This is a genomic window from Streptomyces sp. NPDC050549 (assembly GCF_040655035.1).
GTDB lineage: Bacteria > Actinomycetota > Actinomycetes > Streptomycetales > Streptomycetaceae > Streptomyces.
On record NZ_JBFAJD010000053.1, the window covers coordinates 1 to 50152 of the forward strand.

The 50152-nt window shown below is 71.1% G+C and carries 43 protein-coding genes, 1 pseudogene and 1 riboswitch; of the genes and pseudogenes, 23 read left to right on the forward strand and 21 right to left on the reverse strand.

The window, feature by feature from the left end; genetic code table 11:
* Positions 1 to 118: 118 nt before the first annotated feature.
* Positions 119 to 571, reverse strand: coding sequence for a nuclear transport factor 2 family protein (locus tag AB0I51_RS43100; protein ID WP_362984102.1), 453 nt, complete (start codon positions 569 to 571; stop codon positions 119 to 121).
* A 201-nt stretch (positions 572 to 772) separates the two neighbouring features.
* Here AB0I51_RS43100 and fabG point away from each other — a divergent pair, with 201 nt between their 5' ends.
* From fabG to AB0I51_RS43115, 3 genes are read left to right on the forward strand one after another with little or no spacing between them, the layout of a single operon-like run.
* On the forward strand, positions 773 to 1558 hold the full coding sequence (gene fabG / locus AB0I51_RS43105) for a 3-oxoacyl-ACP reductase FabG (RefSeq protein WP_362984104.1): 786 nt from the start codon (positions 773 to 775) through the stop codon (positions 1556 to 1558).
* A 35-nt stretch (positions 1559 to 1593) separates the two neighbouring features.
* Positions 1594 to 2538, forward strand: coding sequence for an aromatase/cyclase (locus AB0I51_RS43110; RefSeq protein ID WP_362984106.1), 945 nt, complete (start codon positions 1594 to 1596; stop codon positions 2536 to 2538).
* A complete protein-coding gene (locus AB0I51_RS43115) occupies positions 2535 to 3782 on the forward strand; it encodes a cytochrome P450 (RefSeq protein ID WP_362984108.1) in 1248 nt (415 codons plus the stop codon). Before AB0I51_RS43110 ends, AB0I51_RS43115 begins: the two co-directional genes overlap by 4 nt.
* Positions 3783 to 4031: 249 nt before the next feature.
* Here the strand turns inward: AB0I51_RS43115 and AB0I51_RS43120 are convergent, their stop codons facing one another.
* Positions 4032 to 4589, reverse strand: a complete 558-nt coding sequence (locus AB0I51_RS43120) for a hypothetical protein (RefSeq protein WP_362984110.1) — start codon at positions 4587 to 4589, stop codon at positions 4032 to 4034.
* 563 nt (positions 4590 to 5152) lie between these two features.
* On the opposite strand from AB0I51_RS43120, the gene rsgA reads away from it, so the two are divergent.
* From rsgA to AB0I51_RS43135, 3 genes are all read left to right on the forward strand, one after another.
* Complete coding sequence (gene rsgA / locus AB0I51_RS43125; protein WP_362984174.1) at positions 5153 to 6253, forward strand: ribosome small subunit-dependent GTPase A; 1101 nt, start codon at positions 5153 to 5155, stop codon at positions 6251 to 6253.
* A gap of 97 nt (positions 6254 to 6350) precedes the next feature.
* Positions 6351 to 7781: an AlkA N-terminal domain-containing protein gene (locus AB0I51_RS43130; protein ID WP_362984176.1), complete on the forward strand. Its 1431-nt coding sequence runs from the start codon at positions 6351 to 6353 to the stop codon at positions 7779 to 7781.
* The gene (locus AB0I51_RS43135; protein ID WP_362984112.1) at positions 7778 to 8290 is read left to right on the forward strand and encodes a methylated-DNA--[protein]-cysteine S-methyltransferase; all 513 of its coding nucleotides are present in this window, start codon (positions 7778 to 7780) and stop codon (positions 8288 to 8290) included. The genes AB0I51_RS43130 and AB0I51_RS43135 overlap by 4 nt, the downstream gene beginning before the upstream one ends.
* On the opposite strand, the gene AB0I51_RS43140 is transcribed toward AB0I51_RS43135, so the two are convergent.
* Positions 8287 to 8658, reverse strand: a complete 372-nt coding sequence (locus AB0I51_RS43140) for a PPOX class F420-dependent oxidoreductase (protein WP_362984114.1) — start codon at positions 8656 to 8658, stop codon at positions 8287 to 8289. The two genes, AB0I51_RS43135 and AB0I51_RS43140, sit on opposite strands and share 4 nt — an antisense overlap.
* Before the next feature lie 172 nt (positions 8659 to 8830).
* Between AB0I51_RS43140 and AB0I51_RS43145 the strand changes: the two genes are divergently transcribed.
* Positions 8831 to 10069, forward strand: a complete 1239-nt coding sequence (locus tag AB0I51_RS43145; RefSeq protein ID WP_362984116.1) for an SGNH/GDSL hydrolase family protein — start codon at positions 8831 to 8833, stop codon at positions 10067 to 10069.
* A 10-nt stretch (positions 10070 to 10079) separates the two neighbouring features.
* On the opposite strand, the gene AB0I51_RS43150 is transcribed toward AB0I51_RS43145, so the two are convergent.
* Together AB0I51_RS43150 and AB0I51_RS43155 are read right to left on the reverse strand one after the other, a co-directional pair.
* Complete coding sequence (locus AB0I51_RS43150; protein WP_362984117.1) at positions 10080 to 10562, reverse strand: DUF456 domain-containing protein; 483 nt, start codon at positions 10560 to 10562, stop codon at positions 10080 to 10082.
* A gap of 36 nt (positions 10563 to 10598) precedes the next feature.
* Positions 10599 to 11579, reverse strand: a complete 981-nt coding sequence (locus AB0I51_RS43155) for a helix-turn-helix transcriptional regulator (protein WP_362984119.1) — start codon at positions 11577 to 11579, stop codon at positions 10599 to 10601.
* A 467-nt stretch (positions 11580 to 12046) separates the two neighbouring features.
* Between AB0I51_RS43155 and AB0I51_RS43160 the strand changes: the two genes are divergently transcribed.
* Together AB0I51_RS43160 and AB0I51_RS43165 are read left to right on the forward strand one after the other, a co-directional pair.
* On the forward strand, positions 12047 to 13606 hold the full coding sequence (locus tag AB0I51_RS43160; RefSeq protein ID WP_362984121.1) for a protein phosphatase 2C domain-containing protein: 1560 nt from the start codon (positions 12047 to 12049) through the stop codon (positions 13604 to 13606).
* A gap of 73 nt (positions 13607 to 13679) precedes the next feature.
* On the forward strand, positions 13680 to 15422 hold the full coding sequence (locus tag AB0I51_RS43165; RefSeq protein ID WP_362984123.1) for a pyruvate dehydrogenase: 1743 nt from the start codon (positions 13680 to 13682) through the stop codon (positions 15420 to 15422).
* Here AB0I51_RS43165 and AB0I51_RS43170 read toward each other — a convergent pair.
* On the reverse strand, positions 15419 to 16498 hold the full coding sequence (locus tag AB0I51_RS43170; RefSeq protein WP_362984178.1) for a helix-turn-helix transcriptional regulator: 1080 nt from the start codon (positions 16496 to 16498) through the stop codon (positions 15419 to 15421). The genes AB0I51_RS43165 and AB0I51_RS43170 overlap by 4 nt on opposite strands.
* A gap of 183 nt (positions 16499 to 16681) precedes the next feature.
* Between AB0I51_RS43170 and AB0I51_RS43175 the strand changes: the two genes are divergently transcribed.
* Both AB0I51_RS43175 and AB0I51_RS43180 read left to right on the forward strand, forming a co-directional pair.
* The gene (locus tag AB0I51_RS43175) at positions 16682 to 17152 is read left to right on the forward strand and encodes a hypothetical protein (RefSeq protein ID WP_362984125.1); all 471 of its coding nucleotides are present in this window, start codon (positions 16682 to 16684) and stop codon (positions 17150 to 17152) included.
* 517 nt (positions 17153 to 17669) lie between these two features.
* Positions 17670 to 18068 (forward strand): ATP-binding protein, encoded by a 399-nt coding sequence (locus tag AB0I51_RS43180; protein WP_362984180.1) that lies wholly within the window; start codon positions 17670 to 17672, stop codon positions 18066 to 18068.
* Positions 18069 to 18149: 81 nt separating this feature from the next.
* Here AB0I51_RS43180 and AB0I51_RS43185 read toward each other — a convergent pair whose 3' ends face one another.
* On the reverse strand, positions 18150 to 19181 hold the full coding sequence (locus AB0I51_RS43185; RefSeq protein WP_362984127.1) for a DUF2637 domain-containing protein: 1032 nt from the start codon (positions 19179 to 19181) through the stop codon (positions 18150 to 18152).
* A 303-nt stretch (positions 19182 to 19484) separates the two neighbouring features.
* On the reverse strand, positions 19485 to 20333 hold the full coding sequence (locus AB0I51_RS43190; RefSeq protein ID WP_362984129.1) for a (2Fe-2S)-binding protein: 849 nt from the start codon (positions 20331 to 20333) through the stop codon (positions 19485 to 19487).
* A gap of 157 nt (positions 20334 to 20490) precedes the next feature.
* On the opposite strand from AB0I51_RS43190, the gene AB0I51_RS43195 reads away from it, so the two are divergent.
* Positions 20491 to 21297: a GntR family transcriptional regulator gene (locus AB0I51_RS43195; RefSeq protein WP_362984131.1), complete on the forward strand. Its 807-nt coding sequence runs from the start codon at positions 20491 to 20493 to the stop codon at positions 21295 to 21297.
* A gap of 4 nt (positions 21298 to 21301) precedes the next feature.
* Here AB0I51_RS43195 and AB0I51_RS43200 read toward each other — a convergent pair whose 3' ends face one another.
* The 3 genes from AB0I51_RS43200 to AB0I51_RS43210 all read right to left on the reverse strand — a co-directional run bounded on the left by AB0I51_RS43200 (position 21302) and on the right by AB0I51_RS43210 (position 24454).
* On the reverse strand, positions 21302 to 21808 hold the full coding sequence (locus AB0I51_RS43200; RefSeq protein WP_362984133.1) for a DUF2231 domain-containing protein: 507 nt from the start codon (positions 21806 to 21808) through the stop codon (positions 21302 to 21304).
* A gap of 72 nt (positions 21809 to 21880) precedes the next feature.
* Positions 21881 to 22663 (reverse strand): hypothetical protein, encoded by a 783-nt coding sequence (locus AB0I51_RS43205; RefSeq protein ID WP_362984135.1) that lies wholly within the window; start codon positions 22661 to 22663, stop codon positions 21881 to 21883.
* Between the two features lie 117 nt (positions 22664 to 22780).
* Entirely contained in the window at positions 22781 to 24454 is a 1674-nt protein-coding gene (locus AB0I51_RS43210; RefSeq protein ID WP_362984136.1) for a PucR family transcriptional regulator ligand-binding domain-containing protein, read from the reverse strand.
* A gap of 301 nt (positions 24455 to 24755) precedes the next feature.
* On the opposite strand from AB0I51_RS43210, the gene AB0I51_RS43215 reads away from it, so the two are divergent.
* The 6 genes from AB0I51_RS43215 to AB0I51_RS43240 all read left to right on the forward strand — a co-directional run bounded on the left by AB0I51_RS43215 (position 24756) and on the right by AB0I51_RS43240 (position 32221).
* Positions 24756 to 25655, forward strand: coding sequence for a xanthine dehydrogenase family protein subunit M (locus tag AB0I51_RS43215; RefSeq protein WP_362984138.1), 900 nt, complete (start codon positions 24756 to 24758; stop codon positions 25653 to 25655).
* Positions 25655 to 26239, forward strand: a complete 585-nt coding sequence (locus AB0I51_RS43220; RefSeq protein ID WP_362984140.1) for a (2Fe-2S)-binding protein — start codon at positions 25655 to 25657, stop codon at positions 26237 to 26239. Before AB0I51_RS43215 ends, AB0I51_RS43220 begins: the two co-directional genes overlap by 1 nt.
* 1 nt (position 26240) lies before the next feature.
* Positions 26241 to 28637, forward strand: a complete 2397-nt coding sequence (locus AB0I51_RS43225; protein ID WP_362984142.1) for a molybdopterin cofactor-binding domain-containing protein — start codon at positions 26241 to 26243, stop codon at positions 28635 to 28637.
* Between the two features lie 114 nt (positions 28638 to 28751).
* Positions 28752 to 30212 carry an NCS2 family permease gene (locus AB0I51_RS43230; protein ID WP_362984144.1) on the forward strand — a complete coding sequence of 487 codons (1461 nt, stop codon included), beginning with the start codon at positions 28752 to 28754 and terminating at the stop codon, positions 30210 to 30212.
* Between the two features lie 46 nt (positions 30213 to 30258).
* Positions 30259 to 31422, forward strand: a complete 1164-nt coding sequence (locus tag AB0I51_RS43235; RefSeq protein WP_362984146.1) for an XdhC/CoxI family protein — start codon at positions 30259 to 30261, stop codon at positions 31420 to 31422.
* Positions 31423 to 31579: 157 nt separating this feature from the next.
* Positions 31580 to 32221, forward strand: coding sequence for a LysE family translocator (locus AB0I51_RS43240; RefSeq protein WP_362984148.1), 642 nt, complete (start codon positions 31580 to 31582; stop codon positions 32219 to 32221).
* Between the two features lie 22 nt (positions 32222 to 32243).
* On the opposite strand, the gene AB0I51_RS43245 is transcribed toward AB0I51_RS43240, so the two are convergent.
* Positions 32244 to 32684 (reverse strand): SRPBCC family protein, encoded by a 441-nt coding sequence (locus tag AB0I51_RS43245; protein WP_362984150.1) that lies wholly within the window; start codon positions 32682 to 32684, stop codon positions 32244 to 32246.
* A 114-nt stretch (positions 32685 to 32798) separates the two neighbouring features.
* On the opposite strand from AB0I51_RS43245, the gene AB0I51_RS43250 reads away from it, so the two are divergent.
* Both AB0I51_RS43250 and AB0I51_RS43255 read left to right on the forward strand, forming a co-directional pair.
* Positions 32799 to 33812, forward strand: a complete 1014-nt coding sequence (locus AB0I51_RS43250) for a DUF2278 family protein (protein ID WP_362984152.1) — start codon at positions 32799 to 32801, stop codon at positions 33810 to 33812.
* Positions 33813 to 33899: 87 nt separating this feature from the next.
* Entirely contained in the window at positions 33900 to 35114 is a 1215-nt protein-coding gene (locus tag AB0I51_RS43255) for a cytochrome P450 (protein WP_362984154.1), read from the forward strand.
* Position 35115: 1 nt separating this feature from the next.
* On the opposite strand, the gene AB0I51_RS43260 is transcribed toward AB0I51_RS43255, so the two are convergent.
* The 7 genes and pseudogenes from AB0I51_RS43260 to AB0I51_RS43290 all read right to left on the reverse strand — a co-directional run.
* On the reverse strand, positions 35116 to 35850 hold the full coding sequence (locus AB0I51_RS43260) for a polysaccharide deacetylase family protein (RefSeq protein WP_362984182.1): 735 nt from the start codon (positions 35848 to 35850) through the stop codon (positions 35116 to 35118).
* Positions 35851 to 35995: 145 nt separating this feature from the next.
* The gene (locus AB0I51_RS43265; RefSeq protein ID WP_362984156.1) at positions 35996 to 36574 is read right to left on the reverse strand and encodes a histidine phosphatase family protein; all 579 of its coding nucleotides are present in this window, start codon (positions 36572 to 36574) and stop codon (positions 35996 to 35998) included.
* A gap of 110 nt (positions 36575 to 36684) precedes the next feature.
* Positions 36685 to 39003 carry a 5-methyltetrahydropteroyltriglutamate--homocysteine S-methyltransferase gene (gene metE / locus AB0I51_RS43270; RefSeq protein ID WP_362984158.1) on the reverse strand — a complete coding sequence of 773 codons (2319 nt, stop codon included), beginning with the start codon at positions 39001 to 39003 and terminating at the stop codon, positions 36685 to 36687.
* A 144-nt stretch (positions 39004 to 39147) separates the two neighbouring features.
* Positions 39148 to 39372: riboswitch (cobalamin riboswitch) on the reverse strand.
* 72 nt (positions 39373 to 39444) lie between these two features.
* The gene (gene meaB, locus AB0I51_RS43275; protein WP_362984160.1) at positions 39445 to 40428 is read right to left on the reverse strand and encodes a methylmalonyl Co-A mutase-associated GTPase MeaB; all 984 of its coding nucleotides are present in this window, start codon (positions 40426 to 40428) and stop codon (positions 39445 to 39447) included.
* Entirely contained in the window at positions 40425 to 42602 is a 2178-nt protein-coding gene (gene scpA / locus AB0I51_RS43280; RefSeq protein ID WP_362984184.1) for a methylmalonyl-CoA mutase, read from the reverse strand. Before scpA ends, meaB begins: the two co-directional genes overlap by 4 nt.
* An 8-nt stretch (positions 42603 to 42610) precedes the next feature.
* Positions 42611 to 44416: a methylmalonyl-CoA mutase subunit beta gene (locus tag AB0I51_RS43285; protein ID WP_362984162.1), complete on the reverse strand. Its 1806-nt coding sequence runs from the start codon at positions 44414 to 44416 to the stop codon at positions 42611 to 42613.
* 110 nt (positions 44417 to 44526) lie between these two features.
* Positions 44527 to 44717: pseudogene (locus AB0I51_RS43290) on the reverse strand (diaminopimelate decarboxylase); the annotation flags it as partial.
* Positions 44718 to 45028: 311 nt separating this feature from the next.
* Between AB0I51_RS43290 and AB0I51_RS43295 the strand changes: the two are divergent.
* Positions 45029 to 46636, forward strand: a complete 1608-nt coding sequence (locus AB0I51_RS43295; RefSeq protein WP_362984164.1) for a metallophosphoesterase family protein — start codon at positions 45029 to 45031, stop codon at positions 46634 to 46636.
* A gap of 3 nt (positions 46637 to 46639) precedes the next feature.
* Here the strand turns inward: AB0I51_RS43295 and AB0I51_RS43300 are convergent, their stop codons facing one another.
* On the reverse strand, positions 46640 to 47290 hold the full coding sequence (locus AB0I51_RS43300; RefSeq protein ID WP_362984166.1) for a helix-turn-helix domain-containing protein: 651 nt from the start codon (positions 47288 to 47290) through the stop codon (positions 46640 to 46642).
* Positions 47291 to 47547: 257 nt separating this feature from the next.
* Between AB0I51_RS43300 and AB0I51_RS43305 the strand changes: the two genes are divergently transcribed.
* Positions 47548 to 48237, forward strand: coding sequence for a class II aldolase/adducin family protein (locus AB0I51_RS43305; protein ID WP_362984168.1), 690 nt, complete (start codon positions 47548 to 47550; stop codon positions 48235 to 48237).
* Here the strand turns inward: AB0I51_RS43305 and AB0I51_RS43310 are convergent.
* Positions 48225 to 48860 carry a ScbR family autoregulator-binding transcription factor gene (locus AB0I51_RS43310; protein ID WP_362984170.1) on the reverse strand — a complete coding sequence of 212 codons (636 nt, stop codon included), beginning with the start codon at positions 48858 to 48860 and terminating at the stop codon, positions 48225 to 48227. The two genes, AB0I51_RS43305 and AB0I51_RS43310, sit on opposite strands and share 13 nt — an antisense overlap.
* A 110-nt stretch (positions 48861 to 48970) precedes the next feature.
* Between AB0I51_RS43310 and AB0I51_RS43315 the strand changes: the two genes are divergently transcribed.
* Positions 48971 to 49897, forward strand: a complete 927-nt coding sequence (locus tag AB0I51_RS43315; RefSeq protein ID WP_362984172.1) for a ScbA/BarX family gamma-butyrolactone biosynthesis protein — start codon at positions 48971 to 48973, stop codon at positions 49895 to 49897.
* The last annotated feature ends 255 nt before the right edge of the window (positions 49898 to 50152 follow it).

Consider the following 50152-nt stretch of genomic DNA (forward strand, 5'->3'; position numbering starts at 1 on the left):
GTCGCGGTGTCGCGCTCGGTGGGGCGGCCGGGGGGGGCGGGGCCCCCCCCCCCCCCGCGGGGGGGGGGGGGGGGCCCCCCCGGGCCCCCCCCCCACCGTGTTCCGACGACGACCGCTACTACGGCCTCGGCAGGTCGTCACGGTGGATCCGGCGGTCCTTCACCAGCCATCCGCCGTCCCGGTGCACCAGCACGTCGTCGCACGTACTGCTCGACCGGATCTCGGGGGTGCCGTCACGCGGCGTCTCGACCACCAGGGCATAGCTGCTGACCAGCAACTCCTCGCCGTTCCCGGGCTCGACGGACAGCATGCCCAGCCAGTGGCGACGCTGGATGCCCCGACGGGCGTAGTCGTCCACGGCGGCACGGGCTGCGGTCGCGATGCCGGCGCGGCCAACGACCGGCTGGGGAAAGGCATTCGCGGCGAAGACGCCGTCGGCGGTGAACGTGTCCGCCCAGTACTCCGCCCTGCCGTCGTCCAGCAACCGCATCTGCCGTGCGTAGAACTGGTGGATCAGCTGGTACAGGCCGGTGGGACCGGAGTTGGTGGACACCGTCTGGGCGATCGACATGCTGGTTCCTTCCTGATCGGGCCACGGGTGGCCGGACCGCGCGCTCTGTGGCGCGGGCCCCACGAGAGTCGTCCAAGCGGCTCCAGCCCTCCTCGACGCGGGCTTGAGGCGAGCCGTCGGGTGTCCAGCGGTGTTCGACCTCGGTTCGAGCAGACCGGGCCACGGTGAAACCCGACATCACCGACCACGGGAGTGCTGAGCATGGCGAACGACGAACGGCGGGTCGCCCTCGTCACGGGTGCCACCAGCGGCATCGGGCTGTCCGTCGCCCAGGACCTCGCCCGCACGGGCCTGGCCGTCTTCATCTGTGCCCGCGACGCGGACGCAGTGAAGGAGACGGTGGAGCAACTGCGGGCGGCCGGGCACGAGGCCGACGGCACGTCGTGCGACGTACGGGACAAGGCCGCTGTCCAGACGCTGGTGGAGTCCGCCATGAGCGCGTACGGCCGTGTCGACGTCCTCGTCAACAACGCCGGCCGGGGCGGCGGAGGGGTCACGGCCGACCTCCCCGACGAGATCTGGTACGACGTGATCGACACCAACCTCAACAGCGTCTTCCTGGTCACCCGGGAGGTGCTGAAGAGGTCCGGTATGCAGGAGCGCGGCTGGGGCCGCGTCATCAACATCGCCTCCACGGGCGGCAAGCAGGGCGTGGTGCTCGCGGCGCCCTACTCGGCGTCCAAGCACGGGGTGATCGGCTTCTCCAAGGCGCTCGGCAAGGAGCTCGCGCCGACCGGTGTCACCGTCAACGCCGTGTGTCCGGGTTATGTGGAGACGCCGATGGCCCAGCGTGTGCGCGCGGGTTACGCCGCCGCCTGGGACACCACCGAGGACGACATCCTGCGGCAGTTCCAGGCCAAGATCCCGCTGGGGCGCTACTCGACGCCGCAGGAGGTGGCCGGCCTGGTCGGCTACCTGGCGACCGACACCGCCGCTTCCATCACGGCCCAGGCGTTGAACGTCTGCGGTGGCCTCGGCAACTACTGATCCCCGGCAGGCCGGGACAAGAGGGAGGGTTCGACGTGTCCGAAAGCCACCACACCCTGCACACCACCGAGATCGACGCCCCGGCACGGGTGGTCCACGACATCATCGCGGACGTCACGCGCTGGCCCGTGTTCTTCGCTCCCAACATCCATGTGGAGCACCTGGAACAAGGCGAGCGCACGGAACGCATCCACATCTGGGCCATGGCGGGCGGCGAGGTGAAGCAGTGGACCTCGCGCCGGGACCTCGACCCGCAGACGCACACGGTCCGGTTCCGGCAGGAGGTGTCGGCCGCGCCGGTCGCCTCGATGGACGGCACCTGGTGCGCGAAGACCCTGTCCGCGTCAAGGACCCGGCTGGAACTGCACCACGACTTCACCGTGGTCGACGACGCCCCCGAGCATGTGGCCTGGGTACGCGCCGCTCTGGACGGCAACAGCGACGCGGAGCTCGCAGGCATCAAGCGGGTCGCCGAGCGGCACGACGAGATGGACGCGCTGATGTTCGCTTTCGAGGACACGGTGCACATCGCGGGCGAGGCCGACGACGTCTTCGACTTTCTCCACCGCGCCGACCTGTGGCCACAACGCCTGCCGCACGTGACCCGGCTCGATCTGACCGAGGACGAGCCGGGCTTGCAGGTCATGGCCATGGACACCAAGGCCGCGGACGGTTCGGTGCACACCACCGAGTCGGTCCGGGTGGTGCGCGGCACCGACCGGATCGTCTACAAGCAGACCACGGTGCCCGCGCTGATGACCGCGCACACCGGAAGCTGGATCCTCGTGCCACGGGACGGCGGAGTGGACGCCACCTCGCACCACACCGTCGTCGTCAAGCCCGAGGCTGTCGAGGAGGTGCTCGGGGCGGGCCGCACCGTGGCCGACGCCAGGGCCTACATCCACCGTGCCCTGAGTACGAACAGCAAGGCGACCCTGGGCCACGCCAAGCAGTACGCCGAGGAGCGCCGGGCCGCGTGAACGACTTTCCCCGACAGCACAAGGAGACCGGTCAGATGGGTGGTCCGCACTTTTCCGACGCGATGCGGCGCACGCTCGCCCACTACACGCACATGCGCCGTGAGGAGCCCGTCAGCCATGACCCGCGGTCCGGCCGGTGGCAGGTGTTCCGCTACGCGGACGGTCTGCGGGTGATGCAGGAGGCCGAGACGTTCTCCAACGACATGAGCGAGTTCATGCCCTCGGTGGAGGAGCTCGTCGCGTTCCAGAAGGGCAACTTCCAGAACATGGACATGCCCAGGCACCGGGTGCTGCGCGGTCTGGTGAGCCAGGCGTTCACTCCCCGGTTCGTGGAGAGCCTGGAGCCGCGCATCGGGGAGGTGACCCGGCGACTGCTGGACGCCGCGGAGGAACGCGGCGACACCATCGACATAGTCTCCGACCTGGCCCACCCGCTGCCCGTCACGGTGATCGCCGAGGTGATGGGGCTGCCCCGCGAGGATCACGGCCTGTTCCGCAAGTGGGCGTACGCCCTGTTGGTGGACAACGGTGTGGACGCCATCCGCAGCGAGGAGGGCGTGGCCGCGATGGCCCCGTCCATCCGGGAGATGAACGACTACCTGGGCAGCCATGTACGCCGGCACCGCGCCAGGTCCGGCACCGGCCTGATCCACGACCTGATCCGGGCCGAGGCCGACGGCCGACGGCTGGACGACCAGGAGATCGTCGGCTTCCTCGGTCTGATGCTCATCGCCGGATTCCTCACCACCAGCGCACTGCTCGGCAATGCAGTGCTGTGCCTCGACGAACACCCGAAGGACACAGCGGAGTTGCGCAAGGACCCCGGTCTGTTGCCCTCCGCCATCGAGGAGGTGCTGCGCTACCGCTCACCGCTGATCTGGCTCGATCGCAGGGCCGCCCGCGACACCCGGCTCAGCGGCCACACGGTCCCCCAGGGAGCTCTGGTGAGCGTCGCTCTGGTGTCGACCGCCCGGGATCCCGAGGCGTTCCCCGACCCCGACACCTTCGACATCGCCCGGCGCCCCAATCGACATCTGTCGTTCGGCAAGGGCGCCCATGTGTGCCTCGGCGCACCGCTCGCCCGCCTGGAGGCGCGCGTGGCACTGACCGAACTCCTCACCCGCTACCCCGACTTCGCCGTGTCCACCACGCAGCCACCGCAGTTCCACGACCCGGAGGGACTGCAGGCACCCAGTCGACTGCCGTTGCGGGTCACCCGCATTGCCGGCAACCCGATTCGTTGACCGCACGGGACACCTGGACATCGCGTCGGCTGAGCCGCCATGTGGCTCAGCCGACGCGATGCGAACAACGAACGGGGGCCATTCGCCGCACGCACCGTTGAGGGCAGCAAGGTCCAAGGGCGCGGGGGATTGTCCATTGACGAGTGCGTCCTGTTCCACAGCCTCGTGGCACCCGAAGGGATCGAAGAATCCCTTGCCCATCTCCAACATTCCGCAGCCTGCGACCCAAGAAATTGCGCCCGGGGTTCCTCAGTACGGAGCCATGACCAGATCGCCGATAACTCCAAGTCCGACTTGAGCCGCCAACCAGGGCGCGCGTTCGGCCTCGACCTGCTTTACGTGAACGAAAACGGTGTGATCGGTGGAGAGCTCCGTCAGATCGAGATCGCGGACGTTCACGCACAGCGTCACGAACGCACCTCTCGTACCACCGACACCCAGGCCCACCTCAGGGGCCTCGGGCCAGGCATTGAAATCCCACCGAACCGAGGCGGGACTTTCGCCCACCGCCTTAAGGAACGGCTCAACCGTCTCGGGGGACATGGCCCAGCCCCGCAGCCGGATGGGGAGGTGTGCTGCTGAATCGTCTCCCTTGTCCGACGAGCCGTCCCGGTCCCCCTCGGCCCACCAGCCGGCGTCCGGAATCAATTCCAGCAGTGCTGCGAGAACGTCTGTCGAGGAGACCCGTGCTTCGAAGTCGACTTCGAGATCTCGCAGGTCGGCAATCGCGAGCAGCTGCTCCACAATTTGCAGTCCCGCCGAGAGATCCGTCGTTCTGAGGATGGGCCGCCCATATGAGTTGGACATGGCGGTCATTCTGCCACTGGCGTGTCTTCGGCTATAGGGCCACCTGCGTACCACGATGTGCCGCAGTGGGTGTCCCACGGCACTGAATTCGCTCCGGTCCCCCGACGAGCGTGGCTTGGCGGGGCACCCGAAGTCGCTTCGCCAGTCCGCGGCGACATCCTCGCCGGCATCGCGGCTGATGTCGGCCGGGCCACCATGACTTGGTGTGGGGACGGGAACGGGACCCGACGGTCTCCGGCGCGGTGGCGGTAGCCGTTGCCTCGGACCATGTGGTGTCGGCGTCGTAGCCGGCTGGGAGAGACGGTTGGTGTGCCGAAATTCGCTGGCGCCGCGGCCCGTGCACCTTCTATGGTCGGTGCCGTTGGAGCGGCAACCGTGTGTTGCCGCAGGTGACTTGGCTTGTGTTTGGGGAGGTGTGACCGATGGCTGTCTCTGTGGTGGGCGTTGCCCGCATCCGGAAGTTCATCAAGTCCACTCCCGTGGTCTCCGGCTGACTCTCCATCTCTTCCCGCGTCTGTGTGCGCGGTGCCGGGGCCACCCTTGTGAAGGGTCACCCCTTGTCTTTGTTCTCTTCTGCTCGGGTTTCCGCGCACCCTCTCGCCGCCTACGGCTGGGACGCGGACTGGGAGGCCGAGTTCGCTCCCTTCGCCGGGCAGGGTCTGCTGCCCGGTCGTGTCGTGCGGGTCGATCGTGGCCTGTGTGATGTCGTCACACCGGTCGGCACCGTCCGTGCCGACACCGAGTTTGTCGTTCCCCGTGACCCGATGAAGGTCGTGTGCACGGGGGACTGGGTCGCCGTCGACCCCGCGGGCGGCGACCCGCGCTATGTGCGGACGCTGCTGCCCCGTCGTACCGCGTTCGTGCGTTCCACCTCCTCCAAGCGGTCCGAGGGGCAGATCCTCGCGGCCAATGTCGATCACGCGATCGTCGCCGTACCGCTGACCGGGGATCTCGACCTCGGCCGTATCGAACGGTTTCTCGCGCTCGCCTGGGAGTCCGGTGCCCAGCCCCTCGTCGTGCTCACCAAGGCCGACCTCGTGCCGGATGCGGTGACGCTGTCGTATCTCGTCCAGGACGTGGAGACGACGGCGCCGGGTGTGCCGGTGCTGAGTGTGAGTGCCACGACCGGGGAGGGGGTCGACGTGCTCGCCGCGGTCGCCGCCGGTGGTACGTCCGTGCTGCTCGGGCAGTCGGGTGCGGGCAAGTCGACGCTCGCGAACGCGCTGCTCGGCGAGGACGTGATGGATGTGCAGGTGACGCGTGACGTGGACGGCAAGGGCCGTCATACGACCACCACGCGCAATCTCCTCGCACTGCCCGGCGGCGGTGTCCTGATCGACACGCCGGGGCTGCGCGGGGTCGGACTGTGGGACGCGCAGACCGGGGTCGGGCAGGTGTTCGCCGAGATCGAGGCACTGGCGGGACAGTGCCGTTTCCAGGACTGTGCCCACATCGCGGAGCCGGGGTGCGCGGTGCTCGCCGCTGCCGAGTCGGGTGAGCTGTCCGAGCGCCGGCTCGACAGCTACCGCAAGCTCATGCGTGAGAACCAGTGGATCGTCGCCAAGACCGACGCCCGGCTCAGGTCCGAGCAGCGCCGCGACTGGAAGCGGAAGGGGGCGGAGGGGAAGGCGGCCATGGAGGCGAAGCGGGGGCGTTGGGCTTAGGTGCGGCAGGGGGCTCGCCCGGCTCGGCCCCGACCTCAACGCCGCGTCCGATTTCCGCCAGCCCCGCCCCCGGGGATGGCGGAGACTGGACGGCGTGATGGACGAAGACAGCAGGTACGAGGCCGTACGGAGCCGGGACGCCCGGTTCGACGGTGAGTTCTTCTTCGGCGTCGCGACCACCGGGATCTACTGCCGGCCCAGTTGCCCGGCTGTGACTCCGAAGCGACGCAACGTGCGGTTCTTCATGACTGCCGCCGCCGCGCAGGGCTCGGGGTTCCGGGCCTGCCGGCGGTGCCGTCCGGACGCCGTGCCGGGGTCGGCCGAGTGGAACGTGCGCGCCGATGTCGTGGGCCGCGCCATGCGGCTGATCGGCGACGGAGTGGTGGACCGCGAGGGTGTCGCCGGGCTCGCCGTACGGCTCGGATACAGCGCACGGCAGGTCCAACGGCAGCTCACCGCCGAACTCGGCGCCGGTCCCGTCGCCCTCGCCCGGGCCCAACGGGCGCACACCGCACGCGTACTCGTGCAGACCACCGACCTGCCGATCACGGAGATCGCGTTCGCGGCAGGCTTCGCCAGCGTGCGTCAGTTCAACGACACGATTCGCGCCGTGTACGCGTCGACCCCCAGCGAACTGCGCACCAACGCGCCCCAGCCACCGGCCAAGTCACCTGCAAGGGAGCAGGACAACGGGACCGTCCCCGCCGCCGAACCGTCCGCCGGAGTTCCGCTGCGGCTCGCGCACCGAGGCCCGTACCAGTCCGCCGCCGTCTTCGGCCTGCTGCAAAGCGAGGCCGTCCCCGGCATCGAGGAAGTCACCGGTACCCCGGGCCACCGCACGTACCGCCGTACCCTCCGTCTTCCCTACGGCACCGGAATCGTCGCCGTCGACGAATGCCCCGGCACCCTCAAGGGCGTGTCGCGCCCCCATACCGGCGGCTGGCTCGACGCCCGGCTGCATCTCACCGACCACCGCGACCTGACCACCGCCGTACAGCGCCTGCGACGCCTCTTCGACCTCGACGCCGACCCGTACGCCGTCGACGAGCGGCTCGGCGCCGACCCCCGGCTCGCCCCACTCGTCGCCGCCCGGCCTGGCCTGCGTTCACCGGGCGCCGCCGATCCCGAGGAACTGGCCGTACGGGCGCTGGTGGGGCGGGCCGAGTCCGAGCGGCTGGTTCGGCGCTACGGCAGGACACTGGACGCCCCGTCCGGCGCCCTCACCCACCTCTTCCCGGAACCGTCGGTACTGGCCGAGGCCCTGCCCGGCGATCCCCTGGCCGGCCTCGTCACCGCCCTCGCCGACGGCACCGTACGACTCGACGTCGGCGCCGACCGGGACGACGCTCAGGCCGCCCTGCTCGCGCTGCCCGGTATGGACGCCGCCACGGTCGCCGTCATCCGCGCCCGCGCCCTCGGCGACCCCGACGTGGCACCGTCCGGTGCCGACATCCCGGACGGCTGGCGCCCCTGGCGTTCCTATGCCGTACAACACCTGCTCGCAGCAGGGGAGTTGGAGTTGCCATGACCATCCGCTGGACGAGTTTCGAGAGCCCCTTGGGACAGTTGCTCCTCACCGCCGACGACAGTGGCGCCCTTACCTCCCTCTCCGTCCCCGGCCAGAAGGGCGGCCGTACCGTCCAGCCGGAGTGGCGGCGGGACCCCGGCCCCTTCCGCGCGACCGGCGAACAGCTCGCCGCCTACTTCGCCGGTGAACTGAAGGAATTCCAGCTGGAGTTCCACACCTCCGGCACGGAGTTCCGGGAGCGGGTGTGGAGCGCGCTCGACTCCGTTCCGTACGGCGCGACGACGACGTACGGCGAGATCGCCGCCCGGATCGGCGCGTCCCGGGCCGCAGTGCGGGCCGTGGGCGGGGCGATCGGCGCCAACCCGTTGCTGGTCGTCCGCCCCTGCCACCGGGTGATCGGTGCCGACGGATCACTGACGGGCTATGCGGGCGGCCTCGACCGGAAGGTCCAACTCCTCACCCTGGAGGACGCGTTGGACTCCTCGCACCCGCTGGAGTCCTCGAACTAGTCGGCCTCCAGGCCCCAACTGTGGATCCGCCGCGGATGGATGCGGATCACCTCCTCGCTCATGTGCGGCCCCAACTCGTGCGCGCCGACCAGGAGTTCGGCCTCGCCGCGGATGTCGATGCCGCGTACCCGCCACGGGCTGACGCTGACGATGTCGTCCACGACCAGCGCGACCTTCGGGTTCGCCCGCAGGTTGCGCCACTTCTTCGTCGCACCCATCGCATATCCGCCGACCAGGATCGTCCCGTCGTCCTGCGGGAAGAAGCCGACGGGATTGGCCTGCGGCTGTCCCTGGGGGTCGACGGTGGCCAGTCGCCCCAGCCGCTGCGACTTGAGGTACGCGCGCTCGGCCTCGGTGAATTCGGTCATGACCGCAGCCAAACACGCCTGCCCGCCCACCGCATCGGCTTCAGGGACCAGGACTTCCGTCCTACTCCGGACAGGCGGATACGGCCGCGGCCACCGGTGATGCTCCGCCGTCCGCCCCGCTCCGCATGCCACGGTCGCCTCCTCGTGATCGGCGGGGAGAGGCGGAGCGCTCATGGTCGGGGCCGGACGGATCGGTGTGGCACTGCTGGTACTGGTGCTGGGAGCGGGGGTCGGACAGGGAACGGCGACGGCCGAGGCTGCGGCGGCCGAACCTCTCGACACCTGGACCGGGACCTGGGAGGCCGCCCCCTCCGGCACCACCGCGGCCCATCCCGGCGCCTCCTTCCGCAACGTCGTGCATCTCAGCGTCGGCGGCGACGCCGTCCGCGTCCGGCTCACCAACCGGCTCGGCACCGCGCCCCTCCGCCTCGACACGGTGACCGTCGCCCTGCGCGGGACCGGTCCGGACGCCGTGCCCGGCTCGATGCGCACCGCCACCTTCAACGGCGGCGCCGGCGCGGTCACGATCCCGGCGGGCGAGGACCTCGTCACCGACGCCGTCCCGCTCGCCGTACCCGACGCGGCGGACCTGCTCGTCACGGTCCACACGCCCGACGACTCCGGCCCGGCGACCTACCACCGCGCCGCCGGGCAGACCAACTACCGCACCCCGAACGGCAATTGGGCGGCCGACAGCGACGGCGCCGCATACACGACGACCACCACCTCCTGGTACTACGTCACCGGTGTCGACGTCCTCGACGCCCCGGCGGCCGGCAGTGTCGTCGCGTTCGGCGACTCCCTCACCGACGGCAACGGATCCAGCCGCGACGCCAACCACCGCTGGCCCGACCGGCTCGCCGAGCGTCTGAAAGCCCTGCCTCCGTACCGCCGCCTCGGTGTCCTCAACGCCGGGATCTCAGGCAACCGTCTGCTGCGCGACGACACCGGGCCGAGCGCGCTGGCCCGGCTCGACGCGGACGCCCTGTCGCGGTCGGGGGTGCGGGTGCTGATCGTCATGGAGGGCATCAACGACATCAAGGGCACCCCGAACGCCACCGACCCCGATGCCTTCGAGACCGCCTACCGCACCCTCGTGACCCGCGCCCGCGCCCACGGCATCCGTGTCATCGGCGCGACCCTCACGCCGTACGGCGGCAACAGCGCGTACACGGCGGCCCGGGAAGCCGTACGGCAGACGGTCAACGCCTTCATCCGGGCCGGGGCAGGCGGGCTCTTCGACGCGGTCGTCGACTTCGACGCGGCCGTCCGCGACCCGGAGCAGCCGCAGCGGATCCGGCCCGCCTACGACTCCGGCGACCACCTCCACTTCAACGACGCCGGCATGCGCGCACTCGCCGACACGGTCGACCTCGCCACGCTGGCCCCATTGACCCCGTGGACTCCGTAGACCTCAGGGGTCAGCCCCAGATCGTGGCGCCCAGCCACGCCCCCGCGATCAGCAGGCACGTGAACAGTTCGGTCAGCACGCTGGAGCCGCCCGAGCGCATCGCCGTACGCAGGGAGGCCATGGCCTCGGCGTGCCGGCCCAGCCGCAGGCGTTCGTGGAGGTAGACGCCGGCCATGAAGCCGGGGATCGCGCCGAGCACGGGCAGGAGCAGGAAGCCCAGCAGCGCGCCGGTCCCGGCGTACACGGCCATCCGGGGGGTCGCGCCGCTCGCGCGCAGCCGGCGGGGCGGCAGTGCCCAGCGCACCACATGGGAGAGGAGGAGGGCGGCCGTGGCGCCCACGAGAACGCCCCAGGAGACCGGCTGCGGATCCTTCAGCGCCCACCACAGGACCGCGGCCCACACCAGCCACGACCCCGGAACTCCGGGCACCAGGACTCCGCACAGGCCGAGCAGGATGACGACGCCGACCAGCAGGAGTTCAGCCACTCCCATCTGCCCAGCCTGCGGGATCCCGGGGGAAAACGCAGGTCAGTAACGGGTCACCCAGCCCCGTTCGTAGGCGTGCCAGCCCAGTTGCAGCCGGGTCGTCACCCCGGTCAGCTCCATCAGCCGCTTCACCCGGCGCTGGACCGTCCTGAGGCCCAGATCGAGCTGTTTCGCCACGCTCGCGTCGGTCAACCCGGCCAGCAGCAGGGACAGCACCTCCAGGTCGGTTCCGTCGGGGCCGTCCGGCTCCTGCTCGGCCGTGCCGGACACGCCCAGGCGCAGCGGGAGCGCGTCCCGCCAGACCGACTCGAAGAGCCCGCAGAGCAGTTCCAGCAGGCCGCTCGCGTGCACGACCAGCGCGGCGGGTTCGGCGGTGTGCGACGTGAGCGGCACCAGTGCGAGGGTCCGGTCGGCGACCACCAGTTTGGTCGGCACCTTGTCCACCACCCGCACCTGCTCGCCGCGGCCGAGCGCGGCGGCCAGTTCGGTGCGGCCGTCCGGCAGGTCCAGCACCGCGCGTTCGATGACGACCCGGTAGCGGACCCCGCGTCCGGCGGCCTGCTCCTCCGCGTCGTTCTCCATGCCGGTGACGGCGACCGGATTCCCGGTGACCAGCGCGCACACCTCGTCGCTCGCGCCGAGCTGCAGCTGCAGGAAACGCCGGGTGACGGCCGCGGCCCCGGTCACCACCTCCACCAGATCGTGTACGGCGGTCTCGGCGGCGGCCGCCCGGTACTCGTCGGCGAGCAGCGCGGCGGCCAGTTCGGCCTTCTCCAGTTCGTGGCGCTGCTGGGTGAGCAGGGCGCCCAGGGCCACCCCGGGCGGGGCGGCGACCCAGCGGCCGGGGCGGGCCGTCGACTGGGCGGCGAGTCCGTGCAGTTCCAGGCGGCGCAGGGCGCGCTCGGTGTCGTACTCCCCGATGGTCAGCCGGCGGGCGAGATCGGGCACGTCGGCGGCGCCGACGGACACCAGCGCCCGGTAGGCCGACTCGTGCGCCTCGTCCAGGCCTATCGCTCCCAGCATCAGGTTCCGCCCCTCCCCGAAGACCCGTCGCGCGCGCCTTGGCGGAAATCGGCCACGGCGCGAACCCGCCTCCGCACATCATCGCCGTACCACCCGTCACTCTGCCAAGGTTGCGCCACCGAGGCACCAACAGCCGTCCGTAATGCCTGGATTGGGCTTGTTCGGCCTGCGGATTCGCGCCCGTTCAGTCATAGGGGAGTCGGGCGCGAATCACAGCGGCCCTTCAGGAAGGCAAGTCACGCTCGGGTCCGGACGGCTGGATCCGCGACGGGATTCGGTCACTCGGTCGTCGCCGGGCGGTTCTCCCGTGGGGGGTGGAACCGTCCGGCGGCTCTGTGCCGTGCCGGATCGCCTTGTGGCGCACGGGTGTTCGGTACGTCATCCGACACGCCGTTCGAGAAGGGGCGCGCACCGGATTTTCCTGACGCCCCGTTTTCATCCGGCCCGCACGGTGGACAATTAGGGGCATGAGCCAGCAGGGGGGAAAGCCGCCCGGTCACGAGGACGACTGGTGGGGCCAGCTGTACGACGACTCCACCGACGACACGGGGCCCACGGCCGCGGCCGACTCCCTGGAGGACCGGTTCGCCTCGGCGGCCGGAACCGTGGACGAGAGCGCGCGTCCGGTGCCGGGGACCGTGGATGAGGACGCGGGTCCGGTGTCAGGGTCCGCAGGCGAGGGCGCGAGTCCGGAGCCCGGGCCCGTGGACCAGGGTGTGCGTCCGGTGGCCGGCTCGGGGGTTCCGGCACCGCGTGCCGGTGCGGCCGGTGCCCCCGGTTCCCTCCGGGGCGGTACGGCGGACGCCGGGGCGCCGGGCCACCGTCCGGCCCCGGCCACGCGCGACGACAGCTCGCCGTCTCCGGCCGGGCGGGGCGGCGGCGCGGCCCCACCCTTCGGCGCAGCGCCGTTCCCGCCGCCACCGCCCCCGATCAGCCCCGCCCCGCCCACCCCGCAGCTCCTGCGCGGGGCAGTCCCTGTCACCGCGCCCGCCTACCCGCCGCCCCCGAACCTCCCCGCCCTCGCACCACCCCCGCCACCCACCACACCCCCGCCCGCATCCCTCACCCTCGACTACGTGGGCTCGGGACCTCCCACCTACGACGCCGAGCCCACCGCCCTGCCGCCCGCCGACCCGGACGACCTGGACGACCTGGTCGCGGACACCGTGCTCGACGGGGCGCGGTACGGGAGCAGCACGCTGCGGGCCGCCTCCGTGCGCGGGGACTCCGCGCGGTTCCGGGGTGAGCCGCGCCGGGACTCGTTGCTGACCGCGCGGTTCGGGGTCGGGGACCAGGCCCTGGTGCTGGTCGCGATGGCGACCGGGGCGAGGGCCACCCCGGGGGCGCACCGCGCCGCCGCCGAGGCCTGTCACTGGATCGGGAGGGCCGTCGGACGGAGTCACGCGCGGCTCGCGGAGGACATCCGGGCCGCCCGGCGCGGTGATCTCAAGTCCGGTCTGCACCGGCTCACCGACCGCAGTCTCGGCAAACTCCGCGCCAGCGCCGCCGAGCAGGGCATCGACCCGGACGAGTACGCGGCCACCCTGCGCTGCCTGCTCCTCCCCGCCCACCCGGAGTGCCGTACCCGGGTCTTCTTCGGCGTAGGCCCCGGCGGTCTGTTCCGGCTGCGCGACGGGGAGTGGCAGGACATCGAGCCCTCCGCCCGGGAGGCGGCCGGCGAGGCCGTCGTCGGCTTCGGCTCGCAGCCGGCCGAGACCCCCGAGGGCGACCGGCTCACCATGGACCTCGGCATTCCGACCCCGCCGAGCCCGTACGAACCCGCCCCGGAACCGCCCCGCGAACCCTTCCGCTTCCGTGCCTCGGTCGCCCGCCCCGGCGACACGCTTCTCATGTGCACCGGAGGCCTCGCCGAACCGCTGCGCGGCGAGCCCGAGCTGTCCGCCCATCTGGCGGGCCGGTGGTCCGCCGCCACCCCGCCGGGTCTGGCCGCGTTCCTCGCCGACACCCAAGTGCGGGTCAAGGGTTATGCCGACGACCGCACGGCCGCCGCCGTTTGGGAGGCGTGAGCGCCCGGGCTGTGAATTCATGGAACCCAGAGGTATCCGCAGTACACCGGAAGCCGAAGGGCACGCGAGAACCATGGCCAAGCAGAACGTTGCCGAACAGTTCGTCGACATCCTCGTCCGCGCCGGAGTCAAGCGCCTCTACGGCGTCGTCGGCGACAGCCTCAACCCCGTCGTCGACGCGATCCGTCGCAACTCAGCCATCGACTGGATCCATGTACGGCACGAGGAGACCGCCGCCTTCGCCGCCGGCGCGGAAGCCCAGATAACCGGGAAGCTCGCGGCCTGCGCCGGCTCCTGCGGCCCCGGCAACCTGCACCTCATCAACGGCCTCTACGACGCCCACCGCTCCATGGCCCCGGTCCTCGCCCTCGCCTCGCAGATCCCGTCCAGCGAGATCGGCCTCGGCTACTTCCAGGAGACCCACCCGGAGCGGCTCTTCCAGGAGTGCAGTCACTACAGCGAACTGATCTCCAGCCCCAAGCAGATGCCCCGGCTCCTGCAGACCGCCATCCAGCACGCGATCGGCCAGTCCGGCGTCAGCGTCGTCTCCCTCCCCGGCGACATCGCCTCCGAGCCCGCCCCGGAGAAGGCCGCCGAGACCGCCCTCGTCACCTCCCGCCCGTCCGTCCGCCCGGGCGACGCCGAGATCGAGAAGCTCGTCGAGATGATCGACGAGGCCGACAGGGTCACCCTGTTCTGCGGCAGCGGCACGGCTGGCGCGCACGCCGAGGTGATGGAGTTCGCCGGGAAGATCAAGTCCCCGATCGGACACGCCCTGCGGGGCAAGGAGTGGATCCAGTACGACAACCCGTACGACGTCGGCATGAGCGGACTGCTCGGCTACGGCGCCGCCTACGAGGCCACCCACGAGTGTGACCTGCTGATCCTCATCGGCACCGACTTCCCGTACAACGCGTTCCTGCCCGACGACGTGAAGATCGCCCAGATCGACGTACGGCCCGAACATCTGGGCCGGCGCTCGAAGTTGGACCTCGCGGTGTGGGGCGACGCGAAGGAGACGCTGCGCTGTCTCATTCCCCGGGTGAAGCCGAAGGGGGACCGGAAGTTCCTCGACCGGATGCTCAAGAAGCACGCCGACGCGCTGGAGGGGGTCGTCAAGGCGTACACGCGGAAGGTGGAGAAGCAGGTCCCGATCCATCCCGAGTACGTGGCCTCCGTACTCGACGAACTCGCCGACGAGGAGGCCGTGTTCACCGTCGACACGGGCATGTGCAATGTGTGGGCCGCCCGCTACATCACGCCCAACGGCCGCCGCCGCGTGATCGGTTCGTTCTCGCACGGCTCGATGGCGAACGCGCTGCCCATGGCGATCGGCGCCCAGTTCACCGACACCGAGCGGCAGGTGATCTCGATGTCCGGCGACGGCGGGTTCTCCATGCTGATGGGCGACTTCCTCACCCTCGTCCAGTACGACCTGCCGGTGAAGGTCGTACTGTTCAACAACTCCTCTCTGGGAATGGTCGAGTTGGAGATGCTGGTCGCCGGTCTCCCGTCGTACGGCACCACCAACAAGAATCCCGACTTCTCCGCCGTGGCGCGTGCCTGTGGTGCCTACGGTGTGCGGGTCGAGAAGCCCAGGGACCTCCGAGGCGCCCTGAAGGCGGCCCTCAAGCACAAGGGCCCGGCCCTCGTCGATGTCGTCACCGACCCCAACGCGCTGTCCATCCCGCCGAAGATCAGCGCCGAGATGGTGACGGGCTTCGCGCTCTCGGCGTCGAAGATCGTGCTGGACGGCGGAGTCGGCCGCATGCTGCAGATGGCGCGGTCCAACATCCGTAACGTGCGGGGGCTCTAACCGTCGTACGGCGCCCAGCCCTTCGCCGAGTACCAGTAGTGCGGCAGGCCCTTGATGCTCGTCGTGCGGAACGGCCTGCCGTGGTCGTCGATGCGGAGGGTGCCGGTGCGGCCCTGGGAGGACCAGCCGAGTTCGAGGTACCAGCGGCAGTCGCAGGTCTGTGTCCTGGCCTTGACGAGCAGTACCTCCGGGTCCTGCGCGGAGACCCGGTACGGCAGGTGCGCCGCGGGGACCGGTGTGCCCAGGTCGCTCCCGGCGACCGGACGGGCCAGGGGGCGGCGGGCGTCCAGGTCCACCCCGAAGTAGCGGGGGCTGACCTCGCCGCCGCAGCCCTGGTCCATGGCGTAGGCGGTGCCGTGGACGGGGGTGGCCCGGCCCACGACCCGTACACGCAGCGACTCCAGGACGACCGCCGTGGTCGTCCGCCCCTGCAGCGAGATCTCGACGTCGGTCTCCCGGCCGTGCACCGCGCGCTGTCGCGCCGCCCAGGTCCCGGCGTCCTCCGGGGCAGGGGGCGGCGGAACCCGCGCGGGTGACTTCTCGACGACGTAGTCGTGGCTGCAATGGATGGCCCATGCCTGGGAGTTGGCGGTCCAGGTGACGGGCGCGGGGGCTGCGGACGGTGTGGACGGTCCGTCCTCGGGCTTGGCGGTGTCGTGGGTGGAGACCGCCGACAGGCTGCCCCACACCGCGAGTACCGCGCACACCGCGGCGGCGGTGAGCGTGAGCCGCCGTCGGTACCAGGGGCTCGGCGCCGGCGCGGGGACCTCCTCCGGCACCGGTTCGGGGACCGGGTTCCCGGCGGGCCGGGGCCGCTGCCGGGCCGCCACCGCCAGGATCCAGTACCGGTGCAGCCGCAGCCGTTCCTCGGGTGTCGCCCCGCACAGGCCCGCGAACCGCTCCACGGGGGCGAAGTCGAGGGGGACCGCCGCGCCCACGCAGTAGCGGTGCAGGGTCGAGGCGTTCATGTTCAGACGGCGGGCCAACTGGCCGTAGCTGCGGTCCGTGCGGTCCTTCAGCCGTCGCAGCAGCGCCGCGAACTCCTCGACATCCTTGTCGTCGCCCTCGCCCGACACCGTTCCCCCGTGCGTGTCGCGTCCCGGGACGGCATCCCAGGCACTCCACATATGAGGAGGTCAGCGGGGGTGGGACGGTTCCACCGTCGCGGGTTCGGTGTCGGTCGTTGCGGTCGCCCGGGCCGGGCGCCGAAGCTCTGAGCGACCACACAGCACGGCACCGAACCGAAACGGGGAACCCACGTGAACAGCAAGAAGGCCACACGCCGCACCGCCCTCGCCGCCGGCCTCGCCCTCGCCCTCGGGCTGGGCGTGGCGGCCCAGGCCTCCGCCGGCGGCCCGCGCACCGTCAGCGGCTCACCGTCCGACAACATCACCCGCATCGCCGACTTCTACGGCGCCTACATCGACGCCGAGAGCGACCTCGACAGCGGCGGCGGCAAGCTCGCCCAGCAGCTGCGCGCGTACTACCTCACGCCCGCCTACCTGAAGAAGCTGACGGCCTGGGAGGACAAGAACCACGCCGACGGTGTCCTCCAGGCGCAGAACACGCCCCTCAGCTGGAAGGTCACCGACAACGGCACCGCCGACTACACCGAGGCCGCCATCACCCTGACCTGGGGCGGCGGCGACACCACCAGACTGGTCGTCGACATGACCCGTACGACCCACAGGATCTTCCACATCGGGACGAAGGGCATCGGCGGCAAGTAGGCCTCGCCAAGGGGCTGTTCGCGGTTGCTGAGCGGCTGATTCCGGCCAGATTCGTGAAGCGTGGGCCGTCGGGGGACCAACCGCCCCACGCCTTCGCGGACTACGGCCGGATCGGCAGCCCGGCATCGGCAGTCGGTGCGATCGCCGGTGGTCAGGACGGCACGAGGTGTCTGGTCCCGGCGCCGGAGACCATGACTTCGTGGAGGGGAACGTCCCGAGCGGTCCGCCCGTGCCGCATGCTCCGTACGGTGGCCGTTCGACCGTGCGGACGCCGATGCCCCCGATTCCTCCGCTCCGCCGGATTCGGCCCAACCATGGCCGAACACCTGGTCGTTGACGATTCGACATGACTGGCGCGTTCCGCACGAGGGCATGGATCCCCGTGAACATGTTCGAGCAGGAGGGGAACCGGAAAACGGCGCAGGCGGGGGTCATGAAGAGGCAAGCACGAGGGGGCGGTCCCATGGCGGTCGGGGCCTCCTCGGCGAAAACGGTGGAGGAAACGGTCGGCAGCGCCATGGAACCGGCGCAGTCGCCTCAGCTGAGGCGCAGACTCGGACGCGCGGACCTGCGGGCGGTGCCCGAAGCACGCAGGGCGTTGCGTGAACTGTTACGGCACTGGGGGAGGCCGGGACGATCGGAGATAGCGGAGCTGCTCACGAGTGAACTCGTCACCAACGCGCTGATCCACACCGACCACGACGCCGTTCTGACGGCGACGGTCGGGCCGCGTGGACTGCGTGTGGAGGTACGGGACTTCGTGGCCCGCAGGCCCAGACTGCGCGCACCGATCGCCGACGACGGTACGCACGGGCGGGGCCTGGTCCTGGTGCAGTCCCTCGCGGACTCCTGGGGAGTGTCGTCCCACGAGGTGGGCAAGTCCGTCTGGTTCGAGCTCGATTCGGACGCGGCATGAGCAACGGGACGGGGGCGGCGTCCAGTTGGATGCCGCCCCCGTCCCGTTGTCGCCCGGTCCCGGACCTCGTGGTCCCGGATCTCAGCCGAACTGCTGCTCCAGGTCCTTGAGTTTGCGCTCAAGGGAGTCGAGCCGCGGCAGGGCCATGGTGTCGTCCTCCGCAGTGAGGTCGACGGATATCGGGTCAGATGCCCCGCGGACTGGCTGGAGTGAGGGACGCGTGCGAACCGGCAGCGGCTCTCCGGTCGATAGAGCAGGCTCCGCGGAGGGCTGCGAGGAGCCGCGCTCCAGGGCCTGCGGTTCCGGCGACCGGCGGCCGATGAGGCCGCGCTGGCCCCGGCTTATGGCCTTGAGCTGGGCCCGTTCGATCCGCTGCTGGTCGCGGCGGCGCAGTCGGGTCTCTTCCTTCTTCGCCTTGTCCTCGCGCACCTCGTCGACCGCCTCGTCCAGGCTGCGCACGTTCTCCAGGAGCATCAGCGACCAGGCGCTGTAGGTCTCCCGGGGGGCCCGCAGCCAGCGGACGATACGGATCTGCGGCAGCGGACGCGGCACGAGACCCTGCTCGCGCAGCGCGGCACGACGGGTCTGCTTCAGGGCGCGGTCGAAGAGAACCGCGGCCGACAGCGACATGCCGGAGAAGAACTGCGGAGCGCCCGCGTGGTCGACACCCCTGGGCGCGTGCACCCAGTTGAACCAGGCGGCCGCGGCCGCGAACGTCCATACGAGTATGCGGGAGCCGAGGGCCGCGTCACCGTGGCTGGCCTCGCGGACCGCGAGGACGGAACAGAACATGGCCGCGCCGTCGAGGCCGAACGGGACCAGGTACTCCCAGCCGTCGGTGAGGCCGAGGTTCTCCTGGCCGAAGCCGACCAGCCCGTGGAAGGAGAGTGCCGCGGCGACCGCCGCACAGCAGAACAGAAGGACGTAGGAGGCGATGCCGTATATGGCTTCCTTGCGCCTGCGGCGCTCCTCCGTGCGCTCCCACGAGTCGTCTTTCGCGTGCTCCCCGCCGGACCGCTTGCTCCGCGCGAGCACCGCAACCGCCGCCAGCATGCCCAGGAGCAGTACGGCGCCGGGAAGCAGCCAGTTAAGCGATATGTCGGTCAGTCTCATCTGGGGTCCCTTGCATTGGGATAGGGCGTAACGCCCGCCATAGTGGCCCAATCCCAACGGCCCTCAGGCGTTTTCGGGGCAAGAGGCCGCCAAGGAGGTGCAAGGGGATGCCCAGGGCGGCTTTCTGCTCGAACTGCCGCTTGAGGGGCGGGAGTTGAGTTCGAATAAGACTACCCGTACGGGTGGTTCCACGGAAAGTTCCTGCGACAAGTGAGGAAGTTGTGAAGCACCTGTAACCGAGCGGGCGTCCCGTTCACGGCCGATCTTAGCGGGCCCCGGATCGGGCCCCGCACTGAGGGTCCCTCAACTCGCCGTCGCGGCCAGCGGCTTGGTGACCCGCTTCGCCTCGCAGGTGCGCGGACAGGTCGGGCAGGCGTCCATCGCGTCCAGCGTGTAGTACATGCAGCAGCTCACCCGATCCCGGGTGGGCAGCGACTCCCCGTTTGGGCCGGTCAGTTCACGGAACCCGGCCGCCCCTGCGTAGGGCCTGGTCGCGCCCGGCAGCAGCGCCTCCAACTCGCGCACGGCGCGCGGCTGTTCGCCGATGAGGCCGGCGACGTACCAGAGGCCCTCGACGATCTCGTCGGTCGCCATGCCCCACAGGGCGCGGCCCCGCCGCCGCATCCGTGGCCCGAAGCCGGCGAGTACGGGCTCCATGTGCTCGGCGACCGCGGCCCGCACCTCCGCGCGCAGCGCCTCCTCGCCGGCGACCACCCGGGCGCCGGGCAGCGCTGCCGCCGGGTCGCCGGGCAGGCAGGCGAAGGAGTCGGTGCGGACCACCAGGTGGCCCAGGTCGAGGCCGGCGGCGGTGCGGTCGTAGGAGACGTGGGTCACGGGGAGGCGGGGGACGCGGCGGTGCAGGAACCACGGGACCGTGAACAGGAGGCAGACCGGCCAGGCGTAGCGGTGCAGGCCGAAGGTGGCTATCACGTCCGGGCGGCCCGGCCGGCCGTGGTCGCGCAGGACCTGGGTGTGGTCCCGGGCCAGGAACGCCTCCAGGTCCGCTCCGCCTTCGGCGAGCGCGGTGGCCGGGGCCCAGCCGCCGCCGGCCGGAAGCGGCCGCCCCGGGGCGAGTTCGGTGATCGCGAGCCCGGGGATGACCTCGGTGAGGCGGGCGTACGCGTCCGCTGTGGCCGAAGAAGTCAGGGGCATGCCGGGACCACCGATTCACCGTTGGTTTAAATGTAAGGCTTACCTTACCCAACCGGTATCGGATTTGAACTAGTCCGATCTGCGCCTAAGGTGCTTGACGGGCGAGTAACAAGCAGCCGTAATGACCCCAAGTACCGACACGTCCGGAGGAGGACCCGTGAAGCAGGGCGCGCAGGGCTCCGCCGAGACCGGCATACCGGACCCGCGTACCCGAGGATCCCGGGTGCCGTCGCAGTCGCGCGCCGCCGACGTGGACCGCGGCCGGGACCTCGCGGACGGCGCGGATGCCGTGCGCGGCGAGCACACGCACAGCGAGACGCCGTTCCCGCGACCCCGGCAGGCCCTCCAGCGGCCCTCCGTGCGCGGGCAGATACTCGACGCCCTGCGCACCGCGCTCGTCGGCGGTGAACTCACCCCGGGCGAGGTCTACTCCGCGCCCGCGCTCGGCGACCGGTTCGGTGTCTCCGCCACGCCCGTGCGCGAGGCCATGCAGCAGCTTGCCACCGAGGGTGCCGTCGAGGTCGTGCCGAACCGGGGTTTCCGCGTCGTCGAGCGGGGCGCCCGCGAACTCGCCGAGCTGGCCGAGATCCGTGCCCTGATCGAGGTCCCCGTGATGCTGCGGCTCGCCCGCACGGTGCCCACCGCCCGCTGGGCCGACCTGCGCCCGCTGGCCGAGGGGACCGTGCGCGCCGCGTCCTCCGGGTGCCGGGCGACCTACGCCGAGTCCGACCGGGCCTTCCACCGCGCGGTACTCGCCCTCTCCGGCAACGAACAGCTCGTCCACCTCGCCGAGGACCTGCACCGCCGTACCCAGTGGCCGCCGGCCGGCGGCCCCGTCGCGCGCGGGCGGGCCGACCTCCTGGCGGACGCGGCCGAACACCTGGCGCTTCTGGAGGCGTTGGTCGCGGGGGAGTGGGACGCGGCGCAGTCGCTCGTGCGGGAGCACTTCGCCGGAGTCTCCTGAGCGGCTAACGGTCCTCGCCGCTGGTGGCGGTCTTCGAGAAGCCGTTCTGCCAGGCGGCCTTCGCCCCGGAGTCCCCGATGCGGTAGACGTCGACCACGGCGCCCGCGGCCACCGCGACCGAGAGCACGGCGGCCGCCACCCGGATCACCGGACCGACCGGCGCGGACCGGGGACCGGTCTCCGGCGCGGGCTTGCGGCCCACGGTCCACCACACCGCCGCCGCCAGCAGGAACACGCCGCCGGCCCAGGGCACCAGTCCGTCGCCGAGTTCGGCGTGCCGGCGCACCAGGGCGGTGCTGCCGACGTGCTGCTCCAGCCACTCCCCGGCCTGGGTGGTCAGGGGCACGCTCAACAGCGCGACGAGCGCCAGCAGCGGAAGCGCCACGCCGAGCCGCCGCGCAGCCTGTGGCCAGACCGCGCAGACGACCAGTGCCAGTGCGCTGAGCGGCACGAGGACGACGACGAAGTGGACGAGCAGGACATGTGCGGGCAGGCCGTTGATGAGGCTCATCGGGGGCGCTCCTCCTGTGATCGGGCGCGCCAGACTCGCACAGAAAGCTCTCAGGTTCCTCTGAGTTGCCGCTCAGGCCGTCGCCGCCCCCGGCGCAGGCGCCGCCAACTGCCGTGCCAGCCACGTCGGTACACCGCCGAGCAGCCGGAACAGCCGCCGCGCCTCCTCGCGCAGCCGGGACGCCTCCGGCTCGACCTCGGCGTCCGCGAGCGAGGCGAGGGCCGGGGCCGTACCGACGAGGTAGCCCAGTTCCTCGCGGATCCGCAGCGATTCGGCGAAGCCGTGCCGGGCCTCCGCCAACTCCCCGTCCCGCAGGGCGAGTCCGGCCAGATGGCGCCAGGTGAACGACAGCAGCAGCGGGTCGGCGTGGTCGGCGGCCCCCGCGTGGGCGCGCCGGTACGCGGCCCGCGCGGCCTGCGGCGAACGCGCGAGGTTCTCCGCGAGCAGCCCCCGCCGGAAGTCCAGCAGCGCCCGCCCACCGCCGCCCGGCGGGATCAGCGCGGCCGCCCGCCCGAGCGCGGCCCGCGCCTCGTCGGCCCGGTCGCGGACCCCGTGCAGTGTGGCCGCGTAGGCGAGGTGTCCGCGTTCGCAGGCGGCGGCGCCCCGTTCGTCGTCACTGTGGGCCAGCGCCTCGGCCGTACGCAGCGCGTCCTCGGCCTCTTCCCAGCCCTGCTCGGTGTACAGGCACCGCTCGACGAGCAGCGAGGTTCTCTGGAGGGCCGGTGCCGCGGTGTCGGGTCGTAGCAGCGCCGCCGCGTCGGCCCAGCAGGCCCGCGAGCGCAGCCGCCACACCGCGGTCTGGAGGGGATCGTCACCAGCGGTCGTTCCGTTCCCAGACATGGCGGAATGCGCCACGTTGCCCTCCCCGAGCACACCATTGAGCTGTTGAGTGGTGGCCGCATCTCAGCACGGATCGCATGGCCCGGCCAAGAGGGTGGGTGAAAGAATTCACAAAGTCGTGGGATCCCCGGGTCAGCTCATCCGCAGTGCCAGGAAGAAATCCAGCTTGTCCTCAAGGCGCGAGAGGTCCCGACTCGTCAACTGTTCGATCCTGCCGACCCGGTAGCGCAGCGTGTTGACGTGCAGGTGCAGCCGGGTCGCACAGCGCGTCCACGAGCCGTCGCACTCCAGGAACGCCTCAAGCGTCGGGATCAGCTCCGCCCGGTGCCTGCGGTCGTAGTCGCGCAGCGGGTCGAGGAGACGCGCGGTGAACGCCCGCCGCACGTCGTCCGGCACGAACGGCAGCAGCAGCACGTGCGAGGCCAGCTCCTGGTGCCCCGCCGCACACACCCGCCCCGCACGCGCCGCGGCCACCCGCCGCGCGTGCCGCGCCTCCTCCAGCGCCCCGCGCAGCCCCTCGGCCGAGTGCACGGCCGCGCTCACGCCGAGCGTCACCCGCCCGTCGTCGTCGAGCCCGGCCGACAGCGGATCCCGTACGGCCTCCAGGAGCACGTCCGCATGGAGCCCGGACTCGGAGCCGTCGTGCTCCGCCGACACCGCGGGCAGCGGTACGAGCGCGATCGCCTCGTCGCCCGAGTGGGCCACGGCGATCCGGTCGGAGGGTTCGGGGCCCGTCGCCAGCGGGTCGACCAGGATCTCCTCCAGGAGCGACTGGGCGACCGGCCCGGCCTCGATGTCGCCGCCGTCCCACTCGACCCGGGCCACCACCACCTGCCAGTGCGGGGCCGCGCCGAGACCGGGCAGCAGAACCGGCGCGGCCACCCGCAGCCGCGCGGCGATCTCGGGCGGCGCGGCACCCGTCTGGACCAGTTCGAGGACCTCCTGCGCGAGCCGTCTGCGGACCGTGCGCGCCGCGTCCCGCCGGTCCCGCTCGACCGCGATCAGCTGCGTGACGCCCTGCAGCAGGTCCAGCCGCTCGTCGGGCCAGTCCCCGGCGTCCGCCTCGACCGCCAGCAGCCAGTCCGACAGCACCGTCTCGCGCACGTCCCGCGAGCCCTGCGGGGACCGCCCGCTGCTGCGGATCGGGAACAGGGAGTACGTCGACGCCCCCAGCGCCAGCCGGTGCGGTCCCCGGCGGCCCGTGCGGGCGGCGGCCAGGTGTTCGGCGGCCAGCTTGGCGCACACGTCCGCGGGCAGCGCCGCCCCCGACACCTTCGAGCCCGCGATCAGCCGCCCGGTCGGTGACAGCACCCACGCCCGCAGATCGAGGTCGGAGCCCAGCAGGTCCAGGACCACGTCCGGGCCGCCGCCCGCCGGGCCCGAGGTCATCATCCGGCGGTGCCGGTCCACCACGGCCGCCAGATCACCGGCCCGCTCACCCGACACCTGCCGGACGACATGCTCGGTGATCGTCGCGAACGCCACCGACTCGTTGACCGCGAACAGCGGCAGCCGGTGCTTGGCGCAGGCCACCACGAGGTCGTCCGGGATGTCGCCGAGCTCGGCCTCGCCGCCGGCCAGCGCGGCCACCCCGGCGGACACCAGGAGCCGTACGAACGGCTCGGAGTCGGACGCGCTCCGGCGCCAGGCCAGACCGGTCAGGACCAGTTCGCCCCCCGACAGGTAGCGGCTGGGGTCCCGCAGGTCGGTGGTCATCACCCCGCGTACCGTGCGGTCCAGCTCGTCCGCGCCGCCGAGCAGCCGCAGCCCCAGCGCATCGGTGTCCAGAAGTGCGCGCAGCCGCATCGCCGTCGCCGCCGTTCTTTGTCTAGAAAACTACGATGAACCAAGAGGTGCTGTGGGTGCGGGGCTGTTTCCCACGTTTCCACAGGGAATCGGAGGGGTTACTGATGGCCTCCGTTCATACGAATCTACAAGATGCCCGCGCTGGCCAGCCAACTCCTTCATGGTTTCCGTGACTGACCCAGGGGAGCACGGCCCTGTGTACTGACCCCACGCTGCATTGACAGCGCATGAACGAGCCGGGCCCGCCGCACACGAACTGGCTTGATCCGTACGATCCACGAGACGAAGAAGAGAGCCGGTCATGGACTTCCTTCGCCCCGCAAGCTGGGAGGAGGCGCTCGCCGCGAAGGCCGAGCACCCCACCGCAGTACCGATCGCGGGCGGCACCGATGTGATGGTCGAGATCAACTTCGACCACCGCCGGCCCGAGTACCTGCTCGACCTGAACCGCGTCGGCGATCTCTACGAGTGGGAGGTCGGCGCGGACAGCGTGCGGCTCGGGGCCTCGGTCCCGTACACCCGGATCATGGAGCACCTGCGCACCGAACTGCCGGGCCTCTCCCTCGCCTCGCACACCGTCGCCTCCCCGCAGATCCGCAACCGCGGCGGCGTCGGCGGCAACCTCGGCACCGCCTCCCCGGCCGGCGACGCCCACCCCGCGCTCCTCGCGGCCGGCGCCGAGGTCGAGGCCGAGTCGGTGCGCGGCACCCGGCTCATCCCGATCGACGAGTTCTACACCGGCGTGAAGCGCAACGCGCTCGCGCCCGACGAGCTGATCAGGGCCGTCCACATCAAGAAGGCGGACGGCCCGCAGCAGTACTCCAAGGTCGGCACCCGCAACGCCATGGTCATCGCCGTCTGCGCCTTCGGACTCGCCCTGCACCCCGCCACCCGCACGGTCCGCACCGGCATCGGCTCGGCCGCGCCGACACCCGTCCGGGCGAAGGCGGCCGAGGAATTCCTGAACGCGGCGCTCGACGAGGGCGGCTTCTGGGACAACGGCCGGATCATCACCCCGTCGGTCGCCAAGCAGTTCGCGGACCTGTGCTCCGCCGCCTGCAACCCCATCGACGACGTCCGGGGCACCGCGAGCTACCGCCGCCACGCGGTCGGCATCATGGCCCGCCGCACCCTGACGTGGACCTGGGAGTCCTATCGCGGCACCGACGGCCGGACCAATGAGAAGGGGAGCGTCGCCTGATGCGCGTCAATTTCACGGTCAACGGCCGCCCGCAGGAAGCGGACGACGTGTGGGAGGGCGAGTCCCTGCTGTACGTGCTGCGGGAGCGGATGGGCCTGCCGGGTTCGAAGAACGCGTGCGAGCAGGGCGAGTGCGGTTCCTGCACGGTCCGGCTGGACGGCGTTCCGGTGTGTTCGTGCCTGGTCGCCGCCGGGCAGGTCGAGGGCCGCGAGGTCGTCACCGTCGAGGGGCTCGCGGACTACGCCAAGCAGCGCGCGGAGCACGGGAGTTGCGGAACTGCCGCCTGCGGTACTTCACTTGACGAGGCCAAGGGCTGGCAAGCGAAGCCAACGGACTCCCAGACCGGCGAAGGCACCCAACTCGCCCCCATCCAGCAGGCGTTCATCGACGCGGGCGCCGTCCAGTGCGGCTTCTGCACCCCCGGTCTCCTCGTCGCCGCCGACGAGATGCTGGAGCACAACCCGAACCCGACCGACGCGGACATCCGCGAGGCGCTCTCGGGCAACCTGTGCCGCTGCACCGGCTACGAGAAGATCATGGACGCGGTGCGCCTGGCGGCCGCCCGGCAGGGAGAGGCGGTCTGACATGTCCGTCAAAGGCACCCCCATCGGCACTCCCACCAAGGTCACCCAGGGTTCTCAGACCAAGGGCGGCATCGGCGAGTCCACGCTCCGCCCGGACGGCACCCTCAAGGTCACCGGCGAGTTCGCGTACTCCTCCGACATGTGGCACGAGGACATGCTCTGGGGCCAGATCCTGCGCTCCACCGTCGCACACGCCGAGATCGTCTCCATCGACACGGTCGAGGCGCTGAAGACCCCGGGCGTCTACGCCGTCATGACCTACGACGACCTGCCGACCGACGTGAAGAACTACGGCCTGGAGATCCAGGACACCCCGGTCCTCGCGCACGGCAAGGTCCGCCACCACGGCGAGCCGGTCGCGATCGTCGCCGCCGACCACCCGGAGACCGCGCGCCGCGCAGCCGCGAAGATCAAGGTCGAGTACCGCGAACTCCCGGTCATCACCGACGAGTCGTCCGCGACCGCGCCGGATGCGATCCTCGTCCACGAGAACCGCGACGACCACCACATCGGGCATGTCCCGCACCCGAACATCGTGCATCGCCAGCCGATCGTCCGGGGAGACGTCGAATCGGCCCGCGAGCGCGCCGACTTCATCGTCGAGGGCGAGTACACCTTCGGCATGCAGGACCAGGCGTTCCTGGGCCCGGAGTCCGGGCTCGCGGTCCCGGCCGAGGACGGCGGCGTCGACCTCTACATCGCCACCCAGTGGCTCCACTCCGACCTGCGCCAGATCGCGCCCGTGCTCGGCCTGCCCGAGGACAAGGTCCGGATGACGCTCTCCGGTGTCGGCGGCGCGTTCGGCGGACGCGAGGACCTGTCGATGCAGATCCACGCCTGCCTGCTGGCCCTGCGCACCGGCAAACCCGTGAAGATCGTCTACAACCGCTTCGAGTCCTTCTTCGGGCACGTCCACCGCCACCCCGCCAAGCTCCACTACGAGCACGGCGCCACGAAGGACGGCAAGCTCACCCACCTCAAGGCCCGCATCGTCCTGGACGGCGGCGCCTACGCGTCCGCGTCCCCGGCGGTCGTAGGAAACGCCTCCTCGCTCGGCGCCGGCCCGTACGTCATCGACAACGTCGACATCGAGGCCGTCGCGCTCTACACCAACAACCCGCCCTGCGGCGCGATGCGCGGCTTCGGCGCGGTCCAGGCGTGCTTCGCCTACGAGGCCCAGATGGACAAGCTCGCCGACAAGGTGGGCATGGACCGGGTCGCGTTCCGTCAGCTCAACGCGATGGAACAGGGCACCGTGATGCCGACCGGACAGGTCGTCGACTCACCGGCACCGGTCGCCGAACTCCTGCGCCGCGTCAAGGCGATGCCCATGCCGCCGGAGCAGCAGTGGCTCGCGGCCGGAGAGGCCGCCGACGTACGGCAGTTGCCGGGCGGTCTGTCCAACACCACGCACGGCGAAGGCGTCGTACGCGGGGTCGGCTACGCGGTCGGCATCAAGAACGTCGGCTTCTCCGAGGGCTTCGACGACTACTCGACCGCCAAGGTCCGTATGGAGGTTGTCGGCGGCGAGGCGGTGGCCACCGTACACACCGCGATGGCGGAGGTCGGCCAGGGAGGGGTCACCGTCCACGCGCAGATCGCCCGCACCGAGTTGGGTGTCACCCAGGTGACGATCAACCCGGCAGACACACAGGTGGGTTCGGCGGGATCGACCTCGGCCTCCCGGCAGACGTACGTCACCGGCGGCGCCGTCAAGAACTCCTGCGAGCTGGTCCGCGAGAAGGTCCTGGAGATGGGCCGCCGCAAGTTCGGTACGTACCACCCCGCTTGGGCCACCGCCGAACTCCTCCTTGAGGGCGGCAAGGTCGTCACCGACGCCGGTGAGGTCCTCGCCGATCTGGTCGACGTCCTCGAAGGCGAGGCCGTCGAGATCGAGGCCGAGTGGCGGCACCGGCCGACCGAGGCCTTCGACCTCCGTACCGGACAGGGCTTCGGCCATGTCCAGTACACCTTCGCCGCGCACCGCGCCGTCGTCGAGGTCGACACCGAACTCGGCCTGGTCAAGGTGATCGAGCTGGCCTGCGCGCAGGACGTCGGCAAGGCGCTCAACCCGCTGTCCGTCATCGGCCAGATCCAGGGCGGTACGACCCAGGGTCTCGGCATCGCGGTCATGGAGGAGATCATCGTCGACCCCAAGACCGCCAAGGTCAGGAACCCGTCCTTCACGGACTACCTGATCCCCACCATTCTCGACACGCCGACCATCCCGGTCGACGTGCTCGAACTCGCCGACGAGCACGCCCCGTACGGGCTGCGCGGCATCGGCGAGGCACCCACCCTGTCGTCGACTCCGGCCGTACTGGCGGCAATTCGGAACGCGACCGGACTGGAACTGAACAGGACACCGGTACGCCCGGAGCACCTCACCGGTATGTGACCCTCCGGGTCCCCCTTGTTCGTCTCGGGCCGTCCCCCGGGTCGTCCATCCCAAATCCCGCATGCCGCCGAAGGCGGCGGGCGGGTGCCCCTGTGAACCTTGGGAGATGGCCCCATGACCCAGCAGTCAGTGGAACCCAGGACAGCCGCCGAAGACGCGGGTGAAGGAACCCGCGTCCCGGCCGGCCGGTCCTGGCTCGACCGTTACTTCCACATTTCCCGGCGCGGATCGACCGTCGCGCGCGAGGTGCGCGGCGGAGTCACCACCTTCATGGCGATGGCGTACATCCTGCTGCTCAACCCCCTGATCCTGTCCGGCAAGGACGCGGCGGGGGACACGCTCGGCCAGAAGGGCCTGATCACCGCGACCGCGTTCGCGGCGGCCCTCACCACGCTCCTGATGGGCTTCGCCGGCAAGGTGCCGCTGGCCCTCGCTGCCGGACTCTCCGTCTCCGGTGTGCTCTCCTCGCAGGTCGCCCCGCAGATGACCTGGCCGCAGGCGATGGGCATGTGCGTGATCTACGGCGTGGTCATCATGCTGCTCGTCGTCACCGGCCTGCGCGAGATGATCATGAACGCGATCCCGCTCGCGCTGAAACACGGCATCACGATGGGCATCGGCCTCTTCATCGCGCTCATCGGCTTCTACAAGTCGGGCTTCGTGCACCAGGGCAGGGCGACCCCGGTCACCCTCGGCCCGGCGGGCGAACTCGCGGGCTGGCCCGTCCTGTTGTTCGCCGGCACCCTACTCCTCATCTTCATGCTCCAGGCCCGCAACCTGCCCGGCGCCATCCTCATCGGCATCATCAGCGGCACGGTCGTCGCCGCGATCCTGAACGCCGCCGGAGTCATCGACCCCAGGCAGTGGGCGAGCGGCGCCGCCCCCGAACTCCACGGCAGCGCGGTGTCCATGCCGGACTTCTCGCTCTTCGGCCATGTGGAGTTCGGCGGTTGGGGCAAGGTCGGCGCGATGACGGTCGGCATGATCGTGTTCACGCTGGTCCTGGCCGGCTTCTTCGACGCGATGGCCACCATCATCGGCGTCGGCACGGAGGCCGAGCTCGCCGACGACAAGGGCCGGATGCCGGGCCTGTCCAAGGCGCTGTTCATCGACGGCGCCGGCGGCGCGATCGGCGGTGTCGCGGGCGGCTCGGGCCAGACCGTCTTCATCGAGTCGGCGACGGGAGTCGGGGAAGGTGCGCGAACGGGCCTCGCCTCGGTCGTCACCGGACTGTTCTTCGCCGCCTGCCTCTTCTTCACCCCGCTCACCGCGATCGTCCCGCAGGAGGTCGCGTCCGCCGCCCTGGTCGTCATCGGCTCGATGATGCTGATGAACGCCCGGCACGTGGACTGGGCCGACCGCGCGACCGCGATCCCGGTCTTCCTCACCGTCGTGGTGATGCCCTTCACCTACAGCATCACCGCCGGCGTCTCCGCGGGAGTCATCTCGTACGTCGCCATCAAGACCGCCCAGGGCAAGGCGCGCGAGATCGGCGCCTTCATGTGGGGTCTGACCGTCATCTTCCTCGTGTACTTCGCCCTCCACCCGATCGAGGGCTGGCTCGGCGTGCACTGACCGCTGCCCCAACACCCCTTCCCCGCAACCCCATCAGGAGACCGAGATGCTGGACATCGCCGAAGAGCTGCACCGGTGGGTCGAGCAGGGCCGCGACTTCGCCGTCGCCACCGTGGTGGCCGTCGGCGGCAGCGCCCCGCGCCAGCCGGGTGCCGCCCTCGCGGTGGACACCGACGGCACGGCGATCGGCTCGGTCTCCGGGGGCTGCGTGGAGGGTGCGGTCTACGACCTGTGCCAACAGGCCCTCACGGACGGCGAAACCGTCCTGGAGCGCTTCGGCTACAGCGACGAGGACGCCTTCGCCGTGGGCCTCACCTGCGGCGGAGTCATCGACATCCTCGTCACACCGGTACGGGCCGAGGACCCCGCCCGTCCTACGGTCGCCGCCGCGCTGTCGGCCGCCGCGAGCGGCGGGGCGACAGCGCTGGCCCGGATCGTCTCAGGCCCGGCCGAACTCCTCGGCCGCGCCCTCGCCGTACGCCCCGACGACTCGTACTCCCACTCCTGCGACGGTGGCCTCGGCGCCCACCCCGAACTGGACCGCACGGTCGCCGCCGAGGCCGCTGCCCACCTGGACGCGGGCCGCACCGGCACCGTCGAGATCGGCGAGCAGGGCTCCCGCTGCGGGGCCCCGCTCACCGTCCTGGTCGAGTCCTCGGTGCCGCCGCCCCGGATGATCGTGTTCGGCGCGATCGACTTCGCCTCCGCGCTGGTCCGCATCGGCAAGTTCCTCGGCTACCGGGTGACGGTGTGCGACGCCCGCCCCGTCTTCGCCACCAGGGCCCGTTTCCCCGACGCCGACGAGATCGTCGTCGAGTGGCCGCACAAGTACCTGGGGCGCACGGACGTCGATGCCCGTACCGTCCTGTGCGTCCTCACCCACGACGCCAAGTTCGACGTACCGCTGCTCCGACTCGCCCTGCGCCTCCCGGTCGCGTACGTCGGCGCGATGGGCTCCCGCCGCACCCACCTCGACCGCAACGAACGGCTGCGCGAAGTCGGCGTCACGGAACTGGAGTTGGCTCGTCTGAGGTCCCCGATCGGCCTCGACCTCGGCGCCCGGACTCCGGAGGAGACGGCCCTGTCGATCGCCTCCGAGATCGTCGCCAACAGGCGTGGCGGCAGCGGGATTTCACTCACCGGTGCACACACCCCGATCCACCACGACGCGACCTCGCTGCCCGCCCGGCGGATCGGTTCGGTGGCCTGACGGCGGACCGTGCCGGTGCGCGCGTTCACGGCCGGCAGCCGGCCGAACCGGTTGGCGCAGCAGCGGGTGTCGGACTTGTGCGTCGAGGGAGAGCACCGACGCCGGGCGAGCGGGAAATGGGTTGCGAGCCCGGGGTACCCCCGCCTTCCATGGGTCCATGGTGTCCACCGACCGACTGCTCGCCTTCGCGGTCCTGTCCTTCCTGCTGATCATCGTTCCCGGCCCCAGCGTGCTGTTCGTGATCGGCCGGGCGCTGGCCCACGGCCGCCGTGCCGCGCTGACCACCGTGCTGGGCAACACGCTCGGCGCCTGCCTCCTCGTCGTGGCCGTCGCGCTCGGCATCGGCTCGCTGGTGGAACGCTCGGTACTCGTCTTCACGACCCTCAAGCTCGCCGGCGCCGCCTACCTCGTCTACCTCGGAGTGAAGGCGTGGCGGCAACGCGGTTTGCTGCGGGCCGCGTTCGCCGGAGAGGGGGCGCCCCCACGCAGCGGCCTGCGCACCCTCTGGGAGGGCTTCGCCGTCGGAGTCGCCAACCCCAAGACGATCGTGTTCTTCGCCGCCGTACTGCCCCAGTTCGTGGACCGTGAAAGCGGCCATGTGACGGCCCAGATGCTGCTGCTCGGCCTCGTCTTCAACCTCATCGCCGTGCTCTCCGACAGCGTGTGGGGTCTGGTCGCCGCCACCGCCCGCGACTGGTTCGCCCGCTCACCCCGCCGTCTCTCCGCGGTCGGCGGCGCGGGCGGCCTCACGATGATCGGCCTGGGCGTGACGGTGGCGGTGACGGGCCGCAAGGACTGAATCCGCCACGACCGAGACCCCGCTACGGCCGCCTCAGCAGCCCGTTCACCGCCCGCCCGAACATCGACCGCGCCGCCCAGCGCAGCGGCCCGTCGAACAGGCGCGGCAGGAACCGCACCCGCAGCTCCTCCTGCCAGACCACGCGGCTACGGCCCCCCGGTCCCGGCCGCACCTCGATCTCCGCCCAGCCCAGGACCACCCGCCCCCGCTTCTCCAGCCGCACGAGACCCGGTTCGTCGTCCGCCGGCGGCCGCCACACGGTGACCTCCATCCGGTCGTCGAAGGCGAGTGGGCCCAGACCGGAGCGGGCCACGAACACCGTGCCCTCACCGGTCGGCGGCGGAGTGAGCACGGTGACCCGGGTCAGCGGGACCACATCGCCGTGGCGCGGCCACTCCGTCAACCGGCGCCACGCCTCCTCGAGGGGGAGCGGTGCCGTGCGTTCGAGGCGGAAGTTGACCATGCAGGGATCGTAGAGAACGCATCGCGGTCGGCGGTACTTTCGTCGGGGGGCTCACACCCTTGGCCGAGCGGTTCATAGGTACGCAGACGTACACCACAGGGGGAGTCGGTCGTCATGCCACTGAAGGCCTACGGCGTACTGATCACACGCGCGGTGGACACCCGGCGCGAGGGCGCCGCCGGTACACCGCACTACCAGAGCCACCTCACGGACGACTCGGGCACGCACTACCGCGCGGCCGTCAACGTCCTGTCCCAGGAGAAGCCCTCCGAGCTGCTGTACCTCGTCAGCGAGGACTTCCAGCACCCGGTCACGGCCCGCGTGGAGGGGTTGCCGAGCGGCTGGAACACCCTGCTGCCCGGGCCCGGCGGCCCCAACCTCGACTTCGTGCGCGGCAACCTCTTCGACCCGGCCCAGCTGCGCACGCTCCCGCCGGACGCGAGCGGCCCCGACAACGACCTCGCCGACCTCCTCGACCACTACGTACGACGCGCGGTCGACGACCCGGACGCCCGGCTGTACGTGTTCGGCGAGCGCTTCGGCCCCGAACCGACCGTCAAGGACAAGGTGTTCGGCTTCCTGCCGGGCAACGGCGTCCACGACATCCATATGAACCAGGGCAACAGCCGTCGCTTCAGCGGCGACGACGGGGTCTGGCAGGACGGCGGCATCCTGATCCACTTCCCGGCGCAGTCGCGCTGGGTGGGCATCTTCCTCGCCTTCCAGAGCCAGTCCTGGCACACCGACGACTCCACGGGCCACACCCTGGAGGGCACCGACGGCAACCGCAACGAGCCCGGCGGGCAGCCCGTCCGGGTCGTGGCGGCCCTGGTCAACCCCCGTGGCCCGGCACCCGAGGCGGAGCGCGTCATCCTCCTCAACGCCTCGCCCGACCCCGTCGACCTGACCGGCTGGCACGTCCGGGACCGGCTGGGCAACTCCTGCGCGGTACCGGCCCCCGGCCCCCTCGCCGCCGGTGCCCCGCTCCTCGTCCCGCTCACGGTCGGCGTCCAACTCGGCAACCAGGGCGGCGAGATCACCCTCCTCGACGCGGCGGGGCTCAAGGTCCACGGTGTCTCGTACACGGCGGACCAGGCCGCGCGGGAGGGCTGGACCGTGGTGTTCTGACGCCGCCCGGACGCTCCCTTCCGCACCGGGCGCGCGTACGGCACCATGAGCCCGACCCGCACCGCACCACCGGCCGGAGGGTGTCCCGTGGACCGCGAACTGCACGGCAGACTCGACGAGTTGCAGCGCGACCCGTACCCGCTCTACACCCGGGCCCGGCAGACGGAGGGCCTCACCCACGTCGCCGAACTCGACGCCTGGCTCATCGCCAGGGACGCCGACGTCCGCGAAGTCCTGCGCCGCCCCGAGGATTTCTCCTCGGCGGTCGCGCTGCGGCCCGACGTGCTGCCGTCGCCCGCCGCGCTCGCCGTCCTCGGCGGCGGCTTCGGCGGGCGGCCGGTCGTCGTCACCGCGGACGGCGCGGAGCACCAGCGACTGCGCGCGCCCGTCGTCCGCGGCCTCTCCCCGGCCCGCGTCACGGCCGTCCTGCCCTACGCCGCCGAGCGCGCCGCCGCCCTCGTCGACACGTTCGCCGAGGACGGGCACGTAGAACTGATGTCGGCGTACGCCCGCAGGCTCCCCGGCGAGGTGATCGGCCGGATCGTCGGCCTCGACCCCGCCGACGTGCCCGGAGTCGTCCATGGCGGCCACCGCGCCGAGGAGTTGCTGTTCCGCCCCCTGGAGGAGGCCGAGCAGGTCGCCGCGGCCCAGGACGTCGTCGCGATGCAGCACACTCTCGACCGGTACGTACGGGAGCGCTACGACCAGCCCCGCGAGGACCTCTGCTCGGAGCTGGTCGCCTCCGTCGCAGAGGGGCCGCTCACCCTGGACCACCGGCATCAACTCGTCGCCGATCTGCAGAACTTGCTGATCGCCGGCCACCTCACCACCACCGCGCTCATCGGCACCACCGTCCTGCATCTGCTCCGCCACCCGCGCCAGTGGGAGCTGCTGTGCGCCGAACCCGAGCGCATCCCCGCGGCCATCGAGGAGGCGGCCCGCTACGACACCGCACTGCAGGGCTTCCGCAGAATCACCACCCGGCCGGTCGTCCTCGCCGGTACCGAACTCCCCGCCGGGGCAACGCTGTTCGTCGCCTTCGGCGCGGCCAACCGGGACGAGCGGCGCCACCCGCACGCCGACACCTTCGACATCACCCGCTCTCCCGCCGCCCGCCACCTCGCCTTCGGCCTCGGCGTGCACGGCTGCCCGGGCTCCCAGCTCGCCCGGGAGCAACTCCGGCTCACCCTGGAGGAGTTGACCCGTCGACTGCCCGGACTGCGGCTCGCAGCGGATCGTCCGGTCACCATGCGGCCCACGATGATCCACCGTTCCCCGTACGCCCTGCATCTGACCTGGTGACTCAGGGCCGGTAGACCTTCCCCGGCTCCGCCTTCCCGGGCGCCAGCAGCTGCGGCACGGTCACGAACACGTACCCGCGTGCCTTCAGCGCGTCGATGATGCCGGGGACGGCGGGCACGGTGCCCCGGTACAGGTCGTGCAGCAGGATGATCCCGTCCCGGGTGGCCTGGGCGAGGACGCGCTTGGTGATGAGGGCGGAGTCGGTGGTCGTGTAGTCCTTGGCGGTCACGCTCCACAGGACCTCCGCCAGGCCCAGTTCTCGGCAGATCTTGTGCACGGTGTCGTCGGTGCGGCCCTGCGGCGGACGCATCAGCGTCGGCTTCTTCCCGGTTATCCGCTCTATCGCGTCGTCCGTGCGTTCCAGTTCGCCGCGTATCTGGGCCGGCTTTATCCGGGTCAGGATCTTGTGGTCCCAGGTGTGGCTGGCCACCTCGTGCCCCTCGGCGGCCATGCGCTTGACCAGCTCCGGGTACTTGGCGATGTGCCCCTTGCCGAGCAGGAAGAAGGTCGCCGGGACCTGCTTCTCCTTCAGGATGTCCAGCAGTCGCGCCGAGTTCTCGCTCGGCCCGGCGTCGAAGGTCAGCGCGATGCACTTCGCCTCACGGCAGTCGACGGTCCCGAAACGGGCCTGCGCGGTCGCCGACACGTCATGCGTCCGGGCGGCGGCGGGCGCGGTCGTGTCGAGCTTGGTGCATCCGCTCGACGCAAGGCCCAGCGAGGCGACCGCCACAAACATGCCGACGGCACGCAACCCGGCCCGGGTTCTTTTCCTCTTCTTGTCCAGAGACCTCAGAGATGGCATGTCCAGACTATACATACTGAGTATATACGGTGTGTATAGTCGGTCGAAGATGCTCGGAGGGACGACCCCCGTAATCGCGTCAGCGGCCCTCGGCCCCCAGCTCCCGTCCGAGCCGCAGGTTCCATCGCCCGGACTGCCCGCTGAGGTCGGTCGCGGTCAGCGGGGGCACGTCGAGCCGCCAGAAGGCCGGTCCGGGCGCGCCGAGGATCGTGACCGCCAGGGCCCGTACGAGCTCCTGCTCCACGACCGCGAGGGTCCTGCCCCCGAACGTCGCCGTCTCCTCCAGCCACCCGGCCGCCCGCTCGCACAGCGCCCCCACCGACTCCCCGCCGTGGGGCGCCGCGTCCCGGTCCGACAGCCAGGACAACACCGCGTCCGGTTCCCGCGCCATCACCTCGTCGAGGGTCAGGCCCCGCCAGCGGCCCATGTCGAGCCCCGCCAACTCCGGCTCCGGCACGGCCGCGAGACCGAGGGCGGACGCCGTCTCCCGGCAGCGCGCCGTGGGGGAGACCAGTACCCGGTCGGCCGCCCCGAGCGAACCGGCGGCGGACTCGGCGCAGGCCCGGCCGCGCGGGTCGAGCGGACTGCCCTCGTCGAACCGGGCCTCCCGCAGGGACCGGTTCAACGCCGGTGAGATCAAGGTGATACGGATGGTCACTCGCTCGCTCCGGTTCTCCTGGCTGTACGGAACATCGTCTCGCGTAAACCGCACGACGGGGGCGGCCGGGCGGACACCTGCCCGGCCGCCCCCGCCTTCGGGCCTTCGGGTCAGGAGCCGGCCAGTTCCTCACGGACCGTACGTGCCGCCGCGACCAGGCTCTCCAGGGACGCGCGGGTCTCGGGCCAGCCGCGGGTCTTCAGACCGCAGTCGGGATTGACCCACAGCCGCTCCGGCGGAATGGCCTCAAGTCCCTTGCGCAGCAGGGCCGCCGCCTCGTCCGCGTCCGGGACCCGCGGCGAGTGGATGTCGTACACGCCGGGTCCGGCCTCACGCGGATAACCGTGCCCGGCCAGCTCGCCGGCCACCTGCATGTGCGAACGGGCCGCCTCCAGACTGATGACGTCCGCGTCGAGATCGTCGATGGCCTGCACGATGTCGCCGAACTCGGCGTAGCACATGTGCGTGTGGATCTGCGTGTCCGGCCGGACCCCGGAGGTGGTGAGCCGGAACGCCTCCGTCGCCCAGGAGAGATACGCCTCCCGGTCCGCCGCGCGCAGCGGCAGCGTCTCGCGCAGCGCCGGCTCGTCGACCTGGACGACCGAAGTCCCCGCCGCTTCAAGGTCGTCGACCTCGTCGCGCAGGGCGAGGGCGACCTGCCGGGCGGTGTCGCCGAGCGGCTGGTCGTCGCGGACGAAGGACCAGGCGAGCATGGTGACCGGCCCGGTGAGCATGCCCTTGACCGGTCGCGAGGTGAGGGACTGGGCGTATGCCGTCCAGCGGACCGTCATCGGCTCGGGGCGGGAGATGTCCCCGGCCAGGATCGGCGGCCGGACGTAACGGGTGCCGTAGGACTGCACCCAGCCGTGCTGCGTGGCGAGGTAGCCGGTGAGCTGCTCGGCGAAGTACTGGACCATGTCGTTGCGTTCGGGTTCGCCGTGCACCAGGACGTCGAGGCCGGTCTTCTCCTGGAAGGAGATCACCTCGCCGATCTCCGCCCTGATGCGCTCCTCGTACCCGTCCGTGTCGATCCGGTTCTTCCTCAAGTCCGCGCGGGCGGTGCGCAGTTCGGCGGTCTGCGGGAAGGAGCCGATCGTGGTGGTCGGCAGCAGCGGGAGCCCGAGGCGCGCCCGCTGGGCGGTGGTCCGTTCGCCGTACGGCTGGGAGCGGCGGGCGTCGGCCTCGGTGACGGCGGCGGTACGCGCCCGTACGGCGGGGTCCCGGGTGATCGGGGAGCCCGCGCGGGAGGCCAGGTCGGCCCGGTTCGCGGCCAGTTGGGCGGAGATGCTGTCGGTCCCCTGGGCCAGGGCCTTGGCGAGCGTGACGACCTCACGTGTCTTCTGACGCGCGAACGCGAGCCAGCGCAGGATCTGCGGTTCGATGTCCCGTTCGGCGGCGGCGTCGAGCGGGACGTGCAGCAGCGAGCAGGAGGCCGCCACGTCGACCCGGTCGGCGAGACCGAGCGACGTGCCCAGTACGGCAAGGGACTTGGTGAGATCGTTGCGCCAGATGTTGCGGCCGTCGACCACCCCGGCGACCAGCCGCTTGCCGGGCAGCCCGCCCACCGCGGCCAGTGCGTCCAGGTTGGCGGCGGCGGCCTCGGTGAAGTCGAGCGCCAGCCCCTCCACCGGAGCCTTCGCCAGCACCGGCAACGCGTCGCCGAGCCGGTCGAAGTAGGAGGCGACCAGCAGCTTCGGCCGATCGGCGAGCGCCCCGAGCTCACGGTAGGCACGCTCGGCGGCGTTCAGTTCGGCCGGGGTCCGGTCCTGCACGAGCGCGGGCTCGTCCAGCTGCGCCCACTCCGCGCCCGCCGCCCGCAGATCCGCCAGCACCTCGGCGTACACGGGCAGCAGCCGGTCCAGCAGCGTCAGCGGATCGAAGTCCGGGGCGACGCCGGGCGCTGGCTTGGCGAGCAGGAGGTAGGTGATGGGGCCGACGAGCACCGGGCGGGCCGTGAGGCCCAGCGCGAGGGCCTCACGGAATTCGCCGACCTGCTTGCCGGAGTCGGCGGCGAAGACTGTGTCGGGCCCCAACTCGGGCACCAGATAGTGGTAGTTGGTGTCGAACCACTTCGTCATCTCCAGCGGCGCCACGCCCTGCGTGCCGCGCGCCATCGCGAAGTACCCGTCCAACGGGTCGAGTCCGACGGCGGCGCGGTGGCGGGCGGGGATCGCGCCGACCATGACGCTGGTGTCCAGGACGTGGTCGTAGTACGAGAAGTCGCCGGTCGGCACTTCGTGGATGCCGGCCTCGGCGAGCTGCCGCCAGTTGGTGCGGCGCAGTTCGGCGGCGGTGGCCCGGAGGGCGTCGGCGTCGACGGAGCCCTTCCAGTAGCCTTCGACGGCCTTCTTCAGTTCCCGGCCCTGTCCCTGACGGGGGTAGCCGTACACGGTGGCCCGTGCTGCCGCGGCTGCGGACTTCGCTGTCACGGAACTCTCCTTCGCGAGCTGTCTCCCTGAGATCCCGGGGACGGGACGCGAGCGCGAAGGAACGCCAGACCGGACGGCTGTTGAGCCCGTCGGTATGTACGCCGACCCGCCCACGAGGTCACCGGGATTCCGCGCGCAAAACCCGTTCGCGCGCGGGCAGTTGGCAGGTCTTCGGACTCGCGGGCACGCCCTCCGTCGAACCGGAGGACACCTACTGGCCGTCGCTTCCCAGATCCTGTCGCGGACCCAGTGCGTATGACGGCGGTCGTTCCTGCTCACCGCTGCGGGGCAGTCCCGGAGTCTCACCGGGTTCCCTCTTGCGACGCGCCCGTCCGGCTGACGGGGCGAACCAGCTGCGTGGGTCAGCCTAGCGGGTGGGTTGAGTTTCGGCTTTCCGCCGGTGGGGGCCGGGCGCGCAGTTCCCCGCGCCCCTCAGGTGAGTCAGCTGGGCGGGAGTCCAAAAGCTCGCAGGATTTCCTCGGCCGCCAGAGTTGCCGTCAACTCGCCGTCTCTGACCCGCTGTTCGAGCACAGGCCCAAGCGCACGCACCGTCGGATCCGCGTGCAGCCTGCCCAGAAGCTCCTCGCGGACCATCGTCCACGTCCAATCCACCTGCTGCTCGCGGCGCTTGGCGGCCAGACGACCTGTGGAGTCCAGCAGGGACCGGTGTTGTTCCAGGCGCTCCCAGACCGTGTCCAGGCCCGTGCCCTCTCGTGCGCTGCAACTCAGTACCGGCGGGGTCCACGCGGCGTCGGCCGGATGCATCAGGCGCAGGGCGCCTGCCAGTTCACGTGCCGCGCTCTTCGCGTCGCGTTCGTGCGGGCCGTCCGCCTTGTTGACGGCGATGACGTCCGCCAGCTCCAGGACACCCTTCTTGATGCCCTGCAACTGGTCGCCGGTGCGGGCCAGGGTCAACAGGAGGAAGGAGTCGACCATGTTGGCGACCGCCGTCTCCGACTGGCCGACGCCTACCGTCTCGACGAGGACGACGTCGTAGCCCGCCGCCTCCATGACCACGATCGACTCCCGGGTCGCCTTCGCGACACCGCCGAGCGTGCCGGCGGTGGGGGAGGGGCGGACGAAGGCCGCCGGGTCCACGGCCAGGCGTTCCATGCGGGTCTTGTCGCCGAGGATCGACCCGCCCGTCCGGGTGGAGGACGGGTCGACGGCCAGCACCGCGACACGGAAGCCGAGCGAGGTGAGCAGCGTGCCGAACGCGTCGATGAACGTCGACTTGCCCACACCCGGAACACCACTGACGCCGATCCGCCGCGCCTTTCCACTGTGCGGCAGCAGCTCGGTCAGCAACTCCTGTGCCATGGACCGGTGTTGGGGCCTGGTCGACTCGACGAGCGTGATGGCGCGGGCCACCAGGGCCCGCTTGCCGTCGAGCACCCCCTTCACATAGGTGTCGACATCGATCACGGGGTGTGCCCGAGGTCGGTGGCCAGCCGCTCGACCAGGTCGTAGGCCGCGTCCGGGATCACCGTCCCGGGCGGGAACACGGCCGCCGCGCCCATCTCCAGGAGCGTGGGGACGTCCTGCGGAGGGATCACTCCGCCGACCACGATCATGATGTCCTCGCGGCCCTCCTCGGCGAGGGATTCCTTCAGCGCCGGTACGAGGGTGAGGTGTCCTGCGGCCAGTGAGGACACCCCGACGACGTGCACGTCCGCCTCGACGGCCTGGCGGGCCACCTCGCCGGGGGTCTGGAAGAGGGGGCCGACGTCGACGTCGAAGCCGAGGTCGGCGAAGGCGGTGGCGATCACCTTCTGGCCGCGGTCGTGGCCGTCCTGGCCCATCTTGGCGACCAGGATGCGCGGGCGGCGGCCCTCGGCCTCCTCGAACTCGGCCACGAGGGCACGGGTGCGCTCGACGGACGGGGAATCGCCGGCTTCGGTGCGGTACACACCGGCGATCGTACGGATCTGGCTCGCGTGCCGCCCGTACACCTTCTCCAGCGCGTCGGAGATCTCGCCGACCGTGGCCTTCGCACGGGCCGCGTTCACCGCCAGCTCCAGGAGGTTGCCGGAGCCCTCGGCGGCCCGGGTCAGGGCGTGCAGCGCGTCCTGGGTGGCCTGTTCGTCGCGTTCGGCGCGCAACCGCCGTAGTTTCTCGATCTGTTGGGTGCGGACGGAGGAGTTGTCGACCTTGAGGACGTCGATCTGCTCGTCGGTCTCCACCCGGTATTTGTTGACGCCGATGACCGGCTGGCGACCGGAGTCGATGCGGGCCTGGGTGCGGGCCGCGGCCTCCTCGATGCGCAGCTTGGGGATGCCCGCGTCGATCGCCTTGGCCATACCGCCCGCCGCCTCGACCTCCTCGATGTGCTGCCAGGCCCGGCGCGCGAGGTCGTAGGTGAGCTTCTCGACGTAGGCGCTGCCGCCCCAGGGGTCGATGACCCGGGTGGTGCCGGACTCCTGCTGGATGAGGAGCTGGGTGTTGCGGGCGATGCGGGCCGAGAAGTCGGTGGGCAGCGCGAGGGCCTCGTCGAGGGCGTTGGTGTGCAGCGACTGCGTGTGGCCCTGAGTGGCCGCCATCGCCTCCACCGCCGTGCGCGTCACGTTGTTGAACACGTCCTGCGCGGTCAGCGACCAGCCCGAGGTCTGCGAATGGGTGCGCAGGGAGAGGGACTTGGCGTTCTGCGGGTCGAACTGCCTGACCAGCTTGGCCCACAGCAGGCGGGCCGCCCGCAGTTTCGCGATCTCCATGAAGAAGTTCATGCCGATCGCCCAGAAGAACGACAGCCGGGGCGCGAACGAGTCCACGTCCATCCCCGCCTCCCGGCCCGCCCGGATGTACTCGACCCCGTCGGCGAGGGTGTACGCCAGCTCCAGGTCGGCCGTCGCGCCCGCCTCTTGGATGTGGTAGCCGGAGATGGAGATCGAGTTGTAGCGGGGCATCCGCTGCGAGGTGAAGGCGAAGATGTCGGAGATGATCCGCATCGACGGCTTCGGCGGATAGATGTAGGTGTTGCGGACCATGAACTCCTTGAGGATGTCGTTCTGGATGGTCCCGGCCAACTTCTCGGGCGGTACGCCCTGTTCCTCGGCGGCGACGATGTAGAGCGCCAGTACCGGCAGCACGGCGCCGTTCATCGTCATCGACACGGTCATCCTGTCCAGCGGGATGCCGTCGAAGAGCTGCCTCATGTCGTAGATCGAGTCGATCGCCACGCCCGCCATGCCGACGTCACCGGTCACGCGCGGATGATCACTGTCGTAACCCCGGTGCGTGGGCAGGTCGAAGGCGACCGACAGGCCCTTCTGACCGGCCGCGAGGTTGCGGCGGTAGAAGGCGTTGGACTCCTCGGCCGTGGAGAAGCCCGCGTACTGGCGGATCGTCCAGGGCTGGTTGACGTACATCGTCGGGTACGGGCCGCGCAGATACGGGGCGATGCCCGGGTAGGTGCCCAGGAAGTCCAGGCCCTCCAGGTCCTGCCCGGTGTACAGCGGCTTGACCGCGATGCCCTCCGGGGTCTCCCAGAGGAGATCGTCGCCACCCGCCGCCTTCTTGACGGCGTCACGCCACTCGTCGGCACCGGCTTCGGTGGCCGGGGTTCCCAGCTCGATCCCGGAGAAGTCGGGGATGCGCCCCATCGCTGCCATCAGGACACTCCCATGCGGTCGAGGGTGGCGGACAGGACGGCCACGGCGTCACAACCCGCGAAGACATAGGCGTCGACGCCGGGGTACTCGCCGGGACGGCCCGCGAGGAACACGTGCCCGGCACCGGCCGACCTCAACTCCCCGGCGACCGAGGCCGCTTGCTCCTCGTACAGTGCGTCGCTGGAGCACAGACAGGCCTCGGCGGCCCCGCTGTCCTCGAACGTGCCCTCCGTGACGGTCTCGATGCCGCCCGCCTGGAACAGGTTCGAGGCGAAGGCGAGGCGGGCCGTGTGCGCGGCGGCCGGGCCGAGCGCGGCCAGGAAGACGCGCGGCCGGGAGCCGGTCGCGGCGAGATGGGCGTCGGAGCGGGCGCGCAGTGCCTCGTAGGCCTCGTCGCGGCGCACGCGCGGCAGCCCGCCGGAGGGGACTTCGGGAGCGGGTGCGCGCTCCGGGAGGCGCTCGGCGAGGTTCGGGAACTCGCTGACGCCGGTGATGGGTTCGCGGCGCCTGGCCAGCTTCGCGCTGCGCGCCGCCCAGGTGGTGGCGAGGTCCTCGCGGAGGCTGTCGGAGGCCAACGCGGCTGCCTGGCCGCCCTGTTGCTCGATGTGCTGGAAGAACTCCCAGCCCGCGTGGGCGAGTTCGTCCGTGAGTCGCTCCACGTACCAGGAGCCGCCCGCCGGGTCGATCACCCGGGACAGATGCGACTCCTCGACCAGGATCGTCGAGGTGTTGCGGGCGATCCGGCGCGCGAACGCGTCCGGCAGGCCCAGTGCGTGGTCGAAGGGCAGCACGGTCACGGACTCGGCGCCGCCCACCCCGGCGGCCAGCGTTGCGACCGTCGTCCGCAGCATGTTCACCCACGGGTCACGGCGGGACATCATCACCGGCGAGGTCACCGCGTGCTGCACCTGCCCGCCGGGCGCCCCGCACACCTCGGCGACCCGCGCCCAGAGCCTGCGCGCCGCGCGCAGCTTGGCGATGGTGAGGAACTGGTCGGCGGTGGCCGCGTACCTGAACTCCAGCTGGGCGACGGCCTGTTCGACGCTCAGCCCGGTCCCGGTCAGCTCCCGCAGATAGGCCACACCGGTCGCCAGGGAGGCGCCCAGCTCCTGCGCCGCCGAACCGCCGGCCTCGTTGTAGGGCAACGCGTCGACGGTCAGCGCGCGCAGCCCCGGGTACTCCTCGGCGCAGCGCCGGGCGAGTGCGGCGACGGGCGCGAAGTCGAAGGCCTCGGCCCCGGTGCGGGCCGCGAAGCCCAGTGGGTCGGCGCCCAGGTTGCCCCGGGCGGCCTCGCGCGCGATGCCCCGCTCCTCGTACAGCCGTAGCAACTCGGCCGCGGCGGAAGCGACTTCGGGCCCCGGGTCGAGGACGACGGGTGCCAGGTCGAGATAGACACCGTCGAGGACCTTGCCGAGCGAGGCGACCGGGATGCCCTGCTCGCCCACGGTCAGCCACAGCGAGGTGACGCCGTTCTCCAGGTCGCCGAGGACCGCGGAGTTGTCGGCCGTCGTGTGCCGCTGCCGCACGTCCCAGCCGCCGAGGGTGTTGCCCTCGGCCCGGCCGCCCCGGACGTAGGGGGCGAAACCGGGAAGGCCGGTCTCGGGCGCGGAGTCGTCCGCGGTGTACAGGGGGCGGGCGCGCAGCCCGTCCTCCAGGGGGGTGGACAGGGCGTCTTCCGCTGCCGTACCCGAGGCTTCCTTGCCCGACTTGCGCAGTACGCCTTCCACCAGGCGTTGCCACTGCTCATGGGTCGCGTCAGGGAACTCGGCGGCCAGCGAGAGCCCGTCGTCAGGCAGGACCGTCATGCTCGGATGCTAGGGCAAACGTGCAGGTGAGCAGCAGAGGACGCGGCTGTGACCTTTGCCTCGCCTGGCGGTCTAGACCACTTCGGGCCCGGCTGCGGCTCCTGTCCCTCCAGTCCGACGTCCCGTCGGCTCAGGTCCTCCAGTGACTCGCGACGGACCAGGACACGGGCGCTGCCCTCGGTCACCGCGACGACCGGCGGTCCGGCGAAGGGGTCGCCGGGGCCTACGTCGCCGGGCAGCGCCACCTCGTCCGCGAGGACGTCGCCGCCTCGCAGTGCCGGCCCGCGACCGTGACCGGACGTGGCGCGCTGCCGCCCGGCACTGTTCCTCGTCGCCCACTCCTCGCCGTACGACAGACTTCCGCGGCCCGGCGAAGTGCCGGTTCTCCACGCCGTGGCGGCGGTGGCCGGAATTGATCCCTCAACTCGCCTTCCGTGACCCGCCCGTGTCAACGAAGTGGCGGTCCCCGGCAAAGCGCGGGGCAAGAATCGCCGCCCCGGCGCGCCCCGTGCTTCGCGATGGCCGTCTGGCAACTCACTGTTCACTCAGGAGCCGCCGGGAAGCGCCAGGGTGCGGTCGTTGTCAGCTCAACTGCTTGCCAGGGAGGGCATCATGACCGCACAGACAGAGACACCGGACGGTTCGCCGCAGTCGTCCGAGGGGGTCAGCCGACGGCACGCGCTGGGGCTCCTCGGTACGGCCGGCGCGGGCGCCGCCGTCACCCCCTTGCTGGGAGCAGGCACGGCACAGGCCGCCCCGTTGGACGCCCCGGCACTCCACCTCACCGCCGACTCCTCCGGCGCGGTGCCGGTCCAGGGTCTGCACCTCACCTTCGGGGCGGACCCGCGCACCCAGATGACGGTCTCGTGGATCACCGACAAACCGGTGACCAGACCCGTCGTGCGCTACGGCACCCTGGAGCACGGTTTCGGCTCCAGCGCCAAGGCCCGCACCGTCACCTACGTCGACGGCACCTCCAGCCGCACCGTCCACGTCCACCACGCCGCGCTGAACAAGCTCACCCCGGACACCGACTACCTCTACCTCGCCACCCACGAGGGCGCGACCCCCGACAGCGGCACGTTCCGCACCGCCCCGCGCGGCCGGAAGCCGCTCACCTTCACCAGCTTCGGCGACCAGTCCGCCCCCCAGGTGACCTGGGCGGCCAACGGCACGGTCGGCCTCGACGCGAACTCCACGCCCGCGACGAAGGACATCGTCACCGGCATCGAGCAGGTCGCCCCGCTCTTCCACCTCCTCAACGGCGACCTCTGCTATGCCAACCTGGACGTCGACCGGGTGCGCACCTGGAACAACTTCTTCACCAACAACACCCGTTCGGCCCGCTTCCGCCCCTGGATGCCGGCGGCCGGCAACCACGAGATCGAGAAGGCCAACGGCCCGATCGGACTCGGCGCCTACCAGACCTACTTCTCCCTCCCGTCCACCGAGACCGACGCCGAACTCGCGGGCCTCTACTACGCGTTCACGGCCGGCTCGGTCCGGGTGATCGTGCTGCAGAACGACGACAACTGCCTCCAGGACGGCGGCGACGTCTACATCAGCGGCTACTCCGGCGGTCGTCAACTCGCTTTCCTGGAGAAGGAGTTGAAGGCGGCCCGGGCCTCGCGCGACACCGACTGGATCGTCGTCGCCATGCACCAGGTCATGGTCAGCTCCACCGACGCCAACGGCGCCGACCTGGGTCTGCGCCAGAAGTACGGCCCCCTCTTCGACCGCTACGGCGTGGACCTGGTGCTCTGCGGCCACGAGCACAACTACGAGCGCTCGCTCGCCGTTCGCGGAGTCGTCAGCGGCACCGAGACCCTGACCCCCAACCCGGTCTCCGCGGCCACCGACAACATCGACACCGGCCTCGGCACCGTCCACATGATCCTCGGCGGCGGTGGCGTCTCGGGCACCACGAACCAGAGCTTCTTCAAGGACGGCACCGGCAAGGTGATCACGTCCGTGTCGGCGACCCCCGGCTCCAACGGCAAGCGCACCTCCACCTACACCAAGGAGGAGGCGGTCTGGATCGGCGTCCGGGACACCGAACACCCCTACGGCTTCGCCGCGTTCACCGTCGACCCCGGCGCGCACCCCGGCGACACCACCCGTATGCACGTGACCTACTACAACGTGAACAAGCCCAACGGCGACCTGTCGGTGTTCGAGAACTTCACCCTGCACCGCAAGCGCTCGGACGGCTACCGCTGAGCCCTAGCCGGAGCGGTCCTGGTTCTCGTCCGGCAACCAGTGCAGGGCGAACCAGAGTTCCATCCGCACGCCGGGGTCCTGCAGGTCCACATCGAGCAGTTCGGCCACCCGTGCCAGACGGTGCCGCACGGTGTTCCGGTGGACCTGCAGGGCCGCAGCCGTACGGTCCCAACTGCCGTGCAGTGTCAGCCAGGTCCGCAGGGTCTCGACCAGGACCGGCGCCCCCGGCGAACCGGCCTCGTCCAGCGGGGCGAACCGGTTGCGGGCCAACTCCCGGGCGTCGGTGGCCGGAACGAGCCCGTGGACGGTGAGCGGATCCCTGCTGTGGACCACGGCCGGCACCTGTGCGGCGAGCGCGCGCTTCAGGGCGCGTCCGGCCTGGACATCTGCGTGCGCCAGCTCCGAGGCCGGCACCGGCGTACTGAACCCGAGAACCCAGCCCAAGTCCGCTGCCTGCGCGGGCACTTCGGTCACTACGTCGGGCGCACCGGGCACCAGCGCCTTCAGCGCGGAGCCGTCGACGTGCAGATACGCGGTGCGCAACGCGGTTCCCAGCGTGGCGAGTTGAGCCGGATCGTCTCCTGGTGGCGGAGCCGGTGTGTAGCGGCCGTGGACCACGACCCAGTGCCCGGCGGGCGCGAGCGCGGGCGCCACGTCGGCCGGGGCCGCGCCCCTCGTCGCCTACGTGGCCGTCGGCCTCCTCACCAAGCCGACCGAAGAGTCCGTCGGCCAGGCCTGGCACCGCCGCCTCGCGGGCGAACAGGCGCCCACCGCGACGGAGTTGAGCGTGGCCTGAACCGCCGTACCGGCCCCCCCCACCCGCACCCGCACGTGCCGTATCCCGTCGGAAGGTCCCCATGTCCTCGGAAGAACTCCGGCTGCGCCGCGAACTCGCCGCCGTCTAAAGGCTCGTGACGCACTTCAGGATGACCGACCTGATCTTCACCCATATCTCCGCCCGGCTCCCCGGCCCGGACCACCACTTCCTGATCAACCCCTACGGCCTCCTCTTCGAGGAGATCACCGCGTCCGACCTGGTCAAGATCGACCTGTCCGGCCACCCCGTCGAGGAGTCCCACCACCCGGTCAACCCGACCGGCTTCGTCATCCACAGCGTCATCCACGCCGCCCGCCCCGACGCCCACTGCGTCCTGCACACCCGCACGAGGTCCGGCTGCGCCGTAGCCGCCCAGGAAAGCGGCCTGCTCCCGCTCAACCAGATCTCCATGGAGTTCTACGGCAGGCTCGGCCACCACGACTACGAGGGCGTCGCCCTCAACCTCGCCGAACAGCGGCGCCTGGTCGCCGACTTGGGCGGCGGCCACCCCGCGATGATCCTGCGCAACCACGGCCTGCTCACCGTGGGGGAGACCCCCGCGCAGGCCTTCCTGCGCATGTACCACCTCGACAGGGCCTGCGAGACCCAGACCACCGCGAGCGCCCCGCTGCTCACCCCCGCCCCCGACATCTGCGAACTCACCGCCCGCCAACTCACCGGCGAGGACGAGAAGTCGGACCTCCAGGACGACAAGGCCTACGACCTCGCCTGGTCGGCGCTGCTCCGCCTGGTGGAGCGCATCGCCCCGGACTACAGGGACTGACCGAGCAGAGTGCGGGCCCGGTCCAGGCAGCCGTGCGGATCGGGGGCCGCCTGGAGGGCGGGGAGCAGAAAGAGCCAGAGGTCCGTCACCGCCTGCTCGACGTGTCTGCGGTCGTCCAGGGCGTCGGACACGGTGTGGGTGCCGAAGAAACCGGCGACGATTACCCGTGCGGCCCGCTCGATATCGGTATCCGGCGCGAGTTCGCCGTTCTCCCGTGCGGAGTCCAGGAGTTGGACGACGGTTTCGATCCAGCCCACGAACGGCTGCGGCAATGCGGCGGGAATGGATTTGCTCTCGTTCGAGAGCCTGTTGCCCGCCCGCACGATCACGTTGTCGCGGAACTCGCGCGCCACCGCGAGACTGAGCCCCACCAGCCGGTCCAGGACGGGGCCGTCGAGCGAGGTCCAGGTCTCCACCAGCCTCGGCCATTCACCGAAGTGGGCCTCGAAGACGGAAGCGGCCAGACCCTCCTTGCTGCCGAAGTGGAAGTAGATGGCGCCGCTGGTGTAACCGCTCCGCCGCGCCACGTCGCTGATGCTCGTCCCGACGTATCCATGCTGTTCGAACAGCACTGCCGCCGCCGCCAGGACGGCCTGCCGGGTGGCTTCCGCGCGTTCTTGCATCGCCCTCAACGACCCTTGCCCTTCACGCCGAATCGTCTTTTCAGGCGAATCTATCGGACAGCGCGGCATTTCTTATCCGCACCCGCAAGGATCACGCATCCTATTATTTTATGAAGGAATCCACCGGGTCTCCCCCTTCCGATACGGCGGTACCGACACTGAGCTGGGACCGCTCCGTACCGCGCAATCTCGTCCACCGGAAGTCGATCGCGGAGGTCCTCCTCACCGACGGACACGCGCTGGGCGATGGACGGTATCTGCTCGCCGCGCAGTGGTCACGCTCCCACACCACGTTCCGGCCCGGATCCGGCGACCGGCACGACCCGCTCCTGATCGCAGAAACCCTCCGGCAGGGCTGTCTGTACCTCTGCCAGCGCTTCCTGGAAGTCCCCGGGACGAGCAGGTCCGTCATCAAGACCATCGGCTTCCGCCTCGACCCCGCCACGGAACCCGTGGTCGGCTACGGCGCGACCGACGTGACCTGTCGCGCCAGGGTGTACGACGTCCGTCGCGTCGAGGGTCTCCCCCATCCCGTCGCGCTCAGCCTCCGGCTCGAACTGGCCGCGGGCGACGCCGAGTTCGGCAGCGCCGAGGGCCGGGCCCGCATTCTCGCCGAGGACGAGTACAGGGGGCTGCGAGGCGCCCGGTCCGGTGTGCTTCCGGCACCGGGCGAGGACATCCGGCGACTCCCGCCCACCGACGTCTCGGCCGCCGCCCCCGGCGGTGTGATGGTCGCCAGGGACGGGACCGGTTCCCTGCGGGTGGCACCGGCCGACCTTCGCCATCCGTTGTTCTTCGACCACCCCAGCGACCACATCCCCGGCATGGTCCTCCTGGAAGCCGCCCGCCAGGCGGCCTGCCTCACGAGCGGCGACACCTCCGGCCGACTGACCGGCTGCCGTATGACGGCCTCCCGGTTCACGGACTGGGACCCGCCCGCGTACGTCGCGTGCGAGCCCATGGGGGAGGGGTGGGCGTTCCGTGTGACTCAGGGTGGGGGTGTGACGGCTTCGGGGGGTCTGTGGTTGGAGCCGTGAGGGATGGCAGGGGCGCGATTCGGCGGCCGACGACGACCCGGCAGCCTCCCGGCCCGGTCCCGGTCCCCGTCCTGGACACCTGGTCGGTGACTCGTCGGAGGCAGCGCGAGGAAATCATCCGCATCACTTCTCCCCAAGGACTCCCTAGAGCCCCTAGAGCCAACGCCGTTCAGTTAGGCGTGGATGTTGTTCGTCAATGCTGGTGAACGAGGCAGCGGAGCTGCTGTAGAAGAGGTCTGTCCTCCAAGACATCCT

What these genes read in the sequence shown, in the direction of transcription:
- AB0I51_RS43100 (WP_362984102.1), bottom strand. Translation starts at nt 571, where the DNA reads ATGTCGATCGCCCAGACGGTGTCCACCAACTCCGGTCCCACCGGCCTG.
- fabG (WP_362984104.1), top strand. Translation starts at nt 773, where the DNA reads ATGGCGAACGACGAACGGCGGGTCGCCCTCGTCACGGGTGCCACCAGC.
- AB0I51_RS43120 (WP_362984110.1), bottom strand. Translation starts at nt 4,589, where the DNA reads ATGTCCAACTCATATGGGCGGCCCATCCTCAGAACGACGGATCTCTCG.
- AB0I51_RS43130 (WP_362984176.1), top strand. Translation starts at nt 6,351, where the DNA reads ATGGACGAAGACAGCAGGTACGAGGCCGTACGGAGCCGGGACGCCCGG.
- AB0I51_RS43135 (WP_362984112.1), top strand. Translation starts at nt 7,778, where the DNA reads ATGACCATCCGCTGGACGAGTTTCGAGAGCCCCTTGGGACAGTTGCTC.
- AB0I51_RS43140 (WP_362984114.1), bottom strand. Translation starts at nt 8,658, where the DNA reads ATGACCGAATTCACCGAGGCCGAGCGCGCGTACCTCAAGTCGCAGCGG.
- AB0I51_RS43145 (WP_362984116.1), top strand. Translation starts at nt 8,831, where the DNA reads ATGGTCGGGGCCGGACGGATCGGTGTGGCACTGCTGGTACTGGTGCTG.
- AB0I51_RS43150 (WP_362984117.1), bottom strand. Translation starts at nt 10,562, where the DNA reads ATGGGAGTGGCTGAACTCCTGCTGGTCGGCGTCGTCATCCTGCTCGGC.
- AB0I51_RS43155 (WP_362984119.1), bottom strand. Translation starts at nt 11,579, where the DNA reads ATGCTGGGAGCGATAGGCCTGGACGAGGCGCACGAGTCGGCCTACCGG.
- AB0I51_RS43160 (WP_362984121.1), top strand. Translation starts at nt 12,047, where the DNA reads ATGAGCCAGCAGGGGGGAAAGCCGCCCGGTCACGAGGACGACTGGTGG.
- AB0I51_RS43165 (WP_362984123.1), top strand. Translation starts at nt 13,680, where the DNA reads ATGGCCAAGCAGAACGTTGCCGAACAGTTCGTCGACATCCTCGTCCGC.
- AB0I51_RS43180 (WP_362984180.1), top strand. Translation starts at nt 17,670, where the DNA reads ATGGAACCGGCGCAGTCGCCTCAGCTGAGGCGCAGACTCGGACGCGCG.
- AB0I51_RS43185 (WP_362984127.1), bottom strand. Translation starts at nt 19,181, where the DNA reads ATGAGACTGACCGACATATCGCTTAACTGGCTGCTTCCCGGCGCCGTA.
- AB0I51_RS43190 (WP_362984129.1), bottom strand. Translation starts at nt 20,333, where the DNA reads ATGCCCCTGACTTCTTCGGCCACAGCGGACGCGTACGCCCGCCTCACC.
- AB0I51_RS43200 (WP_362984133.1), bottom strand. Translation starts at nt 21,808, where the DNA reads ATGAGCCTCATCAACGGCCTGCCCGCACATGTCCTGCTCGTCCACTTC.
- AB0I51_RS43210 (WP_362984136.1), bottom strand. Translation starts at nt 24,454, where the DNA reads ATGCGGCTGCGCGCACTTCTGGACACCGATGCGCTGGGGCTGCGGCTG.
- AB0I51_RS43215 (WP_362984138.1), top strand. Translation starts at nt 24,756, where the DNA reads ATGGACTTCCTTCGCCCCGCAAGCTGGGAGGAGGCGCTCGCCGCGAAG.
- AB0I51_RS43220 (WP_362984140.1), top strand. Translation starts at nt 25,655, where the DNA reads ATGCGCGTCAATTTCACGGTCAACGGCCGCCCGCAGGAAGCGGACGAC.
- AB0I51_RS43225 (WP_362984142.1), top strand. Translation starts at nt 26,241, where the DNA reads ATGTCCGTCAAAGGCACCCCCATCGGCACTCCCACCAAGGTCACCCAG.
- AB0I51_RS43230 (WP_362984144.1), top strand. Translation starts at nt 28,752, where the DNA reads ATGACCCAGCAGTCAGTGGAACCCAGGACAGCCGCCGAAGACGCGGGT.
- AB0I51_RS43235 (WP_362984146.1), top strand. Translation starts at nt 30,259, where the DNA reads ATGCTGGACATCGCCGAAGAGCTGCACCGGTGGGTCGAGCAGGGCCGC.
- AB0I51_RS43240 (WP_362984148.1), top strand. Translation starts at nt 31,580, where the DNA reads ATGGTGTCCACCGACCGACTGCTCGCCTTCGCGGTCCTGTCCTTCCTG.
- AB0I51_RS43245 (WP_362984150.1), bottom strand. Translation starts at nt 32,684, where the DNA reads ATGGTCAACTTCCGCCTCGAACGCACGGCACCGCTCCCCCTCGAGGAG.
- AB0I51_RS43250 (WP_362984152.1), top strand. Translation starts at nt 32,799, where the DNA reads ATGCCACTGAAGGCCTACGGCGTACTGATCACACGCGCGGTGGACACC.
- AB0I51_RS43260 (WP_362984182.1), bottom strand. Translation starts at nt 35,850, where the DNA reads ATGTTTGTGGCGGTCGCCTCGCTGGGCCTTGCGTCGAGCGGATGCACC.
- scpA (WP_362984184.1), bottom strand. Translation starts at nt 42,602, where the DNA reads ATGGGGCGCATCCCCGACTTCTCCGGGATCGAGCTGGGAACCCCGGCC.
- AB0I51_RS43285 (WP_362984162.1), bottom strand. Translation starts at nt 44,416, where the DNA reads ATGACGGTCCTGCCTGACGACGGGCTCTCGCTGGCCGCCGAGTTCCCT.
- AB0I51_RS43295 (WP_362984164.1), top strand. Translation starts at nt 45,029, where the DNA reads ATGACCGCACAGACAGAGACACCGGACGGTTCGCCGCAGTCGTCCGAG.
- AB0I51_RS43310 (WP_362984170.1), bottom strand. Translation starts at nt 48,860, where the DNA reads ATGCAAGAACGCGCGGAAGCCACCCGGCAGGCCGTCCTGGCGGCGGCG.
- AB0I51_RS43315 (WP_362984172.1), top strand. Translation starts at nt 48,971, where the DNA reads ATGAAGGAATCCACCGGGTCTCCCCCTTCCGATACGGCGGTACCGACA.